The organism is Sediminibacillus albus (assembly GCF_900101125.1).
Classification (GTDB): Bacteria; Bacillota; Bacilli; order Bacillales; family Amphibacillaceae; genus Sediminibacillus; species Sediminibacillus albus.
The window spans coordinates 230,686-288,356 of record NZ_FNFL01000003.1; the positions used below are offsets into that span (position 1 = coordinate 230,686).

General features: G+C 42.1%; 55 protein-coding genes, 2 pseudogenes, 1 riboswitch and 2 other annotated features (1 of these 60 running past the window's edge). Of the genes and pseudogenes, 18 read left to right on the forward strand and 39 right to left on the reverse strand.

Annotated features, from left to right (window positions below):
- Positions 1-73, forward strand: partial view of a class D sortase gene (locus BLR93_RS10180; protein ID WP_175559314.1) — the 3' end only. Its footprint begins 554 nt before the window's first position; only the last 73 of its 627 coding nucleotides appear in the window; its start codon lies off the left edge, out of view; it ends in the stop codon at positions 71-73.
- A gap of 56 nt (positions 74-129) precedes the next feature.
- On the opposite strand, the pseudogene BLR93_RS10185 reads toward BLR93_RS10180, so the two are convergent.
- From BLR93_RS10185 to BLR93_RS10220, 8 genes and pseudogenes are all read right to left on the reverse strand, one after another.
- A pseudogene (locus tag BLR93_RS10185) lies at positions 130-742 on the reverse strand (SAM-dependent methyltransferase).
- A 436-nt stretch (positions 743-1,178) separates the two neighbouring features.
- Positions 1,179-1,379 (reverse strand): DUF2188 domain-containing protein, encoded by a 201-nt coding sequence (locus tag BLR93_RS10190; RefSeq protein ID WP_093213956.1) that lies wholly within the window; start codon positions 1,377-1,379, stop codon positions 1,179-1,181.
- An 82-nt stretch (positions 1,380-1,461) separates the two neighbouring features.
- Positions 1,462-2,160 (reverse strand): ribose 5-phosphate isomerase A, encoded by a 699-nt coding sequence (gene rpiA, locus BLR93_RS10195; RefSeq protein ID WP_093213959.1) that lies wholly within the window; start codon positions 2,158-2,160, stop codon positions 1,462-1,464.
- Between the two features lie 261 nt (positions 2,161-2,421).
- Positions 2,422-3,480: a Gfo/Idh/MocA family protein gene (locus BLR93_RS10200; protein WP_093213961.1), complete on the reverse strand. Its 1,059-nt coding sequence runs from the start codon at positions 3,478-3,480 to the stop codon at positions 2,422-2,424.
- 12 nt (positions 3,481-3,492) lie between these two features.
- Positions 3,493-4,467 (reverse strand): ABC transporter permease, encoded by a 975-nt coding sequence (locus tag BLR93_RS10205; RefSeq protein ID WP_245690114.1) that lies wholly within the window; start codon positions 4,465-4,467, stop codon positions 3,493-3,495.
- Complete coding sequence (locus tag BLR93_RS10210) at positions 4,460-5,974, reverse strand: sugar ABC transporter ATP-binding protein (protein ID WP_093213966.1); 1,515 nt, start codon at positions 5,972-5,974, stop codon at positions 4,460-4,462. Before BLR93_RS10210 ends, BLR93_RS10205 begins: the two co-directional genes overlap by 8 nt.
- 161 nt (positions 5,975-6,135) lie before the next feature.
- Positions 6,136-7,119 (reverse strand): substrate-binding domain-containing protein, encoded by a 984-nt coding sequence (locus tag BLR93_RS10215; protein WP_093213968.1) that lies wholly within the window; start codon positions 7,117-7,119, stop codon positions 6,136-6,138.
- A 112-nt stretch (positions 7,120-7,231) separates the two neighbouring features.
- On the reverse strand, positions 7,232-8,221 hold the full coding sequence (locus tag BLR93_RS10220; RefSeq protein WP_093213971.1) for a LacI family DNA-binding transcriptional regulator: 990 nt from the start codon (positions 8,219-8,221) through the stop codon (positions 7,232-7,234).
- A 199-nt stretch (positions 8,222-8,420) separates the two neighbouring features.
- Between BLR93_RS10220 and BLR93_RS10225 the strand changes: the two genes are divergently transcribed.
- The 3 genes from BLR93_RS10225 (at position 8,421) to BLR93_RS10235 (ending at position 11,240) form a co-directional block, all read left to right on the forward strand.
- Positions 8,421-9,389: a sugar phosphate isomerase/epimerase family protein gene (locus BLR93_RS10225; RefSeq protein ID WP_093213973.1), complete on the forward strand. Its 969-nt coding sequence runs from the start codon at positions 8,421-8,423 to the stop codon at positions 9,387-9,389.
- 273 nt (positions 9,390-9,662) lie between these two features.
- A complete protein-coding gene (locus BLR93_RS10230; protein ID WP_425440934.1) occupies positions 9,663-10,601 on the forward strand; it encodes an SGNH/GDSL hydrolase family protein in 939 nt (312 codons plus the stop codon).
- Positions 10,602-10,628: 27 nt separating this feature from the next.
- A complete protein-coding gene (locus tag BLR93_RS10235) occupies positions 10,629-11,240 on the forward strand; it encodes a YpmS family protein (protein ID WP_093213976.1) in 612 nt (203 codons plus the stop codon).
- Between the two features lie 59 nt (positions 11,241-11,299).
- Here the strand turns inward: BLR93_RS10235 and BLR93_RS10240 are convergent, their stop codons facing one another.
- From BLR93_RS10240 to BLR93_RS10260, 5 genes are all read right to left on the reverse strand, one after another.
- On the reverse strand, positions 11,300-11,929 hold the full coding sequence (locus BLR93_RS10240) for a response regulator (RefSeq protein WP_093213979.1): 630 nt from the start codon (positions 11,927-11,929) through the stop codon (positions 11,300-11,302).
- Positions 11,922-12,965 (reverse strand): sensor histidine kinase, encoded by a 1,044-nt coding sequence (locus BLR93_RS10245; protein WP_093213981.1) that lies wholly within the window; start codon positions 12,963-12,965, stop codon positions 11,922-11,924. Before BLR93_RS10245 ends, BLR93_RS10240 begins: the two co-directional genes overlap by 8 nt.
- Positions 12,962-13,684: a cell wall-active antibiotics response protein LiaF gene (liaF, locus tag BLR93_RS10250; RefSeq protein ID WP_175559317.1), complete on the reverse strand. Its 723-nt coding sequence runs from the start codon at positions 13,682-13,684 to the stop codon at positions 12,962-12,964. The genes BLR93_RS10245 and liaF overlap by 4 nt, the downstream gene beginning before the upstream one ends.
- A 162-nt stretch (positions 13,685-13,846) precedes the next feature.
- Positions 13,847-14,476 (reverse strand): PspA/IM30 family protein, encoded by a 630-nt coding sequence (locus BLR93_RS10255; RefSeq protein ID WP_093213986.1) that lies wholly within the window; start codon positions 14,474-14,476, stop codon positions 13,847-13,849.
- A 26-nt stretch (positions 14,477-14,502) separates the two neighbouring features.
- Complete coding sequence (locus tag BLR93_RS10260; RefSeq protein WP_093213988.1) at positions 14,503-14,841, reverse strand: lmo0954 family membrane protein; 339 nt, start codon at positions 14,839-14,841, stop codon at positions 14,503-14,505.
- 234 nt (positions 14,842-15,075) lie between these two features.
- On the opposite strand from BLR93_RS10260, the gene BLR93_RS10265 reads away from it, so the two are divergent.
- Positions 15,076-16,053 carry a cation diffusion facilitator family transporter gene (locus BLR93_RS10265; RefSeq protein ID WP_093213990.1) on the forward strand — a complete coding sequence of 326 codons (978 nt, stop codon included), beginning with the start codon at positions 15,076-15,078 and terminating at the stop codon, positions 16,051-16,053.
- A 181-nt stretch (positions 16,054-16,234) separates the two neighbouring features.
- Here the strand turns inward: BLR93_RS10265 and BLR93_RS10270 are convergent, their stop codons facing one another.
- The 6 genes from BLR93_RS10270 to BLR93_RS10295 all read right to left on the reverse strand — a co-directional run bounded on the left by BLR93_RS10270 (position 16,235) and on the right by BLR93_RS10295 (position 23,879).
- Positions 16,235-16,810 carry a hypothetical protein gene (locus BLR93_RS10270; RefSeq protein ID WP_093213992.1) on the reverse strand — a complete coding sequence of 192 codons (576 nt, stop codon included), beginning with the start codon at positions 16,808-16,810 and terminating at the stop codon, positions 16,235-16,237.
- Positions 16,811-16,989: 179 nt separating this feature from the next.
- Complete coding sequence (locus BLR93_RS10275; protein ID WP_093213995.1) at positions 16,990-19,173, reverse strand: DNA topoisomerase III; 2,184 nt, start codon at positions 19,171-19,173, stop codon at positions 16,990-16,992.
- Between the two features lie 198 nt (positions 19,174-19,371).
- Positions 19,372-19,454, forward strand: a riboswitch (cyclic di-GMP riboswitch).
- A 427-nt stretch (positions 19,455-19,881) separates the two neighbouring features.
- Positions 19,882-20,301, reverse strand: coding sequence for an arsenate reductase (thioredoxin) (arsC, locus tag BLR93_RS10280; RefSeq protein ID WP_093213998.1), 420 nt, complete (start codon positions 20,299-20,301; stop codon positions 19,882-19,884).
- An 18-nt stretch (positions 20,302-20,319) separates the two neighbouring features.
- Positions 20,320-21,618: an arsenic transporter gene (locus tag BLR93_RS10285; RefSeq protein ID WP_093214000.1), complete on the reverse strand. Its 1,299-nt coding sequence runs from the start codon at positions 21,616-21,618 to the stop codon at positions 20,320-20,322.
- Between the two features lie 16 nt (positions 21,619-21,634).
- Positions 21,635-21,979 carry an ArsR/SmtB family transcription factor gene (locus BLR93_RS10290; RefSeq protein WP_093214003.1) on the reverse strand — a complete coding sequence of 115 codons (345 nt, stop codon included), beginning with the start codon at positions 21,977-21,979 and terminating at the stop codon, positions 21,635-21,637.
- 337 nt (positions 21,980-22,316) lie between these two features.
- Positions 22,317-23,879 carry a bifunctional metallophosphatase/5'-nucleotidase gene (locus BLR93_RS10295; protein WP_093214005.1) on the reverse strand — a complete coding sequence of 521 codons (1,563 nt, stop codon included), beginning with the start codon at positions 23,877-23,879 and terminating at the stop codon, positions 22,317-22,319.
- Positions 23,880-24,052: 173 nt separating this feature from the next.
- On the opposite strand from BLR93_RS10295, the gene BLR93_RS10300 reads away from it, so the two are divergent.
- The 7 genes from BLR93_RS10300 (at position 24,053) to BLR93_RS18380 (ending at position 31,367) form a co-directional block, all read left to right on the forward strand.
- Positions 24,053-24,991, forward strand: coding sequence for a phosphate/phosphite/phosphonate ABC transporter substrate-binding protein (locus BLR93_RS10300; protein WP_093214008.1), 939 nt, complete (start codon positions 24,053-24,055; stop codon positions 24,989-24,991).
- 154 nt (positions 24,992-25,145) lie between these two features.
- Positions 25,146-25,937 carry a phosphonate ABC transporter ATP-binding protein gene (phnC, locus tag BLR93_RS10305; RefSeq protein ID WP_093214010.1) on the forward strand — a complete coding sequence of 264 codons (792 nt, stop codon included), beginning with the start codon at positions 25,146-25,148 and terminating at the stop codon, positions 25,935-25,937.
- Positions 25,921-26,712 (forward strand): phosphonate ABC transporter, permease protein PhnE, encoded by a 792-nt coding sequence (gene phnE / locus BLR93_RS10310; RefSeq protein WP_093214013.1) that lies wholly within the window; start codon positions 25,921-25,923, stop codon positions 26,710-26,712. Before phnC ends, phnE (BLR93_RS10310) begins: the two co-directional genes overlap by 17 nt.
- Positions 26,709-27,509: a phosphonate ABC transporter, permease protein PhnE gene (gene phnE / locus BLR93_RS10315; RefSeq protein ID WP_093214016.1), complete on the forward strand. Its 801-nt coding sequence runs from the start codon at positions 26,709-26,711 to the stop codon at positions 27,507-27,509. The genes phnE (BLR93_RS10310) and phnE (BLR93_RS10315) overlap by 4 nt, the downstream gene beginning before the upstream one ends.
- Positions 27,510-27,694: 185 nt before the next feature.
- Positions 27,695-29,314 carry an ABC-F family ATP-binding cassette domain-containing protein gene (locus tag BLR93_RS10320; RefSeq protein ID WP_093214018.1) on the forward strand — a complete coding sequence of 540 codons (1,620 nt, stop codon included), beginning with the start codon at positions 27,695-27,697 and terminating at the stop codon, positions 29,312-29,314.
- A gap of 240 nt (positions 29,315-29,554) precedes the next feature.
- Positions 29,555-30,937, forward strand: a complete 1,383-nt coding sequence (locus BLR93_RS10325) for an FAD-dependent oxidoreductase (protein ID WP_093214021.1) — start codon at positions 29,555-29,557, stop codon at positions 30,935-30,937.
- 301 nt (positions 30,938-31,238) lie between these two features.
- A complete protein-coding gene (locus BLR93_RS18380; RefSeq protein ID WP_281241697.1) occupies positions 31,239-31,367 on the forward strand; it encodes a hypothetical protein in 129 nt (42 codons plus the stop codon).
- Between the two features lie 78 nt (positions 31,368-31,445).
- On the opposite strand, the gene trpA is transcribed toward BLR93_RS18380, so the two are convergent.
- The 9 genes and pseudogenes from trpA to BLR93_RS10370 form a co-directional block, all read right to left on the reverse strand.
- A complete protein-coding gene (gene trpA, locus BLR93_RS10330) occupies positions 31,446-32,246 on the reverse strand; it encodes a tryptophan synthase subunit alpha (protein ID WP_093214023.1) in 801 nt (266 codons plus the stop codon).
- Positions 32,239-33,444, reverse strand: a complete 1,206-nt coding sequence (gene trpB, locus BLR93_RS10335; protein WP_093214024.1) for a tryptophan synthase subunit beta — start codon at positions 33,442-33,444, stop codon at positions 32,239-32,241. The genes trpA and trpB overlap by 8 nt, the downstream gene beginning before the upstream one ends.
- A 16-nt stretch (positions 33,445-33,460) precedes the next feature.
- Positions 33,461-34,063, reverse strand: coding sequence for a phosphoribosylanthranilate isomerase (locus tag BLR93_RS10340; RefSeq protein WP_093214027.1), 603 nt, complete (start codon positions 34,061-34,063; stop codon positions 33,461-33,463).
- 28 nt (positions 34,064-34,091) lie between these two features.
- Positions 34,092-34,865 carry an indole-3-glycerol phosphate synthase TrpC gene (gene trpC / locus BLR93_RS10345; RefSeq protein WP_175559318.1) on the reverse strand — a complete coding sequence of 258 codons (774 nt, stop codon included), beginning with the start codon at positions 34,863-34,865 and terminating at the stop codon, positions 34,092-34,094.
- Positions 34,865-35,893, reverse strand: coding sequence for an anthranilate phosphoribosyltransferase (gene trpD, locus BLR93_RS10350; RefSeq protein WP_093214032.1), 1,029 nt, complete (start codon positions 35,891-35,893; stop codon positions 34,865-34,867). The genes trpC and trpD overlap by 1 nt, the downstream gene beginning before the upstream one ends.
- Positions 35,874-36,473, reverse strand: coding sequence for an anthranilate synthase component II (locus BLR93_RS10355; protein WP_093214035.1), 600 nt, complete (start codon positions 36,471-36,473; stop codon positions 35,874-35,876). Before BLR93_RS10355 ends, trpD begins: the two co-directional genes overlap by 20 nt.
- Positions 36,454-37,866: an anthranilate synthase component I gene (trpE, locus tag BLR93_RS10360; RefSeq protein WP_093214037.1), complete on the reverse strand. Its 1,413-nt coding sequence runs from the start codon at positions 37,864-37,866 to the stop codon at positions 36,454-36,456. The genes BLR93_RS10355 and trpE overlap by 20 nt, the downstream gene beginning before the upstream one ends.
- 80 nt (positions 37,867-37,946) lie before the next feature.
- Positions 37,947-38,199: a binding site (T-box leader), on the reverse strand.
- 62 nt (positions 38,200-38,261) lie between these two features.
- Positions 38,262-38,507, reverse strand: a binding site (T-box leader).
- Between the two features lie 106 nt (positions 38,508-38,613).
- A complete protein-coding gene (locus BLR93_RS10365; RefSeq protein ID WP_245690116.1) occupies positions 38,614-39,174 on the reverse strand; it encodes a hypothetical protein in 561 nt (186 codons plus the stop codon).
- A 30-nt stretch (positions 39,175-39,204) separates the two neighbouring features.
- Positions 39,205-40,311: pseudogene (locus BLR93_RS10370) on the reverse strand (DEAD/DEAH box helicase); the annotation flags it as partial.
- 244 nt (positions 40,312-40,555) lie between these two features.
- Between BLR93_RS10370 and BLR93_RS18385 the strand changes: the two are divergent.
- Positions 40,556-40,687, forward strand: a complete 132-nt coding sequence (locus BLR93_RS18385; RefSeq protein WP_281241698.1) for a hypothetical protein — start codon at positions 40,556-40,558, stop codon at positions 40,685-40,687.
- A 128-nt stretch (positions 40,688-40,815) separates the two neighbouring features.
- On the opposite strand, the gene BLR93_RS10375 is transcribed toward BLR93_RS18385, so the two are convergent.
- On the reverse strand, positions 40,816-41,613 hold the full coding sequence (locus tag BLR93_RS10375) for a 3D domain-containing protein (RefSeq protein ID WP_093214055.1): 798 nt from the start codon (positions 41,611-41,613) through the stop codon (positions 40,816-40,818).
- Positions 41,614-42,277: 664 nt separating this feature from the next.
- Complete coding sequence (locus tag BLR93_RS10380) at positions 42,278-42,835, reverse strand: nitroreductase family protein (RefSeq protein ID WP_093214057.1); 558 nt, start codon at positions 42,833-42,835, stop codon at positions 42,278-42,280.
- Between the two features lie 260 nt (positions 42,836-43,095).
- Here BLR93_RS10380 and BLR93_RS10385 point away from each other — a divergent pair, with 260 nt between their 5' ends.
- From BLR93_RS10385 to BLR93_RS10400, 4 genes are read left to right on the forward strand one after another with little or no spacing between them, the layout of a single operon-like run.
- Entirely contained in the window at positions 43,096-44,271 is a 1,176-nt protein-coding gene (locus BLR93_RS10385; protein ID WP_093214060.1) for a galactokinase, read from the forward strand.
- A 31-nt stretch (positions 44,272-44,302) separates the two neighbouring features.
- Positions 44,303-45,295 (forward strand): UDP-glucose 4-epimerase GalE, encoded by a 993-nt coding sequence (gene galE, locus BLR93_RS10390; RefSeq protein WP_093214062.1) that lies wholly within the window; start codon positions 44,303-44,305, stop codon positions 45,293-45,295.
- Between the two features lie 10 nt (positions 45,296-45,305).
- Complete coding sequence (galT, locus tag BLR93_RS10395; RefSeq protein ID WP_093214066.1) at positions 45,306-46,796, forward strand: UDP-glucose--hexose-1-phosphate uridylyltransferase; 1,491 nt, start codon at positions 45,306-45,308, stop codon at positions 46,794-46,796.
- A gap of 14 nt (positions 46,797-46,810) precedes the next feature.
- Entirely contained in the window at positions 46,811-47,857 is a 1,047-nt protein-coding gene (locus tag BLR93_RS10400; RefSeq protein ID WP_093214069.1) for an aldose epimerase family protein, read from the forward strand.
- A gap of 347 nt (positions 47,858-48,204) precedes the next feature.
- On the opposite strand, the gene BLR93_RS10405 is transcribed toward BLR93_RS10400, so the two are convergent.
- The 8 genes from BLR93_RS10405 to BLR93_RS10440 form a co-directional block, all read right to left on the reverse strand.
- Positions 48,205-48,402 carry a hypothetical protein gene (locus BLR93_RS10405; protein ID WP_093214071.1) on the reverse strand — a complete coding sequence of 66 codons (198 nt, stop codon included), beginning with the start codon at positions 48,400-48,402 and terminating at the stop codon, positions 48,205-48,207.
- A 626-nt stretch (positions 48,403-49,028) separates the two neighbouring features.
- The gene (locus BLR93_RS10410; protein WP_093214074.1) at positions 49,029-50,249 is read right to left on the reverse strand and encodes an ROK family transcriptional regulator; all 1,221 of its coding nucleotides are present in this window, start codon (positions 50,247-50,249) and stop codon (positions 49,029-49,031) included.
- 138 nt (positions 50,250-50,387) lie between these two features.
- The gene (locus tag BLR93_RS10415; RefSeq protein ID WP_093214076.1) at positions 50,388-51,371 is read right to left on the reverse strand and encodes an aldo/keto reductase; all 984 of its coding nucleotides are present in this window, start codon (positions 51,369-51,371) and stop codon (positions 50,388-50,390) included.
- A gap of 144 nt (positions 51,372-51,515) precedes the next feature.
- Positions 51,516-52,370: an HAD family hydrolase gene (locus BLR93_RS10420; protein WP_093214079.1), complete on the reverse strand. Its 855-nt coding sequence runs from the start codon at positions 52,368-52,370 to the stop codon at positions 51,516-51,518.
- 111 nt (positions 52,371-52,481) lie between these two features.
- Positions 52,482-52,865 carry a hypothetical protein gene (locus BLR93_RS10425; RefSeq protein ID WP_093214082.1) on the reverse strand — a complete coding sequence of 128 codons (384 nt, stop codon included), beginning with the start codon at positions 52,863-52,865 and terminating at the stop codon, positions 52,482-52,484.
- Positions 52,866-52,891: 26 nt separating this feature from the next.
- Positions 52,892-53,098, reverse strand: coding sequence for a helix-turn-helix transcriptional regulator (locus tag BLR93_RS10430; RefSeq protein ID WP_093214083.1), 207 nt, complete (start codon positions 53,096-53,098; stop codon positions 52,892-52,894).
- Positions 53,099-53,246: 148 nt separating this feature from the next.
- Entirely contained in the window at positions 53,247-54,221 is a 975-nt protein-coding gene (locus BLR93_RS10435) for a ring-cleaving dioxygenase (protein WP_093214086.1), read from the reverse strand.
- A 96-nt stretch (positions 54,222-54,317) separates the two neighbouring features.
- Entirely contained in the window at positions 54,318-55,109 is a 792-nt protein-coding gene (locus BLR93_RS10440; protein WP_093214087.1) for an SDR family oxidoreductase, read from the reverse strand.
- 191 nt (positions 55,110-55,300) lie between these two features.
- On the opposite strand from BLR93_RS10440, the gene BLR93_RS10445 reads away from it, so the two are divergent.
- Positions 55,301-57,079: a solute:sodium symporter family transporter gene (locus BLR93_RS10445; RefSeq protein WP_093214089.1), complete on the forward strand. Its 1,779-nt coding sequence runs from the start codon at positions 55,301-55,303 to the stop codon at positions 57,077-57,079.
- Positions 57,080-57,141: 62 nt separating this feature from the next.
- On the opposite strand, the gene BLR93_RS10450 is transcribed toward BLR93_RS10445, so the two are convergent.
- Positions 57,142-57,609: an NUDIX hydrolase gene (locus tag BLR93_RS10450; RefSeq protein WP_093214091.1), complete on the reverse strand. Its 468-nt coding sequence runs from the start codon at positions 57,607-57,609 to the stop codon at positions 57,142-57,144.
- Positions 57,610-57,671: the final 62 nt, after the last annotated feature.

The following is a 57,671-nucleotide window of genomic DNA, read 5'->3' on the forward strand; positions in this document are numbered from 1 at the left end:
TGTCGGTTCTGCCCCGAAACGTTATATCATCCAAGCAGGATTGGTTTCTAAAGGTATGTCAACAACATCCTAATTCAATGGAAATCAGCTTACGAAATTCGTAAGCTGATTTTTTTAACCAAACTTGGCTCATTTAACTTTTATTGCTTTTGTCGCGATAAACGTTTTTATATATTGATCTAATGCGCGTGTTCCACCAAAGTCATCTTCATAAAACCCCGCAAGCATGAATCCAGCCTCCATTTGCCCTTGAATTTGGTCTTCTAAGGTATAGGCATATTCAATTGTTTGATTGGAATGGATATAATTATGAATTTCACCCTGTGGAAGATAGTCTAAAGTAGAAGACGGAATTGAATGTTTTACATCCAGAACACCCTCTCTTTCCTGGTTATCGTCAAAAATAAACAGTAAAGGATTTGTGAAACCGGAAATGAGTGTTCCGTTATTTTTTAAAACCCTCGATGCTTCCTTCCATACTGGATGAACATCTTTGACAAATAAATTAGAAACTGGGTTAATGATCACTAAGGTCTGACACAGAAGCAAGGCAAAGTATTTTCAATCCAGTTATTGATTTCGGAAAGCAATGACGCGGAACCGGCTTTTCAGTTATTACCGTGATTTCCCAATCACCCGATTTGCTTTTTTCTATCGTTTCGCTGCTAACTGTTTTGGTATATCGCGAACCTTCTTCCACTTTCTTGTCCCACGCATTCCTATTTTGTTTAGTTGTATCCATGTTGACTCCTCCCGGCCCATAAGGTAGCTTGGTTTAATGCTTATGTAATTTTTATCCCTATCCGTTGAAAGGGAAATTCCTTATAAAATAATGAAAACCAAAGTAACCAATTAGAAATAAGATTGCTAGCGTCAACAAAACATAGGCTATTTTCTTCTCCACCTTGCCATCGCTCCCTTTCACTTCCCAAGCTAAAACAAAAACTTTTTTCCAATCCCAATGAAGATAGTTGGAGGCTCAAAAAAAACTGGCTTCATTCTCTATCAGCCATTCTTCGGATTTTCTCCCCGCTTCATTATTTAAATTAAGAATTTTTTTTCTATCCACATTTTAATATATTTTTATTAGCGCTATTCCTGGCCGCGAGGTTTTTGCTAGCAACCATAAGAAAAGCCAACTCGAATCACGAGTTGGCCAGCTGGTGGTGGAAGAAATTTTATTGATATTTTTTCTCATCGATGACTTCGTGGTTTTCATCTAAAATCATTAGACGGCTCGGTGTGTCATTCTCAGCCAATTTAGTTGCTTCAGCGATGGCGTCATCCTTTTTGCTGTATAAGTCGGTGGGGGCCACATCTTCAATCTTGACGTACCATCCCTCGGCATTTTTATTTGGAGTTACGCTGTATTCTTTCATCACTATCGCTCCTTTTCTAAAATTAGCTTTGGTTATAAAAAACTTTTCCCGCCAAGTCATCGTGCCAAACCTTTCGCCGTTTTTAAAGACTAATCACTTCGACAGGGTAATGGATAAACAGTCCAGTCTCAATCACGCCGGGAATCGCGCTCAATTCTTTCTCAAGCGACTCCTGGATTGTCTGGAAGCGAACATCAAGGATAAAGTTACCTGCCTCCGTAATAACGGGGCCATCCTTTCCAGCTGCTGACCTCAGCTTAATATTGGCGGCCCCTAATTCATACAGCCTTATTTCCACTAAGTTAACCGCCCGCGGGTCTACTTCAACGGGGACCGGGAACTTTTCACCTAAGCGTGAAACGAATTTTGATTCATCAACCAATATATAACTTTTGTCAGCGCTAGCCATGACCAGCTTTTCAGCAAACATCGCTCCACCTCTACCTTTAATAAGATTATAATCCGGATCGACTTCATCTGCACCGTCAAATGCCCAATCCGGACGCTTGTTCATTAGTGAGGTAACAGGGATTCCCAAGGCAGCACAAGTTTGTGACACCTCTTTAGAGGTAGGAATTGCTGTAATCTCTATTCCCTGTTGCTTTATTTTTTCACTAATGGCCTGAACAGCCAGGAAAGAGGTCGATCCCGAGCCGACACCAATTACATCGCCATTCCCGACCTGTTCTGCCAATTTTTCAGTGACCCGCTGTTTTTTCTCCAGATTGGATATTAGTCCTGTCCATTGTACATTGGCAGCAATTGAATTATGCCAATCCATGAAACCACTCCTTTATTTATGCAGCCTGCTCGTTATTGACTATTCCCTGGTTTCTGTTCAGCCATGCAAAGCACTACTTTTTCACAACACTTGATAAAAAATAAGACGGCGGATTACCGCCGTCTATCAAAAGACTTATTTTAGTTTAGCCGAGCAGCAGCTAGGTTATAGTAGAGTGACTTTCCAGCGATGTCGAGCGACTTCTACACGAAGGTGAGCGATAATACCGGAAAGTGGAGCAACTTAGCTAGCACAAAGCGCTTACTTTACTTTGCTTAAATTCGTATTGATATTGACTACTGTTTCTTTCTCAGCTGATTCGAGAATTGCCAGAATGACTTTCAAAGAAACTAACGCATCCTCACCAGTGACTGGAGGCTCTTGATTATTAATAATGCTGCTGATAAAGGCATCGATCACTCTGCTATTTGTTTGGTTGTCGTTCGTTTGGATGGCTTCTAACTGATACTTCACCGTTTCTCCATCCTTATTCAGTACAATTAGCTGATGTTCGTTATCATGATATATTTTGATGATTCCTTTACTTAAATAAATGATTGTACTGTTATCCTCTTCCCCATAGTAGGTCCATGAGAAGGAAGCTGTGCCAAGCCGCCCCTTCGCTGTTTTAACTGTGCAGACTAAATTGTCACAAACTTGGATAGGTTCTCCTGTCGCGCTCTTCTTATCCAGTGCCCCCTGGAAAGCACTTACTTGATGAATTTCATCACTTAACAAATAATGCAGTAGATCGATTTTGTGTATTCCTAAATCACCTGCTACTCCCAAGCCGGAGCGCTCTTTACTAAAAAACCAGGTAGATTTGGTTTTATTGATTCCCCATAGCTCTGGACCCGCATGGCCGAAACTAGTTTTAAAAGTAAGGACTTCTCCCAGCTCTTTGCTTTCTATCAGTTGTTTTGCTTTTTGATGGGCCTTGGTGAATCGCTGGTTATGGTCCACCATTAGCTTTTTTTTCGACGTTTGCTGGGCTTGTAAAATTTGTTCTGCACCCGCTAAGGATAAAGATATCGGCTTTTCACAAAGCACGTGTTTTCCACCCAGCAAAGCTTTGACAGAATTTATATGATGATATTCATTCGAAGAACAATCACTGATGACATCTATTGTCGGATCGTTAATCAAATCCTCCATCGACGCTGCAACCGAACCTCCAAACTCCTCAGCCAAAATCTGTGCCCTGTCCATATTCCTATCGTAAAAAACAATCCCTGACACAAATGGGTTTGCCTGATACTCAGGAGCATGGCGGTATCTAGTTATTGATCCACACCCAATAATGCCTGCTTTGATTTTCAAACAATCAGCCTCCTATTCTCTCTTCTGGAACACGACCGCCACAATGATGATTAAGCCTTTTACAAAACCTTGTAAATGCGGCGAAACATTCATTAAGTTCATCATGTTATTTAAAATCCCTAGAATCAGTACGCCGAAAAAAGTACCAAGAACTTTTCCGCGCCCGCCGGTCATTCTTGTCCCTCCAATAATGACGGCTGCGATGGCATCTAATTCATAGGCTTGGCCGGAACTGGAGGAAGAGATTGAATTTAAGCGGGAGGATTCTATAATCGCTGCCACACTGACAAGTAAACCGGCCAAACTATAGACACCGATTTTTACGCGGTCTACCCGGATTGTCGATAGCAATGCAGCTTTTTCGTTGCTGCCAATCGCGTAGACATAACGGCCAAACCTTGTTTTGTGCATTAAGACGTAAACAAGACCTGTCATAACAAGAAAAATAATAATCGGATAATCAATGATCCATAATTCACTATTGGCAATTGTGGTGAATCCAGTAATCTCACTGGAAATGCTACCCCCATCCGCAGTATACAAGGCTATCGAGCGCGCTCCGGCCATCATGCCAAGTGTAGCAATGAAGGAGGCAATCTTGCCTTTTGCTACCATCAAACCGTTGAGCAGTCCAGCGAATGCGCCTACAGCAAAGGCAGTTATAATTGCCACCGGAATACTTTCTGTCGCATTTAAGGATAAAATGGATACTACCCCTACCAATGCCAGAACGGAACCGACGGATAAATCAATGCCTCCGGACAACATTACAATGGTCATCCCCAAGGCTACAATACCGATAATTGACACTTGCATTAAGATATTCAGCTGGTTATTCATATCCAGGAATCTTGGATTCAGCAATGCAGCAACCACAAAAATAATCAGGAAGGCGATAATGACGCTATACTCAGACCAAAACCAGGCAAAACGCTGTTTTGTCCTGCTTTCCCCCGGCCTTTCTTGTTTCCATGCTGGATTAGCCAATTTGTTCAACCTCCCTCTTAGAACCTGTCGCATACTTCATAATTTCATCCTCGCTAGCTTGGTCACGTGTAAACCGTGCGGTTATTTCCCCTTGAAACATGACGTTTATATGATGGCAAATTTTAAGAATCTCCGGTGCTTCTGATGAAAGGATTATAATTCCTTTTCCTTGTTGAGCCAGCCGGACAATATGCTGGTATATTTCCCGCTTCGCTCCAACATCGATTCCTTGGGTAGGATTATCGAATACAAGAATAGGCGTGTCGACTTCCAGCCACTTAGCCAAAACCACTTTTTGCTGGTTGCCTCCGCTCAACTTATCGATAGTCACTTTCGGGTCATGAACCTTGATGTTCAACTGCTTCTTGTAATATTCAAATCTCGCTTTTTCTTGTTTTTGCTGGATGAATCCCCGTCGTTCAAAATGCCCGAGCGAAGATAGACTCATATTATCGTAAACACTTAAATCTTTAATAATCGCATTTTCTTTTCTATCTTTCGGCACAAATCCGATTCCGGCCTGTAAAGCTTTTTTGGGATGAGTAATCTGGACAGACTGGTCTTTTACTTTGATTTCACCTGTGTAATTTTTCCTAAAACCGAATATGCTTTCAAAAAGCTCTGTCCTGCCATCACCGGCCAAACCAGTGAAACCTAATATTTCGCCCGCGTGTAAAGTAAAACCAATTTTTTTGAACAAGTCAGGGCTAGTAAGTTCCTTGACGCGCAAAAGCTCAGCTCCATGGGGGTGGGTTTGGGCAAATCGTTCCTCAGAAACCGATTTTCCAACCATCAGCTTTGTGATAGATTCCAAGTTTTGCTCTGCCACTCGGCCGGTGCCCACAACCTTGCCATCCCGCAAAACGGTATAGTGGTCACAAATTTCCTGGATTTCTTTTAATTTGTGGGAGATGTAAATAATAGAAACATTAGAGGTTTTCAACTTTTTCATCAGGCCGAACAAGCGGTACACCTCATGCTCCGTCAATGCAGTTGTCGGCTCATCCATAATTATAATGTTTGATTTATGGAGCAAAGCCTTAGCAATTTCGATCAACTGTTTATAAGAGGTGTCAAGTTCCCGGACATAAACCTTCGGATCAATTTCTACTCCTAAATCAGCCAAAACCTCTCTAGTCCGCTGGCACATTTCTTCGACTTTTAAAAAGCCGGTCCTGCTCCTTAGCTCTGAACCTAAAAACATGTTTTCATACACTTTCAAGTCAGCAACAACGTTTAATTCCTGGTGTATAAAACTGATTCCGTAATTTTGTGCCATTCGGGGGGTTGTTATATTTACTGCTTCTCCATTAATTTTTATCGTTCCCCTATCAGCGGGAAACACCCCTCCAAGGATGTTCATTAATGTGGACTTTCCAGCACCATTTTCACCTAGTAAGGCATGGATTTCTCCTTTTTCCAGGCAGATCCCGACTTTTTTTAACACAGAAACTTGGTTAAAAGCTTTTTCAATATTGTTCATTTCCAACAAATAGTTAGAGGTCATCTTCTCTCTCCTTATAAGAAAAGAGGAAATACAATTTTCTTTAATTGTATTTCCTTTTTTAATACCATCTCGATGCTTTTTAGAATGCTCTTGTCTATGCTTTTTTAATAATTAACAAACAGCAGGTCCTGCTTCTTGGGGGTCAGCAGGCGCCTCCATTTCTAGTACTTAGAATCCTCATTGTAATATTCGTCTACATTATCCTTGGTAACCTGTGTCGCTTCTTTTACTATCATGGTTTCTGACGGCTCTTCACCTTTGGCTAAATCAGCCGCTATTGTCACTGCATCTTTTACCATGGTAGGAGAGTATAGGAATGTGGCCTTGATAAGTCCATCTTCCTTCATATTTTCAAACACCGTTTTGTTTCCTCCAGCTCCAGTAATGAATTGAATATCTTCTCGATCAGCTTCCTTTATAGCCTGTAAAACACCCAAGGCCATCTCATCGTCTTGCGTGAAAACAGCATCAATCTCTGCATGGGCCTGTAATATATTTTGCATGACTTCCAATGAAGCTTCTTTAGAAAAATCGCCGTTTTGTGAAGCAATAATTTCGATTCCATCCTCTCCGTTCATTGCTTCCTGAAAGCCGCTTCCTCGTTGATTAGTGACAGAACTAGGAGGACCAGTGATTTCTACTACTTTACCTTTTCCATTCAGCTGTTCAACGAAGTATTTTCCGGCGTTGACACCAATACCTTCGTTATCCCCTTTGACGACAACAGTAGCTGCCTCATTTTCCAGTTCACGGTCGACAATCACCAACGGGATTCCAGCATCCTTCACCTTTTGTCCTACGGGAGATAATGCAGCAGATTCGATCGGCAGCATGACAATGACATCAACTTGTTGCGATATTAAGTCTTCCACATCGTTCGCTTGTTTGTTTGGATCGGAAGCATTGGTCATTATATAGTCAATGCCCTCTGCTTCTTTCACTTCTTTTGCCTGGTTTTCAGCATTGTCGATTAAAGCCCCCATCCATCCGTGAGTTGCAGAAGGTAAAGAAATACCAATTTTAAGATTGCTGCCTTCGTCTGCGCCTCCATCACTGCTTTTTCCGCTGCTTTCCTCGTTCCCTCCGCACGCCGCAAGCCCTGCAATCACCAACAGAGACATGAACATAATAAGTAATTTCTTCACTTTTTCACCCCTTCTTGTTTTTGAAAGCTCCCCCTAAAATGTAATCGTTTACATATAAGGCCAGCACTCTAACATCAAATCACTTTGATATCACAGTGCTGCTCTTAGCTGTTTAGCCCAGTGTTGATTCGCGAATAACTAGTTCATGGTCTAAAATCAGGCTTTCAACCTCTTTGCCTTGAATCTTATCCACCAGCATCTTAGCTGCAATAGTACCCATTTGGTACATAGGCTGGGCAACGGTTGTTAATGTGGGATGGGTCATATTCGAAAAGGCTATCTTATCAAATCCGACGACTGCTATGTCCTCCGGAACTTTCAGGGAATGGCTATGTATTTCCTTCAGGGCACCAATGGCAAGCAAATCGGAGACGGCAAAGATGGCTGTAGGGCGCTGTTTTTGGCTCAGGACTTTTTTCATTGCCTGCTGGCCATATTCAAATCCCAGTCCTTGAGTATGGAAGATTAATTCTTCATCCATATGGAGTCCATGCTCTTCCAGTGCTTTCTGGTAACCAAGCTGGCGCTGTCTGGCATACAAATATTTTTGGTCTGAATTAATCAATGCTATCCTTGTATGGCCGATTCTGATTAAGTGTTTAACTGCACGATAGGCAGCTTCGAGATTATCAATGGTTACGTATGGAATTCCGCTGTCCACCGCATATTCACTACACTGGATAATGGCATGGGTTTTTCCGAGTTTCGTTAACGTTTCCACATTTACAGCTGGATCCATCGAAATAATCCCATCTGCCATTTTCTTGCGGACCAAGTCAAAGTAAATATTCTCCCTGTCCGGGTTTGTGTCTGTTTCACATAATAAGATATTGTAATTAAGATCGATAGCTGTGTTTTCTATTCCATTGATTATTTCTGAATAAAATGGGTTGGAAATGTTCGGTATCAGTACAAGCAACAGCCGGCTTTCCGAGTTTCTCAAGTTGCGTCCGAGCAGGCTGGGCTCGTAGTTTAATTGTTTTATCGCATCTTCTACTTTAATTCTTGTTTTGGCTGTTACAGAGTTTTGGCCATTTAGTACTCTTGATACGGTTGCCACAGATACTCCTGCATGCTTTGCTACCTGGTGAATGTTGGCCATGAGTCCTAGTCCCTCTTCTCTATTGCGTTATATTTTGTAATCGTTTACAATATAAATAGTAATGGATGCAGAAATGGATGTCAATAACTTATTTTCGACGAAATAACCCTTTTATTTACAGGAATTATTTTTAATGGTTGAAATGTAATGGATTACATATCGGATTAATCAAGTAACTAATTTTACAGGAGGGCTCTACATGAAATTAGGCGTTTTTACTGTTTTATGCTCTGACAAAAACTTTGATGACATGCTGGATTATGTGGCTTCGAAAGGATTGGAGGCCATCGAGCTAGGAACTGGAGGCTACCCTGGAAATGCCCATTGCAAGGTTGATGATTTACTTGATAATGAGGCTAATCTTCACCAATTCAAGCAAAAAATAGCCGATAAAGGTTTAATTATCAGCGCTTTAAGCTGTCATGGCAACGCTTTGCATCCCCAAGAGTCAATATCCGGGCCAGCTGATGAATTGTTGAAAAAGACGATCAGGCTTGCTTCTCAATTAGGAGTAGAAGTTGTCAATACCTTTTCTGGATGCCCTGGAGACCATGAAGGCGCTCGATATCCTAATTGGCCAGTGGCTGCATGGCCGCACGATTACCAGGAGGTTCTTCAATGGCAATGGAAGGAAAAATTAATTCCTTATTGGCGGGAGATAAATGACTTGGCAGCAAAACACAACGTAAAAATCGGACTTGAGCTGCACGGCGGTTTTTCCGTCCACACCCCTTCTACCATGTTGAAGCTTCGGGAAGCATGCGGATCGGCAATTGGAGCTAATTTAGATCCAAGCCATATGTGGTGGCAGGGAATTGACCCGGTAGAAGCAATCAAAATTCTCGGGAGAGAAAATGCGATTCATCATTTTCATGCAAAAGATACAATCATTGATAAACGTAATGTAAACATGCACGGCTTGACGGACATGACGCCTTATACCAAAATGAAGGAACGCGCCTGGTATTTCCGGTCTGTCGGCTTTGGCCATGATATGAAAACATGGGCAGACATCATCAGCACGCTTAGACTGATGGACTATGACTATGTAGTAAGTATCGAACATGAAGATGGACTTATGTCTATTGATGAAGGCTTTACGAAAGCCGTCCAGAACATTCAGCCCGTTATGATTAAAGAGTCCACCGGTGAAATGTGGTGGGCCTGAGGACATGACTGAAAACACCTATAGCAGCATTTCTTTCATCTAACCGGACGGCGTACGCCCGGTTTTTTCTTTGCCGCTTTTTATCTATTTTCCATAAAGATATTATGGAAGGAGTCAACCGTGTTATTATATTGTATACTATTAGTATCTACACTTGTGTTCGTGCAGCTGTGTTTAGCACACCCCTTACACTATCTACCTTAGCATATTTGTGTTTTACTACAGGGGACTCAGGGAATAATAATATATTGATGAATTCATTACTTTTTAGGTGTGATTATATTGCGGAATAAACACTTCAAGATTGTCACCGGTGTCGGTTTAATGCTTATTTTAATAGCTATTGTCATCTTTCAGGCTAGTCAGCCTTCTAATACGAACATTGTAGAACAAAAAATAAGTCCCTCCATGCAAGAAGACGGGCTGGAAATAGACGAGGAAATCCCCCAAGATACCGAATTAGAAGCGTCTCAATCATCCGGGGAAGATGACCAGCCATTGACAGAGGATATCAAGGATAAAGTAACGCAGGTTGTCGAAGGTGCTCTAGGTTTGTTTGTCAAAAAAGATTTGGACATTGTAGCAATTGGAGATTCTCTTACCCAAGGGGTTGGAGACACTTCCCATAATGGCGGATATGTTGGAATTCTTGAAAATACATTAAACAATGATGAAGATCATAAAGTAGACATGGTAAACTACGGAAAACGAGGCAATCGTTCCGACCAGCTCTTAAAACGGCTTGACCAAACAGAAATAACAGCATCCATTGAGGAAGCTGATATTATCCTGGTAACCATTGGTGCCAATGATATTATGAAAGTCGTTAAAAACAACTTTACGAATCTGGAATATGAACCATTTGTCAGGGAACGGGATAATTACCAGGATAGACTGCAAAGCATTTTTGACAAAATGCTGGAGCTTAATCCGGATGCCAGTATCTATTTACTTGGTTTTTACAATCCATTCGAGAACTATTTTAGTAATGTCGAGCAGCTTGGCCAAATCATTAACGACTGGAACAGCACGGGAAGCAGCCTAGCTTTGGAATATGAACATGTGAACTATATTCCTACCAAGGATTTGTTTCAAAATGCAGAACAAGACTTGCTTTATGAGGACAACTTCCATCCAAATAGTATCGGTTACAAGCTGATAGCGGAGCGGGTGTTAGAATATATAAGACCAGAAATTGAACGGAATGAGTGAACATGGGCAGAATAGGGGAATACAATAATGAGTGAAACGAAGCCGAAACACAAAAATTGGAAGGTATGGTTCTATAGTTTGGCAGGCATTAATGCTGTTGTCATCATTCTCCTTCTATTCCTGATTTTTATCCCTTCCTGGTCAAACCCAACCCTGGACTGGGAAGAATTAGAAAAGACACCCGGCGCTGAATTCACTGTACAGTCGAGCAAGGACAATTTAAGTGAATTAGTCAATGCCTATATCGATCAAATGTTTAATGATGCAACTGGCAAATATGATGTCTCCCTGGAAGATGATGTGGAGTTTACTGGGTCACTGAAAGCTTTCAGCACGGATATTCCTTTTTCCATCCGTTTGGAACCAATTGTGCAGGAAAACGGTGATTTGATCCTTAAACAGAAAGATATTTCTCTCGGTTTGTTGTATTTGCCTAATCGAAAGGTGCTTGAATACTTGAACAAAAGTTATCCGACTCCTGATTGGGTCGTAGTAAACCCCGAAAATGAAACGATATATATTGCTGTTACACAAATAGACATGAAAAGCAACTTTAAGGTGAAGGCTGAAAAATTTGACTTGGAAAACGATGATATCTCCTTCAAGATCAAAGTACCCAATGAAACACTGGGATTATAAAATAAAATGTTGCTATTGCAAAAGCGGTCATGCCTCAGCAGCAGACCGCTTTTTTCTAGCTAAACGAGCCCTTGTTTGTAGGCATAGATAGCTGCCTGTGTACGGTCTTGAACCTCTAATTTACTTAAAATATTGCTGACATGTACCTTTGTTGTCTTTAGTGCGATGAATAGTTCTTCTGCTATTTCAAGATTTGTCCTGCCTTGCGCAATCAGTAAAAGCACTTCCATTTCACGGGCAGTCAAGCTTTCATGTGGGGGGACCGGCTGTTTGCTCCTCATTCTAGCCATTACCTTGTTGGTTACTTCCGGTTCAAATACCTGTTCTCCTTGATAAGTAGACCGGATAGCCTTCGCAATTTCACCAGCTTTGGAGGTCTTTAAAATATAACTCGCTGCCCCCGCCTCAATCGCTGGGTACACTTTTTCATCGTCGATAAAACTAGTCACAACAATAATTTTTGCCTCTGGCCAGGCAGCAATGATCTTTTCTGTTGCTTCTATTCCATCCATCTCATCCATCACTAAATCCATAAGAATGATATCCGGACGGAGTTCCAATGCTAGCTCGACTGCTGCTTTTCCATTTTCTGCTTCAGCAACCACTTCGATATCCGGTTGAGTGGCCAAAAAAGAGCTGACCCCAATCCGCACCATTTCGTGGTCGTCCACGAATAGAACTTTAATCATATTCATCACCTTCTGATTCTATCACCGGCACTCTAACTTCGAGCCTCGTTCCTTTACCCGGCAAACTAATAATCTTTATGGACGCACCTACTTCTGCTGCTCTTTCCTTCATATTTTGTAATCCATATGAGCCTGATTGACTGGTTTCGACTGTAAATCCAACCCCATCATCGATCACCCGCATGATTACTTGTCCTTCCGCTTTGATTAATAGAACATCCAGGGAATGGGCCTTGGAGTGTCTCAGTGTATTAGAAACAGATTCCTGTAATATCCTGAACAGATGGTCCTCAATCCCTTTTTCTAATCCCACTTCATCCATTTTCCAGGCAATCTCAATCGGTACCTTCTGTTTCAATTCTGCCAACAGCTGACGCATACCTTCCTGCAATGATTTACCTTTTAAAGCGGCCGGCCTTAAGTGAAGCAGCAATGCCCTCATTTCCAATTGTGATTGCTGTATCATTGTTTCGATTTGCTTTAATTGGACAGCAGCCGATTTTTCCTTGTTTTGTTCAGTCATCGCCGAAATCATCATCGAGGCGGCAAACAATTCCTGGCTGACAGAATCATGCAGTTCCCTGGCAAGTCGGTTTCGTTCTTCAGAAATCACTCTTTCTATTTCTTTCTCCTGATCTTCTACCCTTTCATTTGTCATTTTCTGAGCGAGCTTTGTCTGATTATAAATATATGTTTGAATATCATTTACTCCTGCCCACAGGGCCTGTATTTCCTCCAGAGAAACTTGCGGTTTCTCCGACAGCCAGCTGCCCTGTTTCATATCGGCAAAAGCTTTGTCCATTGCAGTTAGCTGTTTTTTCCAAAACAAACCTTCAGCCAAACCAAAGCTGCCCCCAACCGCTGTTGTGATGATGACTACAAACAACAGAAACGGCAGTTCCACTATTTTTTCCTGCCATAAAACGGACCAATCATCAACAGGAAAGGTTACGATGTAAACCGCCGACAATAATAGCAGTAAAATGAGGGAAGAGAAAATACCTACAACGAAAGAACGCTGCAGTATTGTTTTCATACTCGCTTCACCTCTATTTTGCCAACCAACGTAGAAGTGAAGATTTTCACTTTTTGCTTAGCTGTTTGGTAATCTTTTGTTTCCATTTGAATTACCTTGTTCCAGGCATTATACTCCTTATAATCCAGAATCTCTGCCGTCCCAAACAGCGTTGAGTGGCTGATGCTTACCTCCACTTCATATGGTACAAGGATTTCGATGTTTCCTATCATATTTCGTATGATTACGACAGCTTCCCCTTTGGGAAGCACTGTATTGTTCATATCGACAATTGTATCCCCAATACCTGTCTGAATATTGATATCCTGCCATTCAAAAGGTTCCTTCTTCGTTTTTTGCCTGCCCAGCCACTTATTAATAAATAATGGTTCCCGTTGAATAGTTTGCTGCCCGTCTTCTCCATTAAACTGTGGTTGATAATAGGATGGGGTCTTTTTCGAACGAAACCACTTCACAAAAAAATAGGCCAAAACCGATAATAATAAAAACTTAAAGGCAGCCGTATTCAAAATCGTTATCATTAAAAATACTAAACCAGCCCAAAAAATGAATCTTCCCGAGGAGGTATCCATCTTTTTTCTTCCATAGTACATAAAAGCTGCAAACACAAAAATGAAGAAGAGAAGCCATGGTCCGTGGAAAAGTAATTCGAACACAAATATGGCCAAAGTTATCAACAAAATCATATCAATGATGTCAGTATTTCTTCGATTAAACATAAGCCGCTCCTCTTCCTGCATTTATTACCATCCGGCTCAACCCCATAAAAGTTTTTTTACATAGCCATAATGAAGGCGTACAAATTGTACGCCTTCCGTTGAATAGCCCGTCGATTAGGACATTTAGTTATAGAGTACCATGAAAGGATAAGCTAGGAGAAGTTATATTTTTTCAGATCTTTTCTCCAGTTCTGCCATACGGGCATCCAGTGTGTACACACGATAGTCTGAATTCACCTGGTTTTCCAGCCGCTCAATATAATTTTCCATATCAGCAAACCTGGAAGCACTTCTTTCTGAATCAAGCTCTGCATGCAATACCTGATTCATTCCTTTGTGGGCGCGTGCCACATTTTCACGCCCTTTCAATTCCATTCGTTTCACATATAAGTCTTTCAATTTGTGCTTCATCTGCACATATTTTCCTTCTAGCGACTCCAATTCTTTGACAGCATTCTGTCTGATAGTATCCAATTTAGCAGCTCGCTCTTCAAAATAAGTTTGCTCTTCTTTTGCCTGCTCATACAGCTCCAGTTCATCGGCATTTTTAGCAATGTCAGCTTGTCTTTTGCGCTTATCGGCCATCGCTGCAGCTTGATGGTATTCCTTTGTAAATTCCTGCTTCAATGTATATTGCTTTTCCACAAGCCCTCTGATCTTTTTTACTTCCTGCTCACATTGGCGTACATACTGATTTAGCTGAGCAATTGGGTTTTTTTGCTCCTTTTGATCCAGCATTTCATTGAAATCCGCTGAAATTGTGTCTTTGATTCTGGTAAATATGTTACTCATTCCATCCATCTCCTTTTTACATTTCATTAATTCATCCAAGATTCTTTTCCGGTATCAGTGAATAGCTCATCATCCAAGTAATTAGATGCTTGTTTATCTTTTTTCCATTTTTTATAGGTATAGTAAAGGACAATAAAGGAGGCAACTCCAATCAATGCAGGAAGGTTAGCCAACGAAATCGACAAACCAATTAGAATAGCAATGCCCCATAATACTTTTTGCCCAACGGTATCTGCCAGTACAAATTTTTTAACTGCATAATAGGAAACTAACAGACTGACTGCAAGCAGAATCATCGGCCCGAGATTCGCCAGGATAATAATAACAGCCGTTGCACCTAGCAAGAATAACAACAATGTCTTCATTTGTATTTCCTCCTTTCTTGTCTCTATCATAACTATTTAATGAAGTTGGGATAACGACCCTTAGCTATAATTTCAACTAAGACCGGAGGCTTATCCACAAAATTATTCAGGTACCGCCTTTTTCTTAATTTCCAAACAGGGGTTTCATTCTTCCCTATTAGAGGCATTATAAGATAAGAAAAGACACCCATCCGTCAAAGAATAGGTTCTTGCATGAGGAGGAAGGGAAGATCAATGAAAGAGTTATGGAATTTGCTGAAACAAGGCACGAAGTCGTCCTTATGGGCGGCAGTAATCAACATCATCGTAGGGATTATCAAAACAATCGCTTACTTTATTACCGGTAATGTAGCGATGTTTGCAGAAATGATGCATAGTTATGCTGACGCGGCTAATCAATTTTTCGTTTATACCGGCTCGGCATTGAGCAAGAAAGCCCCGACGGACCGTTTTCCCAATGGATTCGGTCGATTAGTAAACCTAGTTCTGCTCGGGGCAGTCTTGATTGTCGGCATACTCGCTTATGAAACCATCAAAGAAGGCATCCATCACATCTTTCATCCAGAAGGTCATCAAGGATGGTTTTGGCTAAATATCGGGGTACTAGGATTATCTTTTGTGCTGGAAGCATTCGTACTTACAAAAGCAATGAAGGAAGTTACTGAACATGTCCCAGCCCCCAAAAAGAAGGGATTTGCGATAGTAATGCAAAGCTTCAAACACGTAAAACAGGCTAATCCAGCAACGAAATTGGTTTTCCTGGAAGACTTGGTAGCTACATTGGGAGCACTGATCGCCATGCTCGCGATAACACTGTCAAGCTATACTGCATTTCATAACGCTACCGGCTATGCCTCTGTGCTTATCGGTCTTTTACTGTTTATCGTCGTCGGCCGAATTTTTCTTGAGAATGCGGCAGGAGCCTTGGGCATCGCCGTCCCGGAAATGGAAAACAAGATTGGGATGATTGCTATACAGGAACCGATGATACAGGATATCAAGCGGCTGAATGTGATAAAAGAAGGCGATCAACGGCATGTCGAGCTGAAGGTGGAAGTCAATCCGAAAGTAACGATAGCTGAGGCAGATGACATGCGGGATGCACTGGAAGAAAAAATTAAATCGGAGAGAGGCGTAACCGATGTAATTATTGAGTTTGATGAGGACGATCAGGTTGAGAGCTGGTCCATACCTAGAGACAAAAGGAAATAAAAAAAGCACTGCCCATTGCAGTACTTAGACCATTAAGAGAGAGATTGCAGGTATGCTTCACTTTTATGAACATGGCCGTTTCTCCGCACAAAAAAACTGTAATGCAGAGTCTCGGATGTTCAGTATCTATACTTCCTGAAAAACATGAATGGCCCCAGATAGCTAGCATTTGAATCACTGACTAGGCAGGACTCTTTTCTGCTTTCACCGTTTGATTACACTCAGCCTGTAAATAACCAGGATAATCAATCAACTTTCCTCGGTATATCAGTTGCAGCTGATGCCATGCCCGGATGTCCTGCGGCTTTGTCAGGCAAGGCGGCTTTAAATTCTGGTAGTCACTGCACACTCCTAGCAAAGTTGCTACGAACTGTGAACAAAAGAACGCATTTTTCCTATGCAGCTGCTTGTTCAAGGGTACTAAAAAAAGACCGATAAAATTATAGCGATAATTGTCTTTCTCTTGTTCAATGGTTTTTATCTTTTCGAGCATCTGGTTATACTCCTGATTTGTAATTGTGAAACTATAAACTGCACATGTAGTATTTCTGAAAAAGGCAGTACTGACATTTTCTTTTACAAACCCGCCAATAAACGGGTTACGCGGGCGTTTCCTTCCGAAACTGTACACTTCTGTTAACTCAGGGTCAAATGCGATTGACACATGATTCATTGTTGAATTTGTGCAAATATTTATTGCCTTTCCCAACACGGTCCCCGTGTCCGAAAATAATATAAATACTTTTCTTGTATCCATTCCTTTTCCTCCATTGAAAAACAGGACGTCCGCTCATTTTGCTTTATGAAAAGAGCGTATTAAGTTAAATATAGGGCATGGCAACCATGATAGCAATAGGATTGTTAAATAATTTACAAAATTTAACGTCACCTGAATATTAAACCCTTCAACATTACTGTCGAAGGGTTCTTCTGATTTTATTTGTTTTTCAATTTTGCCAGTGCATCAGCGAGGGCAGTATTCGCAAACTCATCTTGTTTATCCTGTTTTTTCAGGTACTTATTAACATCCTGCTTCGTTGCTTTATTGCCTTTTTCTTTTTGCTTTCGTTTGTTAAAGGCAGACAGCTTTTCCCGATGGCCGCAAACGCAAGTGAATGTCTGACCTTCTCCCTCTCCGCGCAGTTCTAATTTCTTATGGCAATTCGGGCATCTGGCGTTGGTCTTTTTGGCGATGTTTTTCTTATGGCCGCAGGAACGATCCTGGCAGACAAGCATTTTTCCCTTTTTCCCATTAATCTCAAGCATTAACTTGCCGCATTCAGGACATTTGCTTCCCGTCAGATTGTCATGTTTAAAGGTGGATTCACTATTTTTTATTTCCTGGACGACTTGCTTGGCATAGCCCTTCATTTCTTTGATAAAGGCGCCCTTGCTGCGTTTTCCATCGGCAATTTCGCCCAATTTTTGTTCCCACTCCGCTGTTAAGGCAGGTGACTTTAGGTCTTCCGGAACAAGATCAAGCAGCTGCCTGCCTTTCGAGGTAATGAAGATATGCTTACCCTTCTTCTCCATATAAAAGCTATTAAACAGCTTTTCAATAATATCCGCACGGGTAGCAACAGTACCTAAGCCACCAGTCTGATTAATCGTTTTAGCTAAGTGTTTGTCATTGTTCGCCATATAACGGACTGGATTTTCCATCGCCTGAAGTAGATTTCCTTCGGTAAAGCGCTCTGGCGGCTTGGTCTTTCCAATGGTCAATGAAACTTGCAACCCGGAAAATGTATCTCCTGCTTCAATGCTCGGCAGTTTCTGATCATCCTCCTGATCGTTTTCCTCCTGGAAGCGATTATTGTAAACCTCTTTCCATCCTTGTTTTTTAATGCTTTTCCCGCTGGCAGTGAATGTCGCTCCACCGATATCAGCAGTAATCTTCGTCTGCTCATATTCATGGGGCGGATAAAGGACTGCAAGAAATCTTTTTACTACTAAGTCATAAATTTTTCTTTCCTTATCATTCAATTCTGCCAGGATTACCGGCTGCTCTGTCGGAATGATGGCATGGTGGTCAGACACTTTGTTGTCATCAACCACAGCTTTGGTCAGCTTTATCTCTTTCCTGCTGATTTTCCCGGCAAGCTTGGCATATTCATCCACTCCGCATGCTTTCACCCTGTCCTTCAAAGTGGGCACAATATCGCTGGACAAGTACCGGGAATCCGTTCGGGGATATGTCAGTACTTTATGCTGTTCATATAGTTTCTGCATTAAGGACAGCGTCTGCTTTCCAGAAAAACCGAAGATCCGGTTGGCGTCCCGCTGCAGCTCGGTTAAATCGTATAACTGAGGAGCAAAGCTTTTCTTCTGTTTCTTATCAGCTTTAACGACTTTTGCAGGCTGATCTTTGATTTTGTTTAGCATTTGTTCAGCTTTTTGTCTGGAAAACGTACGGCTATTATTGTTCTCGTCCTGCCACGTTAAAGTAAAGCCTTTATTTGTTTTAGCTTGCAGACCGTAGTATTCCTGCGGCTGGAAATCTTTTATTTCCTTTTCCCTGGAAGCAATCATCGCCAATGTAGGCGTCTGCACCCTGCCGCTCGAAAGCTGGGCATTAAACTTTGTCGTCAATGCACGGGTAGCATTTAGTCCGACATACCAGTCTGCTTCCGAGCGGGCGACAGCAGCATCATAAAGGGTTTCGTACTGCTTGCCCGGCTTTAAGTGTTTAAAGCCATCCTTGATCGCCTTGTCAGTGACAGAAGAAATCCACAGCCGTTTGACCGGTTTATTGACTCGCGCTTTTTCAATTATCCACCGGGCAACTAATTCCCCTTCACGGCCGGCGTCGGTAGCAATCACTACCTGGCCGACATCCTTCCGGGTCAACTGGGTCTTGACAGTATTGAACTGTTTACCAGTCTTTTTTATTACAACCAGCTTTAGACGGTCGGGCAGCATCGGCAAGTCTTCCATCCGCCATGTTTTGTATTTATCATCATAAGTTTCCGGGTCGGCCAATGTCACCAAATGGCCGAGTGCCCAAGTAACAATATATTGGGAACCTTCCAGGAAGCCGTTGCCTTGTTTGTGACAATTCAGCACTCTGGCTATATCTCTTCCAACGGAAGGTTTTTCTGCTAATACGACAGTTTTACTCATTAAAACAAATCCTTTCTGGATACTGCTTCTTTCACTTTAACATAATTTTATATAGAGCAGAAAAGAAGTTTCTTCAGGTAAAAGAGCTTTCTTGTACGAAAAACTAGCTCCGGAGGAAACATCTTGCTGTAGTTGACTTTTTACCCATCAACAAGACAAATTTCGACACTTATTTTAGCGGATATGTTATAATTTTACGGAGAAAAGTGGCAAACTTGTTGAAAAGCAAGGACGCAAAGCTTTAGGGGCTAACGGAAAACCTAAGCCAGCCAGCTGCCTGGATAAATCTCCTAAACAACAGGTGTTTATTAGGCAAGATATAAGGAGGTTTTATTATTTATCAAGAGCCTGAATTAAAATCAATCCTTCGTAAATTTGATAAGCTGCTTCACCAGCATCAGGACCAATATGGAGATGTCATGCCCTTCAAACATTTTTTAAGGAGTTTCCTAAGGGTTAGAACCAGGTCAATCGACTTGCCGACTTCTGAAGTGATGGCGATAATCAAACATGAAAAACCTAAAATTTATTATTCGTTAAAGAAAAACACAGCAAACGATCCTATTTTTCACTTCATCACCAATATTAACATGGACTATGAAAGAGCTCATGAAAACTTAAAAAAATTAAGAGAATCTATTCAGTAGCATATAAAAAGCCCGATTGGATCGGGCTTTTGTTGTAAATAGTAAATATGCTGGTTAGTTATTACTCCCCTGTTTGGGCAAAACGTTGGATTCGTTCGCCGATTTGATCGCGTACCCGCTGGAACACTTGCCATTTTTCTTCATCTGTTCCTTCAGCTTTAGCCGGATCATCGAAGCCCCAATGTTCACGTTTTACGTGCGGTGGGGTCATTGGACACTTGTCTGCCGCATCTCCGCATAAAGTGACTACAAGGTCAGCATTATTCAGTATATCTGAATCAATAATATCGGAGGTTTGCCCGGAAATATCGATATCAACCTCATTCATTGCCTTTACCGCATTAGGATTCAATCCATGCGCTTCAATTCCTGCGCTCTTTACATCCCAGTCATCCCCAAGATGCTTCTTCGCCCAGCCTTCAGCCATTTGGCTGCGGCAAGAGTTACCTGTACATAAGAAATAAAGTGTTTTTTTAGACATAATCGTTCATCTCCTTTTTTATAGTAGCAATAATGTTAAATATAATCCCACGAGGGTAATAAATAAAATTGGTATCGTTAAAATGATCCCCGTCTTAAAGTAGGTTCCCCAGCTGATTTTGACTCCTTTTTGTGAAAGAACGTGAAGCCAAAGCAAGGTAGCCAGCGAGCCAATCGGCGTTATCTTCGGACCTAAATCTGAACCAATCACATTAGCATAGATGAGGGCTTCCCGCATCACGCCCGAAGTATTAGTTTCGGCAATCGCCAGTGCGTCAATCATCACTGTCGGCATATTGTTCATGATTGAGGATAAAATGGCGGCAATAAAGCCCATTGCTACCGTACCAACGAACAATCCTTGTTCCGCACTTGCCTCGATCGCCTGGGCAAGGACATCGGTGAGCCCGGCATTTCTCAGTCCGTAAACGACAACGTACATGCCAATCGAGAAAAAGACAATTTCCCATGGTGCTCCTTTAACTACTGCAGTAGTATTAACAGCCTTGCTGCGCTTAGCCATCAGCAAGAAGAAAATAGCTACAACGCCGGCAACAATCGACACAGGAAGCATGATAAATTCACTGATAAAGTAACCAACAAGCAAAACGCCCAGCACGTACCAAGAAATCCGGAACAGCTTCTGATCCCTGATTGCTTCGACCGGCTGTTTCAGCTGTGATATATCGTAATTTTTCGGGATGCTTTTTCTAAAATAAAAAAATAAAACAACAATCGTTGCGACTAATGAGAATAGGTTTGGAATGATCATCCGTGAGGCGTATTCAATAAACCCGATTCCAAAGAAATCTGCAGATACAATGTTTACTAAGTTACTGACAACCAATGGTAAAGATGTCGTATCTGCAATAAAGCCGCTAGCCATAATAAATGGAAACACCATTTGCTCTTTGAAATTTAAATTACGTACCATAGCTAGCACAATTGGTGTCAAAATCAATGCCGCTCCATCATTGGCAAACAGTGCAGCCACAATGGCTCCGAGCAGACTGACATAAACAAACATTTTGGTTCCGTTTCCCCTGGCAGCGCGAGCCATATGTAAAGCGGCCCATTCGAAGAAACCTATTTCGTCCAATATTAAAGAAATAAGAATTATTGCTACGAAAGCAAGTGTGGCGTTCCAGACAATCTCGGTAACTTCCCAAACATCGCTGAAGCCTACTACTCCGGCTAGTAGAGCGAGAACAGCCCCGCCGCAAGCAGACCATCCAATCGATAATCCTTTTGGCTGCCAAATCACCAATATGAGTGTCGCCAAAAAGATTAGCAGTGCTAAAATGACTGATAAAGACAACGTTTATTCCCTCCTGTTAACAACAAGTAATTCGAGCACCTTTCTCTTCCAATGCTTTTAACTTATCCTCCTGATCGGGCAATTGCTTGAGGATTTGTTCGACAAATGGATAGTAGTCATTGTTTTTATTAATCGAATAAAAAATCCACTGTCCCTTACGCTCCTCTTTCACCACCCCGACATCACGCAATTTACGGAGGTGCTGGCTAATCGATGGCTGGCTAGCGTTAAATATTTCGACGAACTCACAAACACAGCAATCATGGTTTTCAAGGAGCTTGACCATCGTCAACCTTGTTTTATCCCCGAGCAATTTAAGAATGATTGCCGCTTTATCCATGTCGATTTCTGTTTTCAGCATAATATGCCCTCCCCACATCCATTTACATATTAATATATAATGATTTGCTTATATATGCAACGGATTAAACTTTTCCTTTATTCTCCACACAAAGATAAAGCGCTAGCCATCTCCAACGGGCTAGCGCTTTATCTTGAAGATGATTCTTTTCCTCCTGTTTCCATTATCTCCTCATGAAACCAAAACCAAAATTCCAAGATTGCGGTTTAGTGTCCCTTACCGGGATAGACATAATTTCAAAAAGCCTATTGAATAGAAGGAACCCATCATTTGCGGTTCAGCAGAATAATAGTAAATGCCGAAGCGGGACTGTCATGGCCTTCGCTTTGAATAATTTTTACAAGCTTACACGCCAATTATTATTACAAGTCGCCTGAATGGTTTTTCTTTGCAGGATATAATCGGCAATTAACTCTGTCATATCGATGGGTATATCTTTGATCAGCGGTTTGCCCTGAAACATGTCAAAGTCACCTGCTCCACTAGCCCGGTAATTATTCATTACAACATCATACTGTTTGTTCAGTTCAATCGGCTTCCCTTGATAGTCCAGTTGAACCACTCGCTCACCGACTGGGTTTGAAATTTTCAACTCATACTCGATGCCTTCCCACATGTCATAATTGTAGTGCTGGGGTTTTGGCTCGATAAAAGCTGGATTCACTTTTATTTTCCCGTTTTCAACTATAAAATATGTTGCACTTTGTTCTAGGGCATCTTTAATATCCTTGCCGCTAATACGAATGACATTCAAGGTGTTTGGATAAACGTAGTTGGAAACAATATCGCGCATGGTGACATTTTCGCCAAAACCCGGTGAGTCATTGTTAAACAAGGCCGTGTTTGCAATATCTACTCCTGCTGCATCCATTTGCACCTTATTAATAAATTCAATCAACGGATTATCCTGCATTCTTGTTATTAATGGATCAGAAATAGACATATCACCACTGATTTTACCGATTGGACGGTCAAGCCATTGCTGGGTCTCTGCTTCAAAATCAGCAATCAAGTCCAACATACCTTTATCGGCCTCGATATGTTCATCAATCTCATGCAAGACGGGAACCGAATCTTTGACCTCCCACCTACCGTCCAAATGTTGCAAGGCTATTTTTACTTCGCCTAGAGTTTGGCCATTATTGCCCGGCTGCACAACAGCAATATTGTTGACTTTTTCTGCAATCGTCCGGTGTTGGTGACCAGTTATCAATAAATCGATGCCCTCCAGCTCCTGGCACATTTGATATCCCTGGTTTTCTCCTGTCAACCGCTCAGTCGGTTCTCCTGTAGTTAAATCCCTTTCAAACCCGCCATGATAAGATACAATCATTACGTCTGGACTTTCCTCTGCCTTTATGTACTTCACCCACTGTTTGGCAGTCTGTAAAGCATCCGGGAACTCCAGGCTTTCGATATTTCGCGGCTCTTCCCAATGGGGAATGAAATGTGTTGTAACCCCCAGCACGGCAATTCTTACTCCTTGCAGCTCTTTAATGACATATGGCTGGCCAAACAGCGGCTTACCTGATGCCTTATCGATAACATTGGCGGACAGCCAGGGAAAATCTGCCTGTTCAACAACTCTTTTTAAGTAATGCTGACCATAGTTAAATTCATGGTTACCGAAAATAGAGGCGTCAAATGTAAGATAGTTAGCGGCTTTTATAACAGGGTTTTCCTTGTTTGCTTTATATTTTGCATGATAGTACGTCAGCGGGCTCCCTTGAATAATGTCGCCATTATCCAGCAGCAGCACATTCGTTTCTTCTCTTTTTCTTTTAACCAGTGATGCAACCTTTGCCAGACCTAATCCTTGGTCGCTGTTATCCCGGTATGTAGTAGGATATATATAGCCGTGAATATCACTTGTTACCAAAACATTTATTTCTGCTTCCATAGCCAGCCTCCTAAATCTCGTTATCTACTATGCTATCGTAACAAATTATAATAACGGATTATCAGAATTAGAAAATATTTCTTAAATTTTACAATATTTTTACATACTCTGACAAAAATTATGCTATAGTAACGGAGTAACACATTTTAAAATATATTGGAGGTAGTTTTCCTATGTTTAAGAAGCTTGCAACAGTTGGGGCCACGTTGGCTTTAACAGCTGGTATTATTAGTGGGTGCGGTGGTTCGGATGACGCAGAAGGCGCTAGCAGCGAAGGATCAGAATCATATGTTCCTGAAACATTAACTGTACAGTTTGTCCCTTCTCAAAATGCAGATACTTTAGAAGCGAAGGCTAAGCCATTGGAAGAGTTATTGAGTGAACGCCTGGATATTCCTGTTGAAGTTAGTGTATCAACCAACTACAACACGATCATAGAAGCTATGGACTCTAAAAAAGTAGACGTAGGATTCTTACCCCCTACTGCCTATGTGTTAGCAAAAGAAAAAGGCGCTGCAGAAGTAATCTTACAAGCACAGCGTTTTGGAGTTGAAGATGAAACCGGACAACCTACTGATGAATTGGTAGATGGGTATAAATCAGAATTCGTCGTTAAAGCAGATTCTGATATTGAAAGCATCGAAGACCTAAAAGGAAAGAAAATTGCCTTCCAGGATGTTACATCGTCTGCAGGTTACGTATGGCCGGCGGCTTCTCTGATGGATGCTGGCATTGATCCACTAGAAGATGTACAAGGTGTTACAGTTAAAGGACATGACCAAGGCGTTATTTCCGTTCTTAATGGTGATGTTGATGCGGCTGTAGTATTCCAGGATGCCCGAAACACAGTAATAGGTGATTACCCTACAGTATTTGAAGATACAAAAGTAATTAAATTCACAGAAATGATTCCTAACGATACAATCGCTGTCCGTTCTGACATGGATGAAGAGTGGAGCAAGAAGATTACAGAAGCCTTCATTGATATCGGTCAGGACGAAGAAGGACATGAGATTGTTAAAGAAATATATACGCACGAAGGATATGTTAAATCCGAAGACAGCAAGTTTGATATTGTAAGAGAATATTCCGATAAAGTAAAAACTGAATAGTTTTTTAGTTTTGGGATATTGCAATATCCAATAGCTTCAGCATACAGCCAGTCGATATCTATCTCGAACTGGCTTTTCTTTTATGCGGATAGCCGAAATTGTATGTTTTTGTGCAGCTTAGATCTTTAAATTCTTATAAAGGTTGGTATGAAGAGTGATTGAATTTAAAAATGTTTCCAAAGTTTATCCCAATGGTACACAGGGGCTTAAAGATATCAATGTGACGATTGAAAAAGGGGAATTTGTCGTGATTGTCGGCTTGTCTGGCGCCGGTAAATCAACATTTCTCCGTTCGATAAACAGATTGCATGAAATTACATCAGGCGAAATCATTATCGACGGCAGCTCGATCACAGAAGCAAAAGGAAGAGACTTACGAATCGCCCGCCGTGACATCGGGATGATTTTCCAAAGCTTTAATTTAGTAAAAAGATCCACTGTTTTAAGAAATGTCCTATCAGGCAGGGTCGGTTACCATTCGACTTTGAGAACCGTACTGGGATTGTTTCCGAAAGAAGATGTCAACCTTGCCTTCAATGCTTTGGAACGCGTCAATATAGTCGAAAAAGCATATACTCGTTCCGACCAGCTTTCTGGAGGGCAACAACAACGAGTATCTATTGCCCGGGCTTTGGCACAGGAAGCCAAGATCATTCTGGCAGATGAACCTGTTGCCTCGTTGGATCCGTTAACTACTAAACAAGTAATGGATAACCTGCAAAAAATCAATCAGGAACTGGGGATCACTACTGTCGTAAATCTGCATTTTATCGACATCGCCCGCCAGTACGCAACTAGAATTATCGGCCTGCAGGCAGGCGAAGTAGTATTCGACGGTCCTGTAGAAGAAGCGACAGATGAGAGATTCTCAGAGATTTATGGCCGTCCTCTTGAAACAAGAGAAGATGAAGAAGTAGGAGCGTCCGCCAATGAATCAGCTGAATGAACAGAAACTACCAAAGGCGCCAAGTAGAATCAAGCATTATCTAACCTTCATTCTTATTTTATTCCTATTATGGGGCAGTGCTTATCAAACTGGCAGTACTTTTAACGAATTAATTGAAGGCTTTCCTAATATGTTCAGTGTGCTTGACGAAATGATCCCGCCAAACTGGGCCTATTTCGATAATATCATTCAAGCGATGCTGGATACGATTCGAATGGCTGTCTTAGGTACTACGATTGGAGCAGTGATTGCCATTCCGTTTGCATTGTTTTCAGCAAGCAATATGATGAAATCTACCTGGATTTTTTACCCAGTCAGGTTTATTTTAAATCTTGTCCGTACCATTCCTGAACTATTGTTAGCAGCTATTTTTGTTGCAATCTTTGGATTAGGGCCGCTTCCTGGTATTTTTGCTTTGGGCATTTTTTCTACCGGTATTATCGCCAAACTGACATATGAAGCGATTGAGGGGATTGATAAAGGCCCTTTAGAATCGATGACAGCTGTAGGAGCCAATAAAATCCAGTGGATCACGTTTTCTGTTGTTCCTCAGGTGGCCGCTTACTATGTGTCTTATGTACTTTATTCCTTTGAAATCAATATACGTGCTGCTGCTATTTTAGGACTAGTTGGGGCTGGAGGTATCGGTGAATACTATGACAGAACGTTAGGATTCCTTGAATATGACAAAGTAAGCACGATCATTATATTCACTTTAGTAGTTGTGTTAATTATCGATTATATCAGTACTAAATTACGGGAGAATTTATTATGAGCAGTGCAACTAGACCAATAAAACCAAAAAAGAAGATTTATAAACGCTGGGTTATCTATATTGTGCTAGCCCTCATTTATGTCTGGGCATTGTCAGGCGTTCCAGTGGAGGGCTTTAAAGAAACTGCAGGCCAAATCTCCAAAGCTATTTTATCGGGCATTTTTTCTCCAGATTGGGACTATGTGTACCTGCCGGAAGGGGAGGATTTGCTGAGGGGCTTGCTGGATACATTGGCAATCGCTATCCTAGGGACATTCATTTCTGCTTTTTTATGTATTCCATTTGCTTTTTGGGCCGCTAATAATATGAGCAGGATTAAAGCTAACGCAGGAATCGGCAAATTCTTTCTTAGCTTTGTCCGTACTTTTCCAGAATTAGTTATGGCCTTGCTTTTTATTAAAGTAGTTGGCCCAGGTTCTTTTGCTGGCGTATTAGCACTGGGACTTCATTCCATCGGCATGCTCGGCAAGTTGTTTTCCGAGGAAGTCGAAAATATTGATTTAGGTCCGTCTGAAGCATTAAAAGCTACCGGAGCACGCCCGTTGCAAATCTTATGGTTCGCAGTCTTTCCCCAAGTATTGCCAGGATTTATTTCCTATACGCTGTACCGATTTGAAATAAATCTCCGTTCAGCAAGTGTTCTCGGGATTATTGGAGCCGGGGGAATCGGGACCCCCTTAATATTTGCCATGCAATCACGCGACTGGAGCCGGGTTGGTATTATCCTGCTCGGGATTATCGTCATGGTAACCATCGTCGACATAATCTCCGGCTACTTAAGAAAGAAAATTGTGTAGGCAAAAAAACAGGAGGCCATGCCAAAGCCTTTTACCCTTCATAATATAACTGCGGTTCCGCCATCTGGTGTGGCTCCGCAGTTTTTCTTATGAAAGCCGGGCTGACCAGCCCTGGCATTGACTTACAGCGCTAAAACCTTTATCCTTAATAGGATGATATACTTTCTGGAGGAATGTTATAACTTATGATAAATGTGAGCAATGTTAGTCTCCGTTTTGGTGATAAAAAGTTGTTTGAAGACGTTAATATAAAATTTAATCCAGGCAATTGCTACGGATTAATCGGTGCCAATGGTGCTGGAAAATCCACCTTTTTGAAGGTGCTTTCCGGAGAAGTCGAACCGCAGTCAGGCCATGTTTCGCTCGCACCAGGTGAGCGTTTGGCTATGCTGAAGCAGGATCACTTTGAATATGAAGAATTCGAAGTTCTGCAAACAGTAGTCATGGGTCATGAACGCCTATATAAAATTATGGAAGAAAAAGATGCCATTTATATGAAGCCCGACTTTTCTGAGGAAGACGGCATGAGAGCAGCTGAATTAGAAGGTGAATTCGGCGAACTGAACGGTTGGGAAGCAGAATCCGATGCTGCTGTCTTACTAAAAGGTCTAGGCATTAGTGAAGACTTGCATACAAAAAAAATGGCAGACCTTACCGGCTCTGAAAAGGTAAAAGTCCTACTAGCCCAAGCATTATTCGGTAACCCTGATATTTTGCTGCTCGATGAGCCGACCAACCATTTGGACATTCAAGCAATCCAATGGCTGGAGGAATTCCTGATTAACTTCGAGAACACGGTCATCGTCGTTTCCCATGACCGTCACTTCTTAAACAAAGTTTGTACCCATATTGCTGATGTTGACTATGGTAAGATCGAAGTTTATGTGGGCAACTATGATTTTTGGTATGAATCAAGCCAGCTTGCTTTAAAAATGGCTCAGGAAGCAAACAAGAAAAAAGAAGAAAAAATCAAAGAGCTGCAAAATTTCGTAGCCCGGTTTAGTGCTAATGCTTCCAAGTCTAAGCAGGCAACTTCCCGTAAGAAGATGCTTGATAACATCACGTTGGATGATATCAAACCTTCTTCAAGGCGTTACCCATATGTAGCTTTTACACCAGGCCGCGAAATCGGAAATGATTTATTGCGTGTAGAAGGAATCTCTAAGACGATTGATGGCGAAAAGGTACTGGACAATATCAGTTTTACGATGAATAAAGATGATAAAATCGCGCTTGTCGGAAAAAATGAGTTTGCCAAAACAACCCTTCTTCGCATTTTAACGGGAGAAATCGAACCAGATGAAGGAACTTATAAATGGGGAGTGACTACTTCACAGTCTTATTTTCCAAAAGATAACTCCGAGTATTTTGAGAATGGCGATTTAAACTTGGTTGATTGGCTGCGCCAGTACTCCCCAGAAGACCAAACAGAAACGTTCTTGCGTGGTTTTCTCGGCAGAATGCTCTTCTCCGGCGAAGAAGCATTAAAAAAATCGAATGTTCTTTCTGGTGGGGAAAAAGTGCGTTGTATGCTCTCTAAAATGATGCTGAGCAATGCCAATGTATTATTGTTGGATGAACCTACCAACCACTTGGACTTAGAGTCGATTACTTCTTTGAATAATGGACTTGTCAATTTTAAGGGATCTATCTTATTCACTTCCCACGACCATCAATTTGTCCACAGCATTGCCAACCGCCTGATTGAGATCACTCCTAAAGGCCTGGTTGATAAAGAAATGAGCTACGACGAATATGTGGCCGACAAAAAACTTCAAAAAGAAGTAGAAGCAATGTATGCATAAAAACGTAAACGCACCGTTATTGATTAAAAGCTGCCCCTAAGGCAGCTTTTTTTATTCAACGCTAACTTCCCCCTATTCACTAGAAAACAGCGCCGACCGTGCTTTTTGACTAATTTGTGAAATATATCACAATATGGTTGATTAATCGTTCATAGAGGATTATACTAAGTTTGTGATCAATTGTGATTACCTTCACAATATCATGTGAAAAACATCACAAATAATGGAGGATGATGTTACATGAAAGTAGCTGTTATCGGATGTACCCATGCAGGGACTGCCGCAATTACCAATATATTAAGTATGTATCCTGAAGCGGAAATTGATGTTTTTGAAAAAAATGATAATGTTTCTTTCCTATCTTGCGGAATCGCTTTGTATGTAGGCGGGGTTGTAGAAAATCCTGAGGGCTTATTTTATGCTTCAGTAGAAGCGTTTGAAAAGCAAGGGGTTCGCATGCATATGCAGCATGCCGTCACAAGCTGCAATACAACAGCAAAAACATTGGAAGCCAAAGATTTAAAAACAGATAAAATCACCCGATATGAATATGATAAATTAATTATTACTTCCGGTTCATGGCCGGTAACTCCACCGATTCCGGGGAGTAACTTAGACAATGTCCAACTATGCAAAAACTTCCACCATGCTAATGAAATTATTGCACGATCGGAGGCGGCGGAAAAAATCGTTGTGGTAGGCGCGGGATATATCGGTATTGAATTAGTAGAAGCTTTTGAACAGGCGGGTAAACATGTAACCTTGGTTGACAGCGAAGACCGCATTCTGAATCGTTATTTAGATGAGGAGTTCACGCGCCCAATTGAAACCACACTTGCCGAGAAAGGTGTAAACCTTGCATTGAGCCAGACAGTAAACTCGTTTCAAGGAAAGGACGGAAAAGTTTCGCAAGTCGTCACGTCTAAGGCAAGCTACGATGCCGACCTGGTCATTATGTGCATCGGCTTTCGCCCAAACACAGAATTATTTGCCGGACAGCTGGATATGCTCAATAATGGTGCCATCAACGTCGACGAGTACATGCGCACCAGCTCCCCTGATGTATTCGCTGCCGGAGATTGTTGTGCGGTAGCTTACAATCCCAGTCAGCAGCAGGCGTATATCCCATTAGCTACCAATGCTGTTCGTATGGGTACGTTGACAGCTTATAATCTAGTTCGTCCACGTCTGGCTCACCCCGGAACTCAGGGAACATCCGGATTGAAAATCCATCAGCACAATATATCGGCAACCGGCTTGACAGCATCTGCCGCAAGGGCTGCCGGGATAGCGGTGAGCAGCGCGATGATTGAAGACACCTATCGTCCCGACTTTATGCCGGATAACGCTGTGCTTAAACTAAAGGTAGTGTACGAACAGGAAAGCCATCGCATCGTTGGAGCACAAGTGATTTCTGATGCCGATTTTACACAAGCAATGAACACGTTAAGTGTCAGCATTCAAAATAACATGACAATTGAACAAATGGCGATGACTGACTTCTTTTTCCAGCCGCATTACAATAAACCTTGGAACTATTTGAACCAGGTTTGTCTAGAAGCAATGAAAAAAGAACAGGAAAAACAAACTGCCAGAACTCTAAAGCAAGTGGTTGGGACATAACATACATCCACTTGGCACAAACCGAACAATTACAGAAGATGAAGTTTAAAAATATAAATGGCAATATAACAAACAGTATTATCAGATAAGTATTAGTACTGCGCTGCGGAAATACACTACACTTTCCGCGGGCGGCTGGTGAGCCTCCTCGAGCTTGCGCTCTGCGGGGTCTCACCGAGGCCTTTTCTCCCGCAGGAGTCTCCGTGGATTTCCTCCACTGAAAGTCTGTGTACTGTTTTCAGCCAACAGCCCTATCATCGCAGCCAAAAATGACCCCTTTATTTTCAAGGAGGCTGAAGCTGTGCCTACGGAAAGCGAAGGATACTGCCTGCGCCAGTTTAAGCATCCAACTTTGTTAAAAGGAAAAAATAGAGTTGTCACTGGATCCGCAGGTGTTAAAAAAGCAAAAATCGAACGGCTCGAACCCTAAGGATTTCGAATCATCGTTCGATTTTTTGCTTTAGCCACTATCCTTTTGTCCCAGCCCTTGTTTTAAGGTAAAAGTTTATTATGAATCGATGGAAGCCTTCTGCCCTGCTTTAGCTGCCCGGATCATTGCCTGGATATCGCTGCGCTTGTTTTTGTGTAGGGCATCGACTATTCTGCTGCCAACAACCACACCGTCACAATTGCTGCTAAGCTCCTTTACCTGCTGCGGTGTAGACACACCAAAGCCTGCCAAAACAGGAACATCGCAGATGGCCTTTAGTTCCGCCAAGTGCTCTTGCAAGTCTGCCTTAAAGCCAGTTCGTGCACCTGTTATTCCTGTAACGGTTACCGCATATAAAAATCCTTCCGTCCTCTTGGCAATTTCCTGAAGCCGTTCTGGCGGACTAGTCAATGAAGCAAGGCGAATCAGCGCAATATCTTTTTCTTTCAGCTGTACCGCCACCATATGCTCTTCCTCTAAAGGCATATCAGGAATGATCAAGCCACTGACACCCGCTACTTGACAGGCATCGGCGAACGCTTCGATCCCGTAAGCATAGATAGGATTCAAATATGTCATCAAAACTATCGGGATATTCCGTTTCTCCTTAAACTGCTGTAATTTGTGCAGTATAGCCCGTAGGCTTACACCTTCCTGAAGTGCTCGAATTCCAGCTTCCTGAATGGTAGGGCCATCCGCTACCGGATCAGAAAATGGTACACCAACTTCTAAAACAGTTGCTCCACTTTCCTGGAGAAACTGGACTTGCTCCTCTAAACGATCCAGACCACCATCCCCCGCCATGATATAAGGTACAAATGCTTTATCCCCTTGGTTGAGTACTTTTTGGAAAGCCTCTTGTAACTGTTGTTTACTCATAGGAACTCCCTCCAAACGCTGATCTCACTGTGTCTACGTCTTTATCTCCCCTGCCTGATAAACAAATGACAATTGTTTGATCCTTGCTCATTTTCTGAGCTAACTTCATGCTGTAAGCAACTGCATGGGCACTCTCCAACGCTGGCATGATGCCCTCTGTTTTTGTGAGCAACTGTAAAGCCTCTAAAGCTTCCTCATCGGTAATGGAATCATAAGTTACTCTGCCCGCCTCTTTTAGATGACTGTGTTCTGGCCCGATGCCCGGATAATCCAGCCCCGCTGAAATCGAGTGTGCCTCCGTTATTTGGCCGTTTTCATCTTGCAGAAGATAACTCAAGGTGCCATGCAGGATACCTGCCTTGCCGTCTGTAAGGGTTGCGGCGTGTTTTCCAGTTTTTATCCCAGAACCTCCTGCTTCTACACCATAAAGAGCAACCTCATGGTCTTCAACAAATGGATAGAACATTCCCATCGAGTTACTTCCTCCCCCAATGCAGGCTATAACTGCTTCGGGTAATTTTCCGTCTTGAGCCAGGATTTGCTGCTTCGTTTCCGTACCAATCACACTTTGGAAATCACGGACGATTTTCGGGAACGGGTGCGGGCCGACGACTGACCCGATAATATAATGGGTATCCTCGACATTGGTGACCCAGTAGCGCAAGGCTTCATTGACAGCATCCTTTAAAGTGCCGCTTCCCTGTTCCACACTCTCCACCCTTGCTCCCAATAATTCCATACGGAAAACATTCAGCTTTTGTCTGCGGATATCTTCTTTTCCCATGAAAATGACACAGTCTAAACCAAGCAAAGCACAAACTGTTGCAGTAGCTACCCCATGCTGGCCGGCGCCCGTTTCAGCAACGACTTTTTTCTTTCCCATTCGGACTGTCAGCAATGCTTGCCCAATGGCATTATTGATCTTATGCGCACCCGTATGGTTTAAATCTTCTCGTTTTAAATAAATCCTGGGACCGCCAAATTGGCTAGTGAAATTCTCAGCATAATATAACGGGGTTTCTCTCCCTACATACTGCTTAAAATAGTAATCAACTTTTTCGATAAATTCCGGATCGGCCATTGCTTCTACATAGGCCTTTTCAAGTTCTAAAACAGCAGGCATTAAAGTTTCCGGAACAAATCTTCCGCCAAAACTTCCGAAATGGCCCTGCTGATCTGGTTGTTGATAGGTTTTCATAATTATCCTTCCTCTCCTAACTTTTCGCTGCTTCAATAAAAGCTCTTATTTTTGCAGGATCCTTTTCACCCGCTGTCTCCACACCGCTGGAAACATCTACTCCAATTGGCGAAACCTCTTTAATAGCGTCCCTGACATTCATTGCGTTTAATCCACCCGCAAGGATGACTTTGTTAACCTCGTTGGGCAGATGCCTTGTTAATGACCAATTGAATACTTCTCCGTTACCGCCGTGATACTTACCAGACGGACTATCAAGCAGGTAATAATCACATTGGTAGTCTTCCATCCTTCTCAAATCATCTTTATCTGCAATTTGAATTGCTTTAATAACCGGAATCTTAATGTTTGCCAGCAAACCAGGCGGTTCATCGCCATGCAATTGTGCATAATCAAGGCCAACCGTATCGGCTATTCTATTGATTGTCTCCGAGGACTCGTTTACGAAAACTCCTACTTTATTTATGTGAGCGGGAATCTGCTGCGATATTTCTTTCGCCCGCTGCATACTAACTTGCCGCTTACTTGGCGCAAATACAAATCCAATAAAATCCGCCCCCGCCCGGATAGCATCATTCGCAGCCTGTTCTGTTTTGATACCGCAGATTTTTACTTTCATAATTATCCTCCTATTAGCTGTCCCGGCTTTATAACGGGATTTGTAAATCCCGGAACGTTTGCTGCAAATTTCCGGAGCGCATCATCGTTTCTCCCACAAGAATTCCCTTGACGCCTGCTTGTTTTACTCTTTCTACATCTTCTCTTTTCCGAAAACCACTCTCACTGATTAATAGCTTATTAGGATCCGAAACTTGCCCTGCTAACTTTTCGGTAGTGGCCAAATCTACTTCAAATGTTCGCAAATCACGGTTATTGATTCCGATAATTTTAGCGCCGATCTCATTAGCAGCCGCTAACTCCACTTGGTTGTGAACTTCAAATAACACTTCAAGGTCTTTAGCAAGCGCATATTTGTACAAATCTGCCAATCTTTGCTCAGGGAGGGCAGCGGCAATCAGTAAAATCACATCTGCGCCAAAATCCTTAGCCCGGTCAATTTGAATTTCGTCAATAATAAAATCTTTGTTAAGCAATGGTACATCAACAGTATTCCTGACCGCTTCCAAGTCTGACATAGCACCTTGAAAAAATGGCTGATCAGTCAAAATAGAAATGGCGCCAGCCCCATTGTTAACGTATTGTGCCGCTTGTTTCGGCGGGTTCACATTAGTATTAATGGCCCCCCTGGAAGGAGAGGCCCGCTTAATTTCAGCAATAATGCCGATTTCCTCTGCATTTAGAAAACTGTCATAGAGCGATCGCTTCCTGACATCTTTCAATCTGGATGCTGGTTGATAGTTTTTCTTGAGTTGAACAACTTCTTTTTCCTTTTCCGCTAGAATCTGAGTTAAGATCGTCATCAGCCCACCACCTCTTGTTTAACTTTATTACTGTATTCAATCAAATTTTCCAGTTTATTAAGTGCTGCTCCCGAGTCAATGCTTTCCTTTGCCATCGTTACTCCCTCTCGAACAGTGGCTGCTTTTCCATTCGCCAGTATCGCCAGCCCGGCGTTTAACACAACAGTGTCACGGTGGGCACCTGTTTCACCTCGTAAAACACGATATAGAATATCGGCATTCGCCTTTGCGTCCCCGCCTTTAATTTCTTTATTATCGTAAACGGGTAATCCGACTTCTTCCGGGTGGAGAGTGAATCTAATAATCTCCCCTTTCTCCATAAGCACCAGATGGTTATCGCCAGCCAGTGAGGCTTCGTCCATATGGCCAGCCCCGTTAATAATCAACGCCCTTTTTCTTCCTAAGCGGTGCAGTACGCTAGCCATCATTTCCAGCATGTCACGCCGGTAAATACCGAGCAGTTGTGTGTCTAAGGCCACCGGATTTGTCAACGGTCCAATCAAATTAAAAACAGTCGGGATGCTAAGCTCCTTCCGCACCTTCATGATTCGCTTCAATCCGGGATGCACGTGAGGTGCAAACAAGAAGGCAATCCCATTATCCTTTAACACATCGAGCATTTGCTCTTTTGACAAATGAAGTGATACACCAAGGTGTTCGAGTACGTCCGCACTGCCTGTTCTGCTGGAGATGCTGCGGTTTCCGTGTTTGGCTACTTTAATTCCGGCTCCTGCAATGACAAAAGCAGAAGTAGTACTAATATTGAAGCTTTGCGAACCATCGCCGCCAGTTCCGCAATTGTCCATGACGCCGTCCAATATATCTGTGGCAGCAATCGATTTTTCCCTGATGACGTTCACTAGGCCGGTAATCTCTTCCGGTTCCTCGCCTTTTGTTTTTAAAGCTGCAAGGAATGCACCTATTTCTGTTTCCGATGTATTTTCCATGAACATTTTCCTTGCTGCCTGTTCCATTTCATTTAAGCTTAATGCCTGTTGATGAATCAGCTTATCGAGATACTGTTTCATATTCATCCTCCTTTATCATAGAGAGAAAGTTTCTAAGCATTGCCTTACCAGTCTTCGTACCAATCGATTCTGGATGAAACTGCATTCCATATACTGGTAAAGTCTGATGTTTTAAAGCCATGATTTCCCCATCATCATCAGCTGTAGCGGTCACTTCCAAGCAAGCAGGTACACTAGTGTTTTCAATGGCAAGAGAGTGATACCTCATTACCTCTGCCGGTTGGGGAAGGTCTGCAAATAACCCTGACCGCTGATGGGTAACCATTGATGTTTTTCCGTGCATAACGTTAGATGCATGAATGACCTTGCCTCCGAAGGCTGAACCGATTGCCTGGTGTCCCAGGCAAATCCCGAGGATGGGGATGCTTCCAGCAAACCGTTTTACGACTTCGATGCATATACCCGCTTTCTCTGGGGTACCAGGGCCTGGTGACAATACGATTGCTTCCGGGCTTAAAGCTTCCACTTCCTCCAACGTCAAGGCGTCATTACGGAACACCCGCACCTCTTTTTCTAACACGGATATATATTGGTATAAGTTATAAGTAAACGAATCATAATTATCGATTAATAAAATCATTTGTGTTTACCTCCAATAGTGATTTGGCTTTATTAAGTGTTTCGTCGTATTCTGCAGCCGGATTTGAATCATAGACGATACCGGCGCCCGCTTGAACATAAGCATTGTTATCCTTTACGACCATGGTCCTGATTGCCAAAGCCAAGTCAACGTCCCCATTCATGTTGATGTAGCCGACTGCTCCCGCATAAACGCCGCGCCGTTCCCGCTCCAATTCATTGATAATCTGCATAGCCCTGATCTTGGGGGCGCCTGATACCGTACCTGCCGGAAGCGTTGATGCCAATGCATCAATCCCGCTATAATTAGGAAGCAGTGTCCCGTGTACCTCTGAAACGATATGCATCACGTGTTGATACCGCTCGATTGTCATATACTTTGGAATCTTGATAGAACCAACCTCGCAAACACGGCCAAGGTCATTCCTGCTTAAATCAACTAACATTTTATGTTCAGCCTGCTCTTTCTCATCTGCTAAAAGCTCATCACCCAAGCTTATATCCTCTTCTTCTGTCTTGCCCCTCGGCCTTGTACCAGCAATTGGATTCGTTACTACTTGCCTGCCATTGGTTTTTATTAAGCTTTCCGGAGAAGCACCTAACACAATATAGTCGTCGAAGTTTATATAGAACATATATGGGGAAGGATTGGCCCTCCGCAAATGTCTATAGAAGGTAAAAGGATCTGTATCAAAGCTGGCTTTCATCCGCTGGGAAAGTACTATTTGAAAAATATCCCCGTCCACAATATGCTTTTTGGCCTGTTCGACTCTTTCCATAAAAGTCTGTTTATCAATAGCTGGCTTGAAAGAAATTTTGTCCAGCGGCTGAATTGGTTCTCCTATATCAGTAGTGATATCATGCTTGATATCTTCCAGAGACTGGTTTAGTTCTTTCTCCGTTCGTTCTCCATTTAAATTGATGGCGACAATCGAGACCGTTTGATGGAGATGGTCAAAAACGATGACATCCTGATAAAACATCAGGTGGATGTCCGGCATTTCTATTTCATCGTGGTATTCCGGTCCAATAAACTCATAGTGGCGGATCGCGTCGTACCCAATATAACCAATTCCTCCCCCATAAAAGGGAAACGGGAGCGGCAATGAATGGTTGAGCAAATGCTGCTTTACTATCTCCAACGGATTACCGGTTTCTGTTTGCTTTGTGCCGGTATCCATATAGTTGATCACTGTTTGATGATTATCACCGATAATTTCTTTAAAAGGATTCAAGCCTAAAAAGGAGAACCTTCCTTTTTCTGACTGGTTTGCCAAGCTTTCCAACAAGAATTTACGCTGTCCCTGCAGTCTGTTAAACACAGAGATCGGAGTCAGCGTATCTCCGTTTATTTGTATTTGTTTATATTCTGGGCCAGTGATTGATTGAATCATGACACTCTCTCCTTTTTAGTGAGCGTTGCTCTTTTTCTGGTAATAAAAAAGCCCCCTATAAACACTTGTTTCTCGTGTTTATAGGGGACGGTTTCAGCCGCGGTGCCACCTCTATTGAAGGAAACCAGGTTTCCTTCCGCTTTTCAAGTACAGGTTCCTGTTGTACAGGTACCATACTCTATCCCGATAACGAGGGAACACCGTTTTTTCCTACTAGTATTTTCAGAAAAACTCTCGTAAGCCCATTCAGCTTCTCTATCATACCGGGATCCCACCAGCCCCGGCTCTCTTCGATGAATCGATAAGCATACTCTTCTTACTCGTTGATTTAACCTTTTTTGCTATTTAATTTGTTACCAAATGAAATTTTGGTATAAAAAAAAGGCTTCCTCTCCATAAAGGACGAGGAAACCCGTGGTACCACCTTTTTAGCTATTTAAGAAACAGCCGCTTTGCCAGTATAAACCGCAGTCTATACCTGCCCTTGATAACGTTGGGCAATCCCGCCAAAGCCTACTGTCCTGAAAAGTTCGGTTTGGGGCTCGGAAGTCCATTCACTCGTAACGACGTACTGGTTCACAGCTACCACCAGCTCTCTTTGACACCGTGCACGAATTACTACTCTTCGTCTCAGCCAAGCGATTCATTGAATTATTGTTTACAATCATATAATGCTCCCGAAAATTTGTCAACAACAAAATTATAATTTTTTAAATATTCGTAATTTCATTAGTAGAATAGCATTCATCAGCTGCTTTGCTTACTTGATAACGTTAATGTTGTAATCGGGGTTAATAGGCAGGACTGCTTTAGGTTTAAAGGATATATCCAAGCCAGCTTGGTGTCATGCAAATTTCTTCCGGTAAGATCGCCATATCCTGTATACCAGAAAGCCTGCCAAATAAACTTGGAGCAGTAATTATACGTGATGACGTCCAGCTTTGGGTGAAAAACATATCGCTTCACAAGGCTGATCGCAACCAATACCCACTCGGCAGCAGCTTCCGCTCCCTTTACCGGGCGCAATACAATCAACTCTGTCCCGAATTTATGCCTTGATAAATAAGCAGGCAGTGGATCAAAAAAGCCGCCCTGCGGATGAGAGTGATAAATATGGTAGTCCTTGCCAACCATTCCTACATGACCGACTAAAAAAGTGGATAGACCTTTAGAAGAATACAAAATATCTCCGGGAGCCATCATTGTTTTCTGTTTATCCGGATATTGTTTCACCAGACCAGTAGCATTTAAGTCCCGCAGCTTTCCATATAAAACATCCGGCTCCTGTCTTTGTTTCGCCAAAATCATTGGCGAGCCTCCCTTCACAATAAGGCTCTATAGCTCTTTTCTCTTTATTTTTCCTTTAATTCCTTTTTCGATGATTTGCAGATATGGCCGGTCTTTGGGTGCAGCAAACGTTATCGCCATGCCATCACTCCCGGCACGTCCGGTCCTGCCGATCCGGTGAATATAACTTTCTGCATCCTGGGGAATATCGTAATTGATTACGTGGGTAACTCCCTCTACATCGATCCCTCTCGCGGCTACATCGGTAGCCACTAGATACTGGATTTTCATGTCGCGGAACCGCTTCATCACCTTTTCGCGTTTAGCCTGGGAAAGGTCGCCATGAAGTTCGTCGGATAAATAGCCATAGCTCTGAAGAGCGCCATTGAGTTTGGCTGCCCTTCTTTTGGTGCGGCAAAATATAATAGCCAAAAAAGGCCGGAATTGATCTAGCACGATTCGGAGCTTGTCCTGTTTTTCTCTATCAGTCGTTTCAATCACCATTTGTTTGATTTCATCCAATGTGATTTGGCTGCCTTTGACTTGGACATTGTGCGGATTTACCATGTAAGTCTTAGCCAGTTTCTTCACTTCATTTGGCATGGTTGCCGAAAACAACATTGTCTGCAGCTCTGTCGGAAGCTCCGCAATAACCTCTTCGACTTCTGGCAAAAAGCCTAAGTGAAGCATTTGATCAGCTTCATCCAGTACAAACATAGATACCTGCGAAACCATCAAAGTACCCCTGCGCATATGGTCGAGCAGCCTTCCAGGCGTAGCCACTACAATATGGATACCCCGCTTCAGCTTATTTAACTGCCCCTGGATATCCTGCCCTCCGTATACTGCTAAGGTATTTATCCCTTCCAATTGATCAGCAAGTTTATTTAACTCTGCCGTAATCTGCAACGCCAACTCTCGCGTCGGTGTTACCACAAGCGCCTGGATATGCTCGTTCTCCAGCTCTAACTGCTCGAGTATCGGCAAAAGAAAAGCATATGTCTTGCCTGTCCCTGTTTGTGCTTGGGCGATTACATCCTTTTTATCCAGTACTAATGGTATCGCTTTTTCCTGAATTGGAGTCGGCTTTGCGATTCCGTTACGGTTTAATATCTCTATCAATTCACTTGAAATTCCTAAGCTTGCAAAATCTGCCAAGCAAAACACCTCTTTTTCAAATTAAGTTCATTCCCATTATTCCCTGCAACGGTGGAGTTAACCACCTTCAGCTATAGCATATACCATAAAAAGCCTATGTACATTCTAACCCGTTTTCTTCAAATAAGTATCTTTTCTTTCAAAATTTTTAAAAATAAATCGCAATTTGTAACAATTTCCTCTGGAAATTGAAGCCCTTTATCCTTTACAATAAAAGTAAGAAATGCTCAGGGGGAGAAATAAAGTGAAGAAGTTGTTAATAGTCTTGTTTTTAATGTTGATTATTAGCTTTGGAGTTGTAGGATATGTACAAACGGTCAGTCCTGAAAACGAAGTAGACTTGGAAGCCGATAAAGGCACCCAACTAGTAAATTAAATAGAGAACTCTTCAGCAACTGGAATTTTCCAGGCCATGCTGGATTCTATGTGACTATATTGCTGTTCAGGCATTAAAAAAGCAGAAGCGCTATGGGCACTTCTGCTTTTCTATTAACTACTTTACAATTAATCTAAAATGGTAACGTCTACTGTTCTACGGCCCCAGTCATATGCTTCTGACTTCGTTGGAACATGAAGATCGATTCTGTTGCCTTTGATTGCTCCGCCGATGTCTCCTGCAATTGCTTCGCCGTATCCTTCTACATAAACTCTAGATCCAAGTGGAATCACTTTCGGGTCAACCGCAATTACTTTTGCATTTGGATTAGCATTTAAATCAATGCCTGTGGAAGTAATTCCTGAGCAGCCTGTGCAATCTGCAGTATAGGCAGTAGACTCAACAGTTACTACTTGTCCATTTGCTTCATCTTTTGAACTTGGTGTTGATTCAGAGACGGTAGGCTCTGTTGTATTTTCCGGCTGTGCTGTAGCTGTAGGTTCCGCCTCTTCTACAGTGTCAGTTTCAACTGGCTTGTTTTCTACTTGATCAGGAATAATGTCGATTTGCTGCGTTTCTTCTACATATAATTCCTGCGCTGGTAGAATAATATTAGATGATAGTTTGTTCCATTCCTTTATTTCAGATACGCTGACACCATATTCGGCAGCGATACTGAATAAGGTATCACCTTTTTTCACCGTGTACGTTTCTGCTTTATCTATTTCTAAGTTTTGCCCTGGGTAGATAATATCTGTGTCCAATTGGTTGAGATCTTGTAATGTCTCAACAGATGTTTCGTAATTATTAGCGATTCCCCATAGAGTATCGCCACTTTCCACTTGGTAGTCTTCGGCGGATGCAGATGTTGCAGCGGTCCCTGCAATGATAAGTCCTGTAGCTAGAGATACTACTATTTTTTTCATCTGTTTTTCCCTCCTCAAAATTTCTGACAAGACTAATAGTAACACATGAAAAACCGTGTTGTGGTTACAGCCTATTTAAGAGTAAATTACAAAAGTTACTGTTTATCATAGACTTGTCATATTTGTAATTCTGGGGCAATAATCCTGCTTTTTATACATCAAAATGTAAAAAAAAATAGGTTTAATAGTATAAACCTACCTTTTCTACTTAAAAAATCTATGTTATTAGCATCTTTCAATAGAAAAACAACCCCTGAATTTCATAGATTTTTTTAAAACTGATTTCTATAAAAGAAAGCTGGCTTTTCTTCAGGCCAGCTTCCACTATTATTAATAAGGTCAGCGTCATGTCCTTTATCACGGGCAACCTTGACGGCATCGACTGTTTCCCTCTGACCGATGGGCGAACCCCTTGTCTGGAATATTCCCCGATACCGAAAGGATTTTATGAATCTCCTGCCTGGAAAAATATTTAATAATCTAAGGAATCAGCCAATATTTACAGTATCTTCATGCTTGGTTAATATTTAGTTATTAATCAGCTGATACAATATAATTAAATTAATACCCCTTTACTATGGAAGACGTACAAAGATCCATCGATGTCCGTCTTCCTTTTTTTTATGTATATAAAAAAGCAGCATTGTAAAATGCCGCTCTCTGTTTAATCTAATTCAGTTATCCTTGTTTTCACGTCTGCTCTGGGCCTTGGCTTCGGCACCTTTGCCGGATAACCGATTTGCAGCATTCCTGCTACCCTTTCGCCCGGTTGGACACCGACTGCTTCTCTAAACTCATCTTCAATCGTCAGCTGGCCCGTTTTCCAAATCATACCGATTCCTTGCTCCCAAGCCAGTAAACTGAAGTTTTGAATCATGCAGCTGGTGGCAGCGTAATCCTCTTCCCGGAACTTTGGACTATGATTTTCCTTCATAGCCACTACTAAGAGGACTGGTACATTAGCAATTTTTTGATAGGCTTTTTCTCCATTTGCTTTACGCTCTTCCGGATCCTTTCCTTTCTCCCCAAGCGTACGATTAATCTCCGCTATCTTCTTTATCGAATCTCCATACACAAAGATAAAACGCCACGGCTGGGTCATTTTGTGATTAGGGACCCATACTGCTGTTTCAAGCATTTTCTTCAATTCTTCCACCGGTACAGGTCGATCCTCATACAACTGAATGGAACGTCTATCTATGATAAGCTCTGTTAAATTCATTGGTTCTGCTCCCCCATTCCCTATTATAAAATAATATTTATCAGCCATTTGATATATGAATACAGGATTCAAAATGAGAATGATTATCACTAACACTAAACTTATCTTACCAAAAATTTAAAATGTGTCAATTTTCAATCGTTCCCTTTTAGAGAATGAATGCTTTCTAAATTACGCTTGAAAAACGCTGCTAACCATAGTAAGCTAATAACAGATAATAAATTAATTTAATTAAGTTATATAAAGCGAGGTGTAAGTACATGGATATCCAACAAATTACTGCCGCATTCCAAGAAGTTTTTTCAACAGAGGAAACACCAAGAGCCTTTTTCGCTCCGGGGCGGATTAACCTGATTGGTGAACATACTGATTATAACGGCGGCCACGTATTTCCCGCCTCTATTTCCTTTGGAACTTATGCTGCCAGCAGAAAAAGAAAGGATAAGGTTTTCCGGTTTTACTCGATGAATTTTCCTGAAATCGGTATCATTGAGTGTCATCTGGATGACCTTTCTTTTAGAAGTAGTGATTCTTGGGCTAATTATCCAAAAGGAATGATAAAATACGTATTAGAAGATGGCTTTTCAATTACAGCAGGAGCAGATATTATTTACTACGGAAATATACCGAACGGGGCGGGGTTATCCTCCTCCGCCTCCATTGAAATGGCGACAGGAGTCCTGCTGGATTCTTTATTCCAGCTAAACATGGATCGAATCCGGATGATTGAAATCGGGCAAATGGTCGAAAACCATTATATCGGGGTCAACAGTGGAATTATGGACCAGTTCGCCATTGGGATGGGAAAGCAAGATCACGCTATTTTACTAGACTGCCAGTCTTTAAATTATTCATATGCCCCCTTCAAGCTTGATGGTTATGTAGTAATGATTATTAATACTAATAAGCGAAGAGAACTGGCTGGTTCAAAGTATAATGAGCGTAGAACCGAATGTGAACGTGCACTTAGCGATTTACAAAACATACTCTCCATTGAAAGTCTCGGCGAACTGACCGAGGAACAATTTGAACAACACAAACATCATATTCAAAACGAAACAGACAGAAAACGGGCAAAACACGCCGTCTATGAAAACCGGCGCACCTTAAAGGCCCTGGATAGTTTGCAAGCGGCTGATCTCGAACAATTTGGCAGATTGATGAATGAATCCCATGCTTCCTTGCAAAAAGACTATCAAGTAACTGGCAAAGAGCTTGATACGATTGTGGAAGCAGCCTGGGATCAGCCTGGGGTACTGGGAGCCCGGATGACAGGGGCAGGGTTCGGCGGTTGTGCTATCGCTCTTGTACCTGATCATGACATCGAAAGTTTTCAGGAAAAGGTCAATCAGCTTTATCGAAGTAAAGTAGGATATGACGCCACTTTCTATCCTGCAAGGATCAGTGATGGAGCAAAAGAATTACCGAACGAATAAAACTATTTTACCTGAAAAAGGAGTGTAGTCCATGAGTACATTAGTTTTAGGCGGGGCCGGTTATATTGGATCCCATGCGGTGTACCAGCTTATAGATAAGAACGAAAAGGTGGTTGTCGTTGATAACCTTGAAACAGGGCACACGCCAGCGGTCCATCCAGAGGCAGCCTTTTATAACGGTGATATTCGCGACAAATCATTTTTAAACAAGGTATTTGAAAAAGAAGACATCGACGCTGTCCTTCATTTTTCGGCGAATTCCCTTGTTGGCGAATCGATGGGGCAGCCATTAAAATACTTTGATAACAATGTACATGGTACCCAGGTTTTATTGGAAGTAATGAAGGAGCATGGAGTGAGAAAGATTGTATTTTCCTCCACGGCCGCTACTTATGGAGAGCCGGAAGCCGTTCCAATTACTGAAACAATGCGGACACAGCCTACCAGTGCTTATGGCGAAACGAAACTAACGATGGAAAAACTGATGAAGTGGTGTTCCCTTGCCTTCGATTTAAAATATGTCTCCTTGAGGTACTTTAATGTCGCCGGCGCAAGAAAGTCAGGGGAGATCGGGGAAGACCACCAGCCCGAAACCCATTTGATACCAATCGTACTACAAACAGCGCTTGGCCAAAGAAAGGAGATTACTATTTTTGGCGAGGACTACCCTACGGAAGATGGGACATGTATCAGGGATTACATTCATGTAGAGGACTTGATTGATGCCCATTTACTCGCTTTAACCTATTTGGAAAATGGCGGTGACAGCGGCATCTTTAACCTCGGGAGCAGCCAGGGTTTTTCTGTAAAAGAAATTATTGAAACAGCACGCAAGGTAACCGGGAAGGAAATCCCTGTTGCTTCTGGTCAGCGGCGGGCAGGAGACCCGACTGTGCTGATCGCCTCCGCGGATAAAGCCAAAAACGTATTAGGCTGGAGACCTGTCAGAACATCTATTACAACTATTATCGAAGACGCCTGGAACTGGCACCGCAATCATCCAAACGGATATATCGAGGAGTGAAACTCTAACTATGTCGGTTTATCGAACAATTTCAAACTTAATTGATAATGCCATCAAAGCTGATTTGATTGAACCTTGTGACAGGGTCTATGTACGAAATCAAATACTCGGATTATTACATTTAAATGATTATCAGGATGAAGAAGGCTCCGGACAACAGGCAGCTATTCCTGATTTAATTGAAGAACTGGTTGGAACCGCAGTGGAAAACAATGTGATTGAAGATGTATTGGACGATAAAGAAATCTTTGCTGCCAACTTGATGAACATCTTCCTGCCCAAACCATCAGTAATCAATCAACTATTTACTGAAAAGTGGGAGCAATCACCGAAAGAGGCAACCAATTACTTTTACCAGTTAAGCAAGAATAGCAACTACATCCAGATGAAGCGTATCAGTAAGAATATTCACTTCAAGGCTGATACTTCGTATGGAACTCTGGATATTACAATCAATTTGTCAAAACCAGAAAAAGACCCTGAGCAAATTAAAAGGGAAAAACAAAAAAAGCAGAAAATTAACTATCCACGCTGCGTCTTATGTATAGAAAACGAAGGATATGTCGGCAGGGTTGGACATCCAGCGCGTTCTAACCACCGAATTGTTAAGCTGGATTTGGAAGGAGAGAATTGGTATCTTCAATTTTCCCCTTATGTCTATTACAATCAGCACAGCATTGTTCTGGCGGAAGAGCACCGCGATATGAAAATTGACCGGAGCACCTTCGAACGGCTTACCGCCTTTGTCGAGAAATTTCCGCATTATTTCATCGGGTCCAATGCCGATTTACCGATTGTCGGCGGTTCTATCTTGAGCCATGACCATTATCAAGCGGGCAGTTACTCTTTTGCCATGGATAAAGCTAGCGAATTATTTTCGTTTGCCCTCAATAAATTTCCGAAAGTGGAAGCTGCTGTGATGGAGTGGCCACTGTCTGTTATTCGCTTGAAGAGCTCCAGACGCCAGGACTTGATAGCAGCAGCCGACCACATTTTGCATAAATGGAAAGCCTACAGCGATGCGTCAGTAAATATAAAAGCTTTCAGCAACGGCGACCCCCATAACACGGTAACGCCGATTGCCAGACTTAAAAACGGCCAGTATGAAATGGATCTTGTTTTACGAAATAACCGTACGAACGAACAGCACCCCATGGGGATCTTTCATCCGCATCAAGATGTCCATCATATCAAAAAGGAAAATATCGGACTGATTGAGGTGATGGGGTTGGCTGTCCTGCCGGCAAGGTTGAAAACAGAACTGGAGAAGGTAAAAAGTTTCTTGTTGGGAGAAACTACTACTGTACCAGAACACCATCGCCAATGGGCGGAGGATATCAAGCGCACAAACCAAATAAGCAAAGCAACCATCGACCGGACAATACAGCAAGAATTAGGAAATAAATTTGCGAGAGTACTTGAGGATGCCGGTGTATTTAAACAAGATAAAGTCGGCAGACAGGCATTCAAACGTTTCATATCTATATTAAACAATGAATAGTAAGGAGTGTTGGTATGCAGATCAATCAGGAAGAAATCACACTATCCAATCAACAAAAATGGACGCGGTTCACATTAAAAAATGATCTTGGCATGGAGGTCAGCTGCCTGGACTTCGGCGGTATTATTACGGATATCCTTGTTCCTGACATAAACGGAAAGATGGAAAACGTGGTAATAGGTTATCAAAACGAGGAAGATTATCTGGATAATCCTAATTATTTTGGTGCGCTGATTGGCAGGGTTGCTGGACGAATTGCGGGCTCTTCCTTCACTTTGGAAGGAAAAAAATATCGTCTTCCCGCTAATGAAGGCAGCAACCACTTGCATGGCGGCCCTAACGCTTTCAATAAAGTCATTTGGGAGACAGCTGTATTTGAAGAGGATAACCAGGCAGGAGTCACTTTCAGCCGCCAAAGTAACGATGGAGAAAATGGTTATCCCGGAAATGTAAAAATGCAGATCACCTATACCCTCGATAACCAGAACAATCTCGTGGTCACTTACCGGGGGAAGTCCGACCAGGATACATTTTTGACGACTACGAACCACTCCTATTTCAATTTAAGCGGGGATTTAAAAAACGGTATTCAGGAACATAAAATCACTATCGACAGCAGCCAATTTGTAGAGCTCGATAACAATTTGATTCCCACGGGCCGAAAGCTAGCCACTGAAGGCACTGTATTTGATTTCCGCCATGGAAGGCAAATAAGAGACGGCATCGACTCAACATATGAGCAAAACCAATTTGCCGGAAATGGGTATGACCATTACTTTATCTTTGACCACCATCAACCAGAACAGGTGATAGTTTTCGATGAAAAAAGCAGGCGCCAAATGACGGTTAAAACGGACCAGCCAGGGATGGTCATGTACACTTCAAATACATTGAAGCCTGGATTAAACTTAAAAGAAGGAAATTCGCAACCGTATTTAGGCATTTGTTTGGAAACACAGGCTTCTCCTGCATCTATTCATCATGAAGGCTTCCCTTCCTGTTTTTTAGCCAAAGATGAGGATTATTTTACACAAACAAGCTTCCATTTCGAAGTGAAATAACAAAGTGGTTGGGGCATAACATACATCTTTCGGAAACTTTGAAAAAGCAATCAATAATACGTATCACCGATAACCGGAAGGGATTTCACAATTTAATGCTGCTATGGGCTTCTCTGGTGCAATAAAATTTTTATTTATGCACGGAAGCCCATTAATTGCGTAGAAACATGCGGTTTTTAAATATCTTTTGTGGTTTTCTATTTCCATTATCAGCAATTTGATGATTTGCTACTTAACAGGATTAAAAATGTGGCAATTATCGCAGATCACTCCGCCGTATATGCAATAATCGCATTTTCAGGCGGAATGACTGCTTGTTTACCTAAAATTTACGTGGATAAGGACGGTCAAGAATTATTTTTTTGTTTTTTTAACTGTTTTAATTGCCAAAAAAACATTGAGACTAAAGCTAGATAAAATGCCCCAACTAAGAAATAATCGTAAGTTTTTGGGTTTACTAGAATCACCTTAAATATAATGAATGTAGCAAATATAGAGAAAATCCCTAAGTAAACTAGATTCACAGCTGGATTTTTTCTAACCATAACTTAATTCTCCTTACAGGTTGATTATCTTGTTTATTTAATCAAAGTATCATTTTTTTCTAAGAAAACAAACCATAGGCTCATTCTTTCTATTTTACGTCGTATTCTATATATCAAATTACCTAGGACAAAGGTTTTTAGAACGTAAAAATAAAAATAAAATCAATATTTCCTTTTTAATTTCTTTATCTTTAATTGAATCAGTTATTGTCCTCTTTTTGATCTATACTGGTTTATTTTTTAAAATTTAAATTTTAAAGAATAAAAGCCCTATGAGAAAATTTTCTCGTAGGGCTTTTACTGAGTTCCCCCTTGTTTTGGGGTGGAGGTATTGGGTAGTTGTGTGGGGGCTACTCTCTTCGTTGATAGCAGAGCTAACTTTGCATACTCCTTCCTTTTTCGTATGAAGACCCTGGAAGAAGCCGTTTTTGCTTCTGAAGAGACTGCAGCCGTGCCCTCCGAAGGCGAAGTATTCTGCCGGTGCAAGTTTAAGTACCTAACCTTGTAAGAAGGAAGAAATAGAGTTGTCACTGTCTCCGTAAGGTATACTAAACATTAGAAAAGAAAAATCGAACGAGTTCGAATGCTAAGTATTTCGAATCATCGTTTGACTTTTGCTTTGGCCACTATGCTTTTGCCCTTATTGATAGCGGATCAAATAATTCCGTGAGCATGAGGGCGACCGCCCCTAAGACAGTAGCATTTTCCTGCAGGCTTGAAATACTTATTTCGGTTTGTTTCGCTTCGGTTGTCAGGGCCCTGTCTGCAATCGTCCGCTTAACAGCATCCAGTATATAACTGCCTGCATTGGATACACCTCCGCCTATGACAATCTTACTCGGATTAATCACATGAATAAGGTTAGTCAACCCAATACCGATATAATAACCAGTGTCTGCAAGTATTTGTCGTGAACCTTGATCGCCTTGGACCGCTGCCTGGTGAACCAGTTTACCAGTAATCTGACTAGGATCAGCATCCGCCAGCTCTGCCAGAATCGTTCCTTTGCCCTGGATCAACAATTGTTTTGCTTTTTTTTCTATCGCCGGGCCGGAAGCAACCGTCTGGAGACAGCCTTGATTGCCGCACGTACAAAGCTCCCCGTTAATGTCCAGTGTCATATGCCCGATTTCACCGGCAATGTCATATTCCCCATGGTAGAGCTTGCCGTCAATAATTAATCCCGCACCAATCCCGCTTCCTATATTTAATGCGAGCATACTTTTTACACCTTCGCTATTACCAAACCACGACTCTCCTAAAGCCATGGCCCGCGCATCATTTTCTACTTTCACCTCATAATCGAATGCTTTTTCCAACTCCTGTTTGATTGCTACATTATGCAAATTTAAGTTAGGAGCAAATAAAGATATTCCTTCTTTCACGCGGACAACGCCGTGCATGGCTACACCGATACCGATAATTTTTTCTGTCAATGAGGAATGGGTTGAGAGCAGCTCTTTAACACCTTTAATCAGCGTATCGACAAACTGGCTGCCTGTTATCTTTTTATCGATAGGAATCATTCGCTCATCTATAAGTTTGCCCGAAAGATCAGCAAGCCCGAATTTCATCGTTCTTGGCCCTGCATCGACTCCGATTACATAAAACCCCGTGTTGTTGATTACAAGCATCGTTGGTTTGCGGCCGCCTTGGGAAGTACCAAGCGAACTTTCCTTAACGATCCCTTGTTCAATTAATTCCTTTACAATGCTTCCTACCGTAGGAGGTGTAAGATTTGTTTCTTTGGCGATTTGCGCCCTTGATATCGGCCCGCATGTCCTGATTTTGTTCAATATCATCGATTTATTCAAGGTCTTCATCCATTGAAAGCTTCCGCGCTGCATAACTTCTCCCCTGCCCGTCTTATGTATAAATTGGATAATTCATTATAACATAAGTTAATTAAGTTAATTTATAAGAAAAGGCAGAGAACCTTCGTAAACTAAAAGGCATATCGGGATAACCCAATATGCCTTTACTAATTAGTAAGCTCCGCGTATATGCGGGTGAACATCATGCTGATAAAATTTATGCAGCCTGTCCATTTCTTCACTGGTAAAGCTTGGTACGTCTAAGGAATGTAAATTATCCTCGACTTGTTTCACTGATTTAAATCCAGGAATAGCACAAGTCACTTCTTCATGGTCGAGTATCCAGCGCAGAGCAGCTTTAGACATACTGTCTCTATCGTTGGCTATCCACCTTAGCTGTTCAGCTAACTGAACACCCTTATTAAATTCAAGGCCAGCAAAAGTTTCACCGACATTGAATGCCTCTCCATTTTGATTGAAATTGCGGTGATCATCGGTATGGAAGCTATGATCCTCGCTAAACTTACCTGTTAACAAGCCGCTTGCAAGCGGAACACGTGCAAGAATCCCGACACCTTGCTGATGTGCCTTCGGAAACAGCTGTGCCAAAGGTTTCTGCCTGAATATATTGAATATTACCTGTAAAGCATCAATATTATAATTTTCCAAACAGTAAAGACCTTCTTCTACTGTTTCAACGCTGACACCATAGTAACGAATCTTCCCCTGGGCTTTTAATTTCTCCAGCACTTCAAATACACGTCCGTCTTTTAAGATCTCTAAAGGCGGGCAATGAATCTGGTATAAATCAATACGCTCTCGCTCCAGCCGTCTTAAACTAGCTTCGCAATATTGTGTAACCCTTTTTTCCGAGTAGGTTTCCGGGTCATCGATATCCCCTGAACGGCAGAATTTTGTTGCTATATGAATTTCATCTTCTTTTCCCCTGGTAGCCTGTGCCAGTAACTCTTCGCTGTGTCCCGCTCCATAAACATCGGCTGTATCAAAAAAGTTAACCCCGGCATCCATTGCATGCTGGAGGGCCTTTAACGATTCTTCATCATTGGTATTCCCCCATGAGCCACCGATTGCCCACGTGCCAAAACTAAGTTCGCTTACTTTTAAATCCGTATTGCCTAGTTGACGGTAGTCCATCGTACCAACCCCTTAATTAAGATTAGAAATATCATAATCTATCAAACGTTAACTTTATTATGGCACTTCTGGGAATCCGAAACAAATGTAACGCTTTCATAAACTGCTATACTATACACAAGGGGACACCTATCCCCTGGTGCATCACTCTCCAAATTTTTCTTTAAGAAAACGGTATAATCCATCTTCTTTATAACTATAGGCAGTGATTTCATCTACCTTTTCTTTTACATTACTGGGGGCGTTTTTCATGGCTACCGCATAACCAGCTATCTCCATTAATGGAAGATCATTTTCACTATCCCCGACCATCATCACATCCTGGCTGCTTAATGAAAACTTTTCAAGCAAATACTGCATCCCTGTCGCTTTGGAAATATTTTTTTCCATCACTTCCACGTTATGATCAGAGGAGGAAAACGTACTGAAATCGTTTTGCTTTTTAATTTGATCCAATGTTTGTTTCCACCTGGAAATTTGGTGTTTATCTCTGCTGAAAAAGTATATTTTAATGGCACAATCCCATGGCAATCTCGCCTTCCATTCGACATCCTGCTCCAGAGCAGCCTGGCGGGACCGCCATTCATCTTCTTTTACCGTATCCGGTTTAGGTTCCTCTATCTGTTCTTCGAAGTAACCTTTGTCTTCCTGCAAAGCGGCCCCAGGACTATCATTAGAATGGACTTCGTAGTAAATGTTGGCCTTACGTGCCTTTTCCACCAGTTCTTTTACTAAACCTCCATCTAACATATGCTTAATTATTTGCTCGCCCTCAGCATAAATCACCATGCCATTGGCACAAACCATCCCATCTACCTTCAAGTCAGCAGGGACAGCATCATTAACCTCCTTAAGCGTTCTGCCCGTTGCAATAAAGACCAACCGTCCTTGCTTCCGTAGTATTTTCACATAATTTTTTAGATTTTCGCTCACTTCATTTACATGGTTCAACATGGTGCCATCCATATCAAGAATGACAGCCTTGGCTTGAAATGTCATTTTTTCACCTCTGTTATATTTACTGTTCCATCATACCCTTCTCCCTTGTTTCGTTAAAATATGCGCATCATTAGGAGAAGGACTCTATATACATTAACATACCTCGTCGGATTAAGACCTCCTGGCAAATACAACAAATGAGACAAAAACCGTCGTCATCGTTAAAGCAGCCATTACACTTACCGTTTGATACCCATCCAGCGTCAGGAGATTAAATTGGAAGAGTGCCATGAGGACCAGCATATACCCTAATATAAAGAAATAACTGACAAACATCCCTTTTTCACGAATCCGTTTGGCACGTTCATCCTTTTCTCTGAAATGGGGGTAAAGATAAGCATTGCAAAAAGCCATCACGCTGACAGCAAACTGAATGATATCATGCCCCATCGGAAATACTCCTTTCGTAATAGAAGCTGCGGTGAACAGGATACCAAATATTAAAAACAGGACACCAAAGATAATGAACTGCCGTTGACCGAACTTAACGCTCATTTTAACACCCTCCTTATCTTGGTTAACTACTTGTAGTCTTCTTCTTCCAGGAAGAAGATATCTTCCACTTTTGCTTGAAACACTTCGGCAATGATCATTGCTAAAGGAAGGGATGGATTATATTTGCCTTTCTCAATGGAAATGATCGTTTGCCTGGAAACCCCTAACTTCTCTGCCAGCTTATCTTGTGAGTAATGAAATATTTTTCGATAATCAACCAGTTTGTTTTTCAATCGATACCCACCTCTTTTGACCATTGTATAGTAAAGTTCACTTCACGTAAAGTTTGCTTTACTATTATGCCATGTTATCTATTTCCATGCAAAAAGACAGCATGTCCCCATGAGGACATGCTGTCTTTAAAATAACACTTTTTGCTTGTTAACGACCGCTTGTATCAAGCGGTTTCAATCTTGCTTCTATTTCTGAACGCCGGGATTCAAGAAACGGAGGAAGGGCAACACTTTCCCCTAAATGATCGAACGCTTCATCGGTTGTGAAGCCTGGCCCGTCCGTAGCTAATTCGAATAAAATCCCGTTGGGTTCCCTGAAATACAAAGAACGGAAGTAATACCTATCAACCTGCCCTGAGTTGGGAAAACGAGCTTGCTTTATTTTCTCTTCCCAATGAGCTAATTCATCTTCATTATCGACTCGGAAAGCAACATGGTGCACACTGCCCCGGCCTGGCCGTTCCTTGGGTACATCGGTACGTTCCTCCACATGTATCTCCGCACCTGTGCCTCCTTCGGCTGTTGAAAAAACTTGAATAGCAGCGTTTCCTTCTACTGTTGATGGATAACTGCCGATTTTTTCAAAACCGAGGATACTTGTCAGTACATTTATCGTTCGGTCAGCATGCGGAACCGTTAGCTTAGCAGGTCCAAGTCCAAGCACGCCCTTATCCCTGGGTACCGGGCTCTTTTCCCATGGAGTTCCGCCAGCAACGCCTTGATTATTTTCATCGGATACTAAAACAAGGCGCTGTTCTTCCGGATCTCTGAAATATAAAACCTTTCTGCCGAATTGCTCAATTATCTCATCATGGTCTACCTGATATTCTGCAAAACGCTCTTTCCAATAGGATAAAGCCTGATCGTCCTTTACCCTTAATGAGGTGACTGAAATACTGTTGTTGCCTGCATAAGTATGCCCTGCTCTCGGTATTTCAAAGAAGGTTAAATCGGTCCCGGGATTGCCCTTCTCGTCTGCATAAAACAAGTGATACATGCTTGTGTCATCTTGATTTACCGATTTTTTAACCAGCCGTAATCCTAATACGTTTGTATAAAAACGGTAATTGTTCTTTGCATTGGCAGTAATAGCCGAGACGTGGTGGATTCCTTTGATTTCCATGCTTATCCCTCATTTTGCAATTTTTAGCTAATTATCTCGATTTCAAGATAATTATAATGCAAGTTTTCCCGTATGTCAAACGACTTCACACCCCGGTTATCTTAACAGCGATTCAGCTCCATCAATAAATAGCTCCGTTCCAGTAATATGGGAAGATTCATCTGAAGCCAAAAATCTGATCAAGTCGGCTACCTGCTCTGGTTTACCAGCCCTGTGCTCCAAAGGCTGGTTTCCTTCTGGAAATTCAATCGGAATCTTCACTTTCTCTAAATTTTCTTTGTCAGCATGAGTATTTTCTCCGATGTTTGTCTCGATTGCTCCCGGGCAAATAACGTTCACTCTAATCTGGTACTCAGCCAATTCCAAGGCGGCCATCTTGCCGAAAGCCATCTGCCCTGCCTTGGAAGAACTGTAAGCAGACATCCCGATACCGGAAAATGTGCGGTTGCCGTTTATTGAGCTAGTAATGACAATACTACCTCCCTGTTTTCTCATGGCCGGAATTGCATATTTCACCGTTAAAAAGGTACTCTTTAAATTGTTTGTCATTGTTTGATCCCATTCTTCCGGGGGGAGATCTTCAATCGGGGCTAGGCGGCCATTAACCCCTGCGTTGGCAAAAACAAAATCAAGCCGTCCCCATGTCATTACTACTTTCTGAATACAATCCTCTACTTGAAGCGGGACAGAAACATCTGCCTCGATAATCATTGCTTCTCCTCCAGCATCGCCGATATCCTGTTTAACTTGGGCTGCATTTTCTTCCTTGATGTCGACCAATGCCACTTTTGCTCCTGATGCCGCCAGTTTAAGTGCAGAAGCTCTGCCAATTCCCGACCCGGCCCCTGTGACAACCGCTGTTTTTCCAGCTAAGCTCTTCTCATTCATTTTACCTGCCTCCTCGTAAAGTGTGGTTGATCTAGAAGATTGCTTGGTCTTTAAGTGAACTAATAACTTATATATCCATCCATCGATAAAGTAAACGCTTTAGAAAAATTTTCCTGATTGTAATTGGTTTTAAGCGAGTGAAAAAGGGGGAAGTTCACCAAAAGAAAATAAATGAATTGGAGCGAAATACCATGAATCATTCGAGTCTTTGGTTTACACTCATATCCTGCATCTTTTTTATGGGCTTGGTTGCCTGGATAGCATACAGGCAGACAAAGAACCAAGTGAACGACTCTGCCGGGTACTTTCTGGCAGGCCGAGGGCTTTCCGGCGGATTCATTGCCGGATCCTTATTACTTACCAATCTTTCTGCCGAGCAGCTAGTCGGGCTGAACGGCCAGGCTTACCGCGCCAACCTTTCCAATATGGCCTGGGAAGTCACGGCCCCGATTGCAATCGTAATTATGGCCCTTTATTTGCTACCAAAATATTTAGGGGGTTCCGTCACCACCCTGCCGGAATTCTTGAGCAGACGGTTCGATAAGACGGTCCGACTATATATTGTTATCTTATTTATGTTTGGTTATGTATTCGTCACAATTCCTTCCATGTTATACTCCGGCGCATTAGCCGTGTTAAGGCTGTTCAATGTCCCTGATTTGTTAGGAATATCCTTTGTCCAGTCCGTATGGCTGGTGGTATGGGTAGTTGGCTTAATAGGAGCCGCCTATGCGATTTTCGGCGGTCTTAAAGCCGTCGCTATTTCAGATACACTAAATGGAATTGGTCTGTTGATTATTGGAATTCTCGTGCCAGTCCTCGGTTTCTTTGCCTTGGGAGATGGCAATATGCTAAGCGGCATGAAAGAAATCACCGTGAACAACGCCGAAAAACTCAACGCCATCGGCGGAGCAGACGATTCCGTACCCTTTGGCAGCATTTTTACTGGATTAATTGTCGCCAACTTGTTTTATTGGGCATCCAACCAATATGTCATCCAAAGAACCTTAGGGGCGAAAAGCCTGAAGGAAGGACAAAAAGGGGTATTATTCTCCGGGTTTTATAAGCTGCTCGTACCTTTATTCATGATGATTCCCGGAATCATCGCCTTTCATCTTTATGGCGAAAATCTACGTAATGTCGACCTGGCCTATCCAACCCTGATTTCAAATGTGCTGCCAACTTATCTATCAGGCTTCTTCCTGGCAGTTCTTCTAGGAGCTGTGCTAAGTTCTTATAACTCGCTGTTAAATAGCGCTGCTACCATGTTCGCTTTCGATATTTATAAGCCACGGGCAAACAAGGAAGTTAGCGATGAAAAACTAATTAAAATCAGCAAAATATTTGGAACTATCATTGCTTTCATTACCTTTTTTATTTCACCGCTGCTCATGTATGCACCAAATGGTTTATGGGATTTAATCAGACAGTTTACTGGTTTTTTCAACATCCCGATCGTCACCATCCTGCTGGCTGCAGTGCTTTCAAAATATGTACCTGCGATTGCTCCCAAAGTAGTAATCATCTTTCATGTCATCGCCTATTATTTAATGATTTGGGGAACAGATCACTTATTCGGTTTCCCATTGGATATCAATTATGTACACGTATATGGCATACTGTTCGCCATTGAAGTCAGTATCATGCTCTTCTTCCGGTTCTGGAAGCCGAGAAAAGAACCATACGTATTCAAAAAAGATCCAAAAGTCAGCCTTGTACCATGGAAATATGCTTTGCCAATCACTATTATTCTGTTATCGCTAATGTGTGCTGTTTATATTGTATTTTCGCCAATTGGTCTTGCCTATCCAGATGCCGTTGTTTCCAACAGCTTCTGGTATGCAATAGGAGGTTTAGCCGTCATTACAACGGCACTCTACTTTCTATCCCTGAAAAGCTGGATGAAAAAATATGATAACTATTTAATAAAAGAGGAGGAAAGAAAAGAGGACTTTTCTGTTTCGAGATAACATATGCCAAAAGACAACCTCCCACCTGTAATCAGCGGGGAGGTTGTCTTTTAATAATTATATCAGTCGATAATCGGTCCTGTTGTACCAGCAGCATATTCCTCTATGATCGGCTTATGGCTGGCAAATAAATTTTCTGGTAAATCGTTTAATCGGAAGAATTCCGCATCCAATGACTCTTCATTTTGCCTCACGAGGCTTCCTGTGAAATCACTGCAGGTAAACCAGATTTGAACCATTGCCACCTGGTCGCCATTTTCAAGGGTTGTCTCTTTGTCAGATCCGGAGTAAATACTGAATAACTCCAGCTGTCCTAACCGCAAGCCAGTTTCCTCAAACACTTCCCTTCTTGCAGCATCTGAAACAGTTTCACCCATCTCCATATATCCTCCTGGCAGCCCCCACGATCGATTATCTGAACGTAAATGGAGCAGCAGCCGGTCGTCCTGGTCAAAAACAAGCACTCCGGCAACGACCATAATCACTTTTTCGTGTCCCACCATAGAACGTAAATAGCTTATGTAATCCATTCTAACTCTCCTTTTCCTCAAAATAATTAATATAGATATAAAAAAGCAAGCCCTACCTTAAA

Excerpts from the sequence above, each read along its gene's own strand:
- BLR93_RS10190 (WP_093213956.1), bottom strand. The coding sequence starts at position 1,379 with ATGAAAGAATACAGCGTAACTCCAAATAAAAATGCCGAGGGATGGTAC.
- rpiA (WP_093213959.1), bottom strand. The coding sequence starts at position 2,160 with ATGGATTGGCATAATTCAATTGCTGCCAATGTACAATGGACAGGACTA.
- BLR93_RS10210 (WP_093213966.1), bottom strand. The coding sequence starts at position 5,974 with ATGACCTCTAACTATTTGTTGGAAATGAACAATATTGAAAAAGCTTTT.
- BLR93_RS10220 (WP_093213971.1), bottom strand. The coding sequence starts at position 8,221 with ATGGCCAACATTCACCAGGTAGCAAAGCATGCAGGAGTATCTGTGGCA.
- BLR93_RS10225 (WP_093213973.1), top strand. The coding sequence starts at position 8,421 with ATGAAATTAGGCGTTTTTACTGTTTTATGCTCTGACAAAAACTTTGAT.
- BLR93_RS10235 (WP_093213976.1), top strand. The coding sequence starts at position 10,629 with ATGAGTGAAACGAAGCCGAAACACAAAAATTGGAAGGTATGGTTCTAT.
- BLR93_RS10240 (WP_093213979.1), bottom strand. The coding sequence starts at position 11,929 with ATGATTAAAGTTCTATTCGTGGACGACCACGAAATGGTGCGGATTGGG.
- BLR93_RS10245 (WP_093213981.1), bottom strand. The coding sequence starts at position 12,965 with ATGAAAACAATACTGCAGCGTTCTTTCGTTGTAGGTATTTTCTCTTCC.
- liaF (WP_175559317.1), bottom strand. The coding sequence starts at position 13,684 with ATGTTTAATCGAAGAAATACTGACATCATTGATATGATTTTGTTGATA.
- BLR93_RS10255 (WP_093213986.1), bottom strand. The coding sequence starts at position 14,476 with ATGAGTAACATATTTACCAGAATCAAAGACACAATTTCAGCGGATTTC.
- BLR93_RS10260 (WP_093213988.1), bottom strand. The coding sequence starts at position 14,841 with ATGAAGACATTGTTGTTATTCTTGCTAGGTGCAACGGCTGTTATTATT.
- BLR93_RS10265 (WP_093213990.1), top strand. The coding sequence starts at position 15,076 with ATGAAAGAGTTATGGAATTTGCTGAAACAAGGCACGAAGTCGTCCTTA.
- BLR93_RS10270 (WP_093213992.1), bottom strand. The coding sequence starts at position 16,810 with ATGGATACAAGAAAAGTATTTATATTATTTTCGGACACGGGGACCGTG.
- BLR93_RS10275 (WP_093213995.1), bottom strand. The coding sequence starts at position 19,173 with ATGAGTAAAACTGTCGTATTAGCAGAAAAACCTTCCGTTGGAAGAGAT.
- arsC (WP_093213998.1), bottom strand. The coding sequence starts at position 20,301 with ATGTCTAAAAAAACACTTTATTTCTTATGTACAGGTAACTCTTGCCGC.
- BLR93_RS10290 (WP_093214003.1), bottom strand. The coding sequence starts at position 21,979 with ATGCTGAAAACAGAAATCGACATGGATAAAGCGGCAATCATTCTTAAA.
- BLR93_RS10295 (WP_093214005.1), bottom strand. The coding sequence starts at position 23,879 with ATGGAAGCAGAAATAAATGTTTTGGTAACAAGTGATATTCACGGCTAT.
- BLR93_RS10300 (WP_093214008.1), top strand. The coding sequence starts at position 24,053 with ATGTTTAAGAAGCTTGCAACAGTTGGGGCCACGTTGGCTTTAACAGCT.
- phnE (WP_093214013.1), top strand. The coding sequence starts at position 25,921 with ATGAATCAGCTGAATGAACAGAAACTACCAAAGGCGCCAAGTAGAATC.
- phnE (WP_093214016.1), top strand. The coding sequence starts at position 26,709 with ATGAGCAGTGCAACTAGACCAATAAAACCAAAAAAGAAGATTTATAAA.
- BLR93_RS10320 (WP_093214018.1), top strand. The coding sequence starts at position 27,695 with ATGATAAATGTGAGCAATGTTAGTCTCCGTTTTGGTGATAAAAAGTTG.
- BLR93_RS10325 (WP_093214021.1), top strand. The coding sequence starts at position 29,555 with ATGAAAGTAGCTGTTATCGGATGTACCCATGCAGGGACTGCCGCAATT.
- trpA (WP_093214023.1), bottom strand. The coding sequence starts at position 32,246 with ATGAGTAAACAACAGTTACAAGAGGCTTTCCAAAAAGTACTCAACCAA.
- trpB (WP_093214024.1), bottom strand. The coding sequence starts at position 33,444 with ATGAAAACCTATCAACAACCAGATCAGCAGGGCCATTTCGGAAGTTTT.
- BLR93_RS10340 (WP_093214027.1), bottom strand. The coding sequence starts at position 34,063 with ATGAAAGTAAAAATCTGCGGTATCAAAACAGAACAGGCTGCGAATGAT.
- trpC (WP_175559318.1), bottom strand. The coding sequence starts at position 34,865 with ATGACGATCTTAACTCAGATTCTAGCGGAAAAGGAAAAAGAAGTTGTT.
- trpD (WP_093214032.1), bottom strand. The coding sequence starts at position 35,893 with ATGAAACAGTATCTCGATAAGCTGATTCATCAACAGGCATTAAGCTTA.
- BLR93_RS10355 (WP_093214035.1), bottom strand. The coding sequence starts at position 36,473 with ATGATTTTATTAATCGATAATTATGATTCGTTTACTTATAACTTATAC.
- trpE (WP_093214037.1), bottom strand. The coding sequence starts at position 37,866 with ATGATTCAATCAATCACTGGCCCAGAATATAAACAAATACAAATAAAC.
- BLR93_RS10365 (WP_245690116.1), bottom strand. The coding sequence starts at position 39,174 with ATGATTTTGGCGAAACAAAGACAGGAGCCGGATGTTTTATATGGAAAG.
- BLR93_RS10375 (WP_093214055.1), bottom strand. The coding sequence starts at position 41,613 with ATGAAAAAAATAGTAGTATCTCTAGCTACAGGACTTATCATTGCAGGG.
- BLR93_RS10380 (WP_093214057.1), bottom strand. The coding sequence starts at position 42,835 with ATGAATTTAACAGAGCTTATCATAGATAGACGTTCCATTCAGTTGTAT.
- BLR93_RS10385 (WP_093214060.1), top strand. The coding sequence starts at position 43,096 with ATGGATATCCAACAAATTACTGCCGCATTCCAAGAAGTTTTTTCAACA.
- galE (WP_093214062.1), top strand. The coding sequence starts at position 44,303 with ATGAGTACATTAGTTTTAGGCGGGGCCGGTTATATTGGATCCCATGCG.
- galT (WP_093214066.1), top strand. The coding sequence starts at position 45,306 with ATGTCGGTTTATCGAACAATTTCAAACTTAATTGATAATGCCATCAAA.
- BLR93_RS10400 (WP_093214069.1), top strand. The coding sequence starts at position 46,811 with ATGCAGATCAATCAGGAAGAAATCACACTATCCAATCAACAAAAATGG.
- BLR93_RS10405 (WP_093214071.1), bottom strand. The coding sequence starts at position 48,402 with ATGGTTAGAAAAAATCCAGCTGTGAATCTAGTTTACTTAGGGATTTTC.
- BLR93_RS10410 (WP_093214074.1), bottom strand. The coding sequence starts at position 50,249 with ATGCAGCGCGGAAGCTTTCAATGGATGAAGACCTTGAATAAATCGATG.
- BLR93_RS10415 (WP_093214076.1), bottom strand. The coding sequence starts at position 51,371 with ATGGACTACCGTCAACTAGGCAATACGGATTTAAAAGTAAGCGAACTT.
- BLR93_RS10420 (WP_093214079.1), bottom strand. The coding sequence starts at position 52,370 with ATGACATTTCAAGCCAAGGCTGTCATTCTTGATATGGATGGCACCATG.
- BLR93_RS10425 (WP_093214082.1), bottom strand. The coding sequence starts at position 52,865 with ATGAGCGTTAAGTTCGGTCAACGGCAGTTCATTATCTTTGGTGTCCTG.
- BLR93_RS10435 (WP_093214086.1), bottom strand. The coding sequence starts at position 54,221 with ATGGAAATCAAAGGAATCCACCACGTCTCGGCTATTACTGCCAATGCA.
- BLR93_RS10440 (WP_093214087.1), bottom strand. The coding sequence starts at position 55,109 with ATGAATGAGAAGAGCTTAGCTGGAAAAACAGCGGTTGTCACAGGGGCC.
- BLR93_RS10445 (WP_093214089.1), top strand. The coding sequence starts at position 55,301 with ATGAATCATTCGAGTCTTTGGTTTACACTCATATCCTGCATCTTTTTT.
- BLR93_RS10450 (WP_093214091.1), bottom strand. The coding sequence starts at position 57,609 with ATGGATTACATAAGCTATTTACGTTCTATGGTGGGACACGAAAAAGTG.